General features: G+C 63.3%; 54 protein-coding genes (1 of these 54 only partly in view). 27 read left to right on the forward strand and 27 right to left on the reverse strand.

What is annotated here, in order from left to right:
• Positions 1 to 429 precede the first annotated feature (429 nt).
• Positions 430 to 2436 (forward strand): S9 family peptidase, encoded by a 2007-nt coding sequence (locus JQ628_RS22320; RefSeq protein WP_212225391.1) that lies wholly within the window; start codon positions 430 to 432, stop codon positions 2434 to 2436.
• Between the two features lie 10 nt (positions 2437 to 2446).
• On the opposite strand, the gene JQ628_RS22325 is transcribed toward JQ628_RS22320, so the two are convergent.
• A complete protein-coding gene (locus tag JQ628_RS22325; RefSeq protein WP_212225392.1) occupies positions 2447 to 2878 on the reverse strand; it encodes a hypothetical protein in 432 nt (143 codons plus the stop codon).
• Positions 2879 to 2969: 91 nt separating this feature from the next.
• Between JQ628_RS22325 and JQ628_RS22330 the strand changes: the two genes are divergently transcribed.
• The 3 genes from JQ628_RS22330 (at position 2970) to JQ628_RS22340 (ending at position 4679) form a co-directional block, all read left to right on the forward strand.
• Positions 2970 to 3404 carry a DUF1772 domain-containing protein gene (locus JQ628_RS22330; protein WP_212225393.1) on the forward strand — a complete coding sequence of 145 codons (435 nt, stop codon included), beginning with the start codon at positions 2970 to 2972 and terminating at the stop codon, positions 3402 to 3404.
• Between the two features lie 6 nt (positions 3405 to 3410).
• Entirely contained in the window at positions 3411 to 4001 is a 591-nt protein-coding gene (locus JQ628_RS22335) for a hypothetical protein (RefSeq protein WP_212225394.1), read from the forward strand.
• Between the two features lie 87 nt (positions 4002 to 4088).
• Complete coding sequence (locus JQ628_RS22340) at positions 4089 to 4679, forward strand: YdcF family protein (protein ID WP_212225395.1); 591 nt, start codon at positions 4089 to 4091, stop codon at positions 4677 to 4679.
• A 2-nt stretch (positions 4680 to 4681) separates the two neighbouring features.
• Here JQ628_RS22340 and JQ628_RS22345 read toward each other — a convergent pair whose 3' ends face one another.
• Positions 4682 to 6028 (reverse strand): PLP-dependent aminotransferase family protein, encoded by a 1347-nt coding sequence (locus JQ628_RS22345; protein WP_212225397.1) that lies wholly within the window; start codon positions 6026 to 6028, stop codon positions 4682 to 4684.
• A gap of 180 nt (positions 6029 to 6208) precedes the next feature.
• Here JQ628_RS22345 and JQ628_RS22350 point away from each other — a divergent pair, with 180 nt between their 5' ends.
• Positions 6209 to 6436, forward strand: coding sequence for a DUF1127 domain-containing protein (locus JQ628_RS22350; protein WP_212225399.1), 228 nt, complete (start codon positions 6209 to 6211; stop codon positions 6434 to 6436).
• Positions 6437 to 6490: 54 nt separating this feature from the next.
• Here the strand turns inward: JQ628_RS22350 and JQ628_RS22355 are convergent, their stop codons facing one another.
• On the reverse strand, positions 6491 to 6916 hold the full coding sequence (locus JQ628_RS22355; RefSeq protein WP_212225401.1) for a universal stress protein: 426 nt from the start codon (positions 6914 to 6916) through the stop codon (positions 6491 to 6493).
• 53 nt (positions 6917 to 6969) lie between these two features.
• A complete protein-coding gene (locus tag JQ628_RS22360) occupies positions 6970 to 7512 on the reverse strand; it encodes a SixA phosphatase family protein (protein WP_212225403.1) in 543 nt (180 codons plus the stop codon).
• A gap of 96 nt (positions 7513 to 7608) precedes the next feature.
• On the opposite strand from JQ628_RS22360, the gene JQ628_RS22365 reads away from it, so the two are divergent.
• From JQ628_RS22365 to JQ628_RS22385, 5 genes are all read left to right on the forward strand, one after another.
• Positions 7609 to 9102 (forward strand): NAD(P)/FAD-dependent oxidoreductase, encoded by a 1494-nt coding sequence (locus tag JQ628_RS22365; protein WP_212225405.1) that lies wholly within the window; start codon positions 7609 to 7611, stop codon positions 9100 to 9102.
• A 66-nt stretch (positions 9103 to 9168) separates the two neighbouring features.
• Entirely contained in the window at positions 9169 to 9669 is a 501-nt protein-coding gene (gene msrB, locus JQ628_RS22370) for a peptide-methionine (R)-S-oxide reductase MsrB (RefSeq protein WP_212225406.1), read from the forward strand.
• A gap of 165 nt (positions 9670 to 9834) precedes the next feature.
• The gene (locus JQ628_RS22375) at positions 9835 to 11640 is read left to right on the forward strand and encodes a flagellar hook protein FlgE (RefSeq protein WP_212225407.1); all 1806 of its coding nucleotides are present in this window, start codon (positions 9835 to 9837) and stop codon (positions 11638 to 11640) included.
• Positions 11641 to 11677: 37 nt separating this feature from the next.
• The gene (gene flgK, locus JQ628_RS22380; RefSeq protein WP_212225408.1) at positions 11678 to 13555 is read left to right on the forward strand and encodes a flagellar hook-associated protein FlgK; all 1878 of its coding nucleotides are present in this window, start codon (positions 11678 to 11680) and stop codon (positions 13553 to 13555) included.
• Between the two features lie 7 nt (positions 13556 to 13562).
• Positions 13563 to 15434 (forward strand): flagellar protein, encoded by a 1872-nt coding sequence (locus tag JQ628_RS22385; protein ID WP_212225409.1) that lies wholly within the window; start codon positions 13563 to 13565, stop codon positions 15432 to 15434.
• Positions 15435 to 15502: 68 nt separating this feature from the next.
• Here JQ628_RS22385 and flbT read toward each other — a convergent pair whose 3' ends face one another.
• Positions 15503 to 15940 (reverse strand): flagellar biosynthesis repressor FlbT, encoded by a 438-nt coding sequence (gene flbT / locus JQ628_RS22390; RefSeq protein ID WP_212225410.1) that lies wholly within the window; start codon positions 15938 to 15940, stop codon positions 15503 to 15505.
• A gap of 384 nt (positions 15941 to 16324) precedes the next feature.
• Between flbT and flaF the strand changes: the two genes are divergently transcribed.
• Together flaF and JQ628_RS22400 are read left to right on the forward strand one after the other, a co-directional pair.
• A complete protein-coding gene (flaF, locus tag JQ628_RS22395) occupies positions 16325 to 16690 on the forward strand; it encodes a flagellar biosynthesis regulator FlaF (RefSeq protein WP_212225411.1) in 366 nt (121 codons plus the stop codon).
• Between the two features lie 29 nt (positions 16691 to 16719).
• Positions 16720 to 17085, forward strand: coding sequence for a hypothetical protein (locus JQ628_RS22400; protein ID WP_212225412.1), 366 nt, complete (start codon positions 16720 to 16722; stop codon positions 17083 to 17085).
• A gap of 4 nt (positions 17086 to 17089) precedes the next feature.
• Here the strand turns inward: JQ628_RS22400 and JQ628_RS22405 are convergent, their stop codons facing one another.
• The 4 genes from JQ628_RS22405 to JQ628_RS22420 all read right to left on the reverse strand — a co-directional run bounded on the left by JQ628_RS22405 (position 17090) and on the right by JQ628_RS22420 (position 19561).
• Positions 17090 to 17455 (reverse strand): hypothetical protein, encoded by a 366-nt coding sequence (locus JQ628_RS22405; protein WP_212225414.1) that lies wholly within the window; start codon positions 17453 to 17455, stop codon positions 17090 to 17092.
• Positions 17456 to 17610: 155 nt separating this feature from the next.
• Positions 17611 to 18096: a hypothetical protein gene (locus tag JQ628_RS22410; protein WP_212225415.1), complete on the reverse strand. Its 486-nt coding sequence runs from the start codon at positions 18094 to 18096 to the stop codon at positions 17611 to 17613.
• 14 nt (positions 18097 to 18110) lie between these two features.
• The gene (gene flgJ, locus JQ628_RS22415) at positions 18111 to 18443 is read right to left on the reverse strand and encodes a flagellar assembly peptidoglycan hydrolase FlgJ (RefSeq protein WP_212225416.1); all 333 of its coding nucleotides are present in this window, start codon (positions 18441 to 18443) and stop codon (positions 18111 to 18113) included.
• A complete protein-coding gene (locus JQ628_RS22420) occupies positions 18443 to 19561 on the reverse strand; it encodes a flagellar basal body P-ring protein FlgI (protein WP_212225417.1) in 1119 nt (372 codons plus the stop codon). The genes flgJ and JQ628_RS22420 overlap by 1 nt, the downstream gene beginning before the upstream one ends.
• A gap of 253 nt (positions 19562 to 19814) precedes the next feature.
• Between JQ628_RS22420 and JQ628_RS22425 the strand changes: the two genes are divergently transcribed.
• Positions 19815 to 20228: a flagellar assembly protein FliX gene (locus tag JQ628_RS22425; RefSeq protein ID WP_212225418.1), complete on the forward strand. Its 414-nt coding sequence runs from the start codon at positions 19815 to 19817 to the stop codon at positions 20226 to 20228.
• Between the two features lie 150 nt (positions 20229 to 20378).
• Here the strand turns inward: JQ628_RS22425 and JQ628_RS22430 are convergent, their stop codons facing one another.
• Positions 20379 to 20750 (reverse strand): winged helix-turn-helix transcriptional regulator, encoded by a 372-nt coding sequence (locus JQ628_RS22430; protein WP_212225419.1) that lies wholly within the window; start codon positions 20748 to 20750, stop codon positions 20379 to 20381.
• A 103-nt stretch (positions 20751 to 20853) separates the two neighbouring features.
• Here JQ628_RS22430 and JQ628_RS22435 point away from each other — a divergent pair, with 103 nt between their 5' ends.
• The 3 genes from JQ628_RS22435 (at position 20854) to JQ628_RS22445 (ending at position 22872) form a co-directional block, all read left to right on the forward strand.
• The gene (locus JQ628_RS22435; protein ID WP_212225421.1) at positions 20854 to 21465 is read left to right on the forward strand and encodes an NAD(P)-dependent oxidoreductase; all 612 of its coding nucleotides are present in this window, start codon (positions 20854 to 20856) and stop codon (positions 21463 to 21465) included.
• A gap of 210 nt (positions 21466 to 21675) precedes the next feature.
• On the forward strand, positions 21676 to 22041 hold the full coding sequence (gene dksA / locus JQ628_RS22440) for an RNA polymerase-binding protein DksA (protein ID WP_092509290.1): 366 nt from the start codon (positions 21676 to 21678) through the stop codon (positions 22039 to 22041).
• Between the two features lie 45 nt (positions 22042 to 22086).
• Complete coding sequence (locus JQ628_RS22445; RefSeq protein ID WP_212225423.1) at positions 22087 to 22872, forward strand: 2-keto-4-pentenoate hydratase; 786 nt, start codon at positions 22087 to 22089, stop codon at positions 22870 to 22872.
• Between the two features lie 687 nt (positions 22873 to 23559).
• On the opposite strand, the gene JQ628_RS22450 is transcribed toward JQ628_RS22445, so the two are convergent.
• The 7 genes from JQ628_RS22450 to flgF form a co-directional block, all read right to left on the reverse strand.
• The gene (locus JQ628_RS22450; RefSeq protein WP_212225425.1) at positions 23560 to 23970 is read right to left on the reverse strand and encodes a type II toxin-antitoxin system VapC family toxin; all 411 of its coding nucleotides are present in this window, start codon (positions 23968 to 23970) and stop codon (positions 23560 to 23562) included.
• Positions 23967 to 24227, reverse strand: a complete 261-nt coding sequence (locus JQ628_RS22455) for an antitoxin (protein ID WP_212225427.1) — start codon at positions 24225 to 24227, stop codon at positions 23967 to 23969. The genes JQ628_RS22450 and JQ628_RS22455 overlap by 4 nt, the downstream gene beginning before the upstream one ends.
• A gap of 234 nt (positions 24228 to 24461) precedes the next feature.
• Entirely contained in the window at positions 24462 to 24827 is a 366-nt protein-coding gene (locus tag JQ628_RS22460; RefSeq protein WP_212225429.1) for a hypothetical protein, read from the reverse strand.
• Between the two features lie 317 nt (positions 24828 to 25144).
• On the reverse strand, positions 25145 to 25957 hold the full coding sequence (flgH, locus tag JQ628_RS22465; protein WP_212225430.1) for a flagellar basal body L-ring protein FlgH: 813 nt from the start codon (positions 25955 to 25957) through the stop codon (positions 25145 to 25147).
• 5 nt (positions 25958 to 25962) lie between these two features.
• Complete coding sequence (gene flgA / locus JQ628_RS22470) at positions 25963 to 27015, reverse strand: flagellar basal body P-ring formation chaperone FlgA (protein WP_212225431.1); 1053 nt, start codon at positions 27013 to 27015, stop codon at positions 25963 to 25965.
• A gap of 9 nt (positions 27016 to 27024) precedes the next feature.
• Positions 27025 to 27813, reverse strand: coding sequence for a flagellar basal-body rod protein FlgG (gene flgG / locus JQ628_RS22475; RefSeq protein ID WP_212225432.1), 789 nt, complete (start codon positions 27811 to 27813; stop codon positions 27025 to 27027).
• 16 nt (positions 27814 to 27829) lie between these two features.
• On the reverse strand, positions 27830 to 28588 hold the full coding sequence (flgF, locus tag JQ628_RS22480) for a flagellar basal-body rod protein FlgF (RefSeq protein WP_212225433.1): 759 nt from the start codon (positions 28586 to 28588) through the stop codon (positions 27830 to 27832).
• Between the two features lie 433 nt (positions 28589 to 29021).
• On the opposite strand from flgF, the gene fliL reads away from it, so the two are divergent.
• From fliL to JQ628_RS22510, 6 genes are all read left to right on the forward strand, one after another.
• The gene (gene fliL / locus JQ628_RS22485; RefSeq protein WP_212225434.1) at positions 29022 to 29525 is read left to right on the forward strand and encodes a flagellar basal body-associated protein FliL; all 504 of its coding nucleotides are present in this window, start codon (positions 29022 to 29024) and stop codon (positions 29523 to 29525) included.
• Positions 29526 to 29544: 19 nt separating this feature from the next.
• Entirely contained in the window at positions 29545 to 30753 is a 1209-nt protein-coding gene (fliM, locus tag JQ628_RS22490) for a flagellar motor switch protein FliM (RefSeq protein ID WP_212225435.1), read from the forward strand.
• A complete protein-coding gene (locus JQ628_RS22495) occupies positions 30750 to 31199 on the forward strand; it encodes a DUF6468 domain-containing protein (protein WP_212225436.1) in 450 nt (149 codons plus the stop codon). The genes fliM and JQ628_RS22495 overlap by 4 nt, the downstream gene beginning before the upstream one ends.
• Positions 31196 to 31966: a MotE family protein gene (locus tag JQ628_RS22500; RefSeq protein WP_212225438.1), complete on the forward strand. Its 771-nt coding sequence runs from the start codon at positions 31196 to 31198 to the stop codon at positions 31964 to 31966. The genes JQ628_RS22495 and JQ628_RS22500 overlap by 4 nt, the downstream gene beginning before the upstream one ends.
• Positions 31967 to 32084: 118 nt before the next feature.
• Complete coding sequence (locus JQ628_RS22505) at positions 32085 to 35729, forward strand: tetratricopeptide repeat protein (RefSeq protein ID WP_212225439.1); 3645 nt, start codon at positions 32085 to 32087, stop codon at positions 35727 to 35729.
• 85 nt (positions 35730 to 35814) lie between these two features.
• The gene (locus JQ628_RS22510; protein ID WP_212225440.1) at positions 35815 to 36051 is read left to right on the forward strand and encodes a hypothetical protein; all 237 of its coding nucleotides are present in this window, start codon (positions 35815 to 35817) and stop codon (positions 36049 to 36051) included.
• A gap of 143 nt (positions 36052 to 36194) precedes the next feature.
• Here the strand turns inward: JQ628_RS22510 and JQ628_RS22515 are convergent, their stop codons facing one another.
• A complete protein-coding gene (locus JQ628_RS22515; RefSeq protein WP_212225441.1) occupies positions 36195 to 37721 on the reverse strand; it encodes a DHA2 family efflux MFS transporter permease subunit in 1527 nt (508 codons plus the stop codon).
• A 91-nt stretch (positions 37722 to 37812) separates the two neighbouring features.
• Here JQ628_RS22515 and JQ628_RS22520 point away from each other — a divergent pair, with 91 nt between their 5' ends.
• Together JQ628_RS22520 and JQ628_RS22525 are read left to right on the forward strand one after the other, a co-directional pair.
• Positions 37813 to 38331, forward strand: a complete 519-nt coding sequence (locus tag JQ628_RS22520) for a MarR family winged helix-turn-helix transcriptional regulator (RefSeq protein ID WP_212225442.1) — start codon at positions 37813 to 37815, stop codon at positions 38329 to 38331.
• Positions 38328 to 39404 carry an HlyD family secretion protein gene (locus JQ628_RS22525; protein ID WP_212225443.1) on the forward strand — a complete coding sequence of 359 codons (1077 nt, stop codon included), beginning with the start codon at positions 38328 to 38330 and terminating at the stop codon, positions 39402 to 39404. The genes JQ628_RS22520 and JQ628_RS22525 overlap by 4 nt, the downstream gene beginning before the upstream one ends.
• Before the next feature lie 193 nt (positions 39405 to 39597).
• Here the strand turns inward: JQ628_RS22525 and JQ628_RS22530 are convergent, their stop codons facing one another.
• The 4 genes from JQ628_RS22530 to JQ628_RS22545 all read right to left on the reverse strand — a co-directional run bounded on the left by JQ628_RS22530 (position 39598) and on the right by JQ628_RS22545 (position 43862).
• On the reverse strand, positions 39598 to 40698 hold the full coding sequence (locus JQ628_RS22530; protein ID WP_212225444.1) for an ABC transporter ATP-binding protein: 1101 nt from the start codon (positions 40696 to 40698) through the stop codon (positions 39598 to 39600).
• 73 nt (positions 40699 to 40771) lie between these two features.
• A complete protein-coding gene (locus tag JQ628_RS22535; RefSeq protein ID WP_212225445.1) occupies positions 40772 to 42052 on the reverse strand; it encodes an extracellular solute-binding protein in 1281 nt (426 codons plus the stop codon).
• A 75-nt stretch (positions 42053 to 42127) separates the two neighbouring features.
• Entirely contained in the window at positions 42128 to 42964 is an 837-nt protein-coding gene (locus JQ628_RS22540; protein ID WP_212225446.1) for a carbohydrate ABC transporter permease, read from the reverse strand.
• A gap of 4 nt (positions 42965 to 42968) precedes the next feature.
• On the reverse strand, positions 42969 to 43862 hold the full coding sequence (locus tag JQ628_RS22545; RefSeq protein WP_249128251.1) for a carbohydrate ABC transporter permease: 894 nt from the start codon (positions 43860 to 43862) through the stop codon (positions 42969 to 42971).
• 225 nt (positions 43863 to 44087) lie between these two features.
• Here JQ628_RS22545 and JQ628_RS22550 point away from each other — a divergent pair, with 225 nt between their 5' ends.
• Both JQ628_RS22550 and JQ628_RS22555 read left to right on the forward strand, forming a co-directional pair.
• Positions 44088 to 44885, forward strand: coding sequence for an AraC family transcriptional regulator (locus JQ628_RS22550; protein WP_212225448.1), 798 nt, complete (start codon positions 44088 to 44090; stop codon positions 44883 to 44885).
• 74 nt (positions 44886 to 44959) lie between these two features.
• The gene (locus JQ628_RS22555; protein WP_212225450.1) at positions 44960 to 46534 is read left to right on the forward strand and encodes an amidase; all 1575 of its coding nucleotides are present in this window, start codon (positions 44960 to 44962) and stop codon (positions 46532 to 46534) included.
• Between the two features lie 3 nt (positions 46535 to 46537).
• Here the strand turns inward: JQ628_RS22555 and JQ628_RS22560 are convergent, their stop codons facing one another.
• Both JQ628_RS22560 and cax read right to left on the reverse strand, forming a co-directional pair.
• On the reverse strand, positions 46538 to 46990 hold the full coding sequence (locus tag JQ628_RS22560; protein WP_212225452.1) for a potassium channel family protein: 453 nt from the start codon (positions 46988 to 46990) through the stop codon (positions 46538 to 46540).
• Positions 46969 to 48174 (reverse strand): calcium/proton exchanger, encoded by a 1206-nt coding sequence (cax, locus tag JQ628_RS22565; RefSeq protein ID WP_212225453.1) that lies wholly within the window; start codon positions 48172 to 48174, stop codon positions 46969 to 46971. Before cax ends, JQ628_RS22560 begins: the two co-directional genes overlap by 22 nt.
• A gap of 250 nt (positions 48175 to 48424) precedes the next feature.
• Here cax and JQ628_RS22570 point away from each other — a divergent pair, with 250 nt between their 5' ends.
• Complete coding sequence (locus tag JQ628_RS22570; protein WP_212225454.1) at positions 48425 to 50863, forward strand: hypothetical protein; 2439 nt, start codon at positions 48425 to 48427, stop codon at positions 50861 to 50863.
• Between the two features lie 66 nt (positions 50864 to 50929).
• Here JQ628_RS22570 and JQ628_RS22575 read toward each other — a convergent pair whose 3' ends face one another.
• From JQ628_RS22575 to JQ628_RS22585, 3 genes are all read right to left on the reverse strand, one after another.
• A complete protein-coding gene (locus JQ628_RS22575) occupies positions 50930 to 52045 on the reverse strand; it encodes an OpgC domain-containing protein (protein WP_212225455.1) in 1116 nt (371 codons plus the stop codon).
• A gap of 227 nt (positions 52046 to 52272) precedes the next feature.
• Positions 52273 to 55617 (reverse strand): adenylate/guanylate cyclase domain-containing protein, encoded by a 3345-nt coding sequence (locus tag JQ628_RS22580; protein ID WP_212225456.1) that lies wholly within the window; start codon positions 55615 to 55617, stop codon positions 52273 to 52275.
• A 403-nt stretch (positions 55618 to 56020) separates the two neighbouring features.
• Positions 56021 to 56451: the final stretch of an aminotransferase class V-fold PLP-dependent enzyme gene (locus JQ628_RS22585; RefSeq protein ID WP_212225457.1), read on the reverse strand. 721 nt of this gene lie beyond the right edge of the window; only the last 431 of its 1152 coding nucleotides appear in the window; its start codon lies beyond the right edge, outside the window; the stop codon is at positions 56021 to 56023.

Genomic DNA, 56451 nt, shown 5'->3' on the forward strand with positions numbered 1-56451 from the left:
ACCGCGGGTGCAGCGCGCACCCGGCATTCCCTGCGCCCTCTATCGTTAGAGGCGCGATGAATTTGAATAGCTCGGGCGAAAGCACGTCGCGAGAATATCTCCGCTCGTCGTCCCCCGCGAAGGCGGGGGACCCAGTATTCCAGAGACAGTTGTGATCGATCCGAGAAGCCGCGGCGTACTGGATCACCCGCTTTCGCGGGTGATGACGACCTACCCTGAGGCTGCCGCTACGCCTTCAACGTATTCAGAAACCGCACGGGCTTGCCAGTCGGCGGCGTCGGCCGTGATCTGGTTCGGTGCGCCGGCAGGCCGGGGCGCCCGGCGTGCCGATGAAGTGATCGGGCGGAGGCGCTCCCCACGTTGCACGCCCTTGCAAAATATCTATGCTCGCGGGCCGCGCGGCCAACAGAGCCGCTACCGGAGGTTCTCATGCCTGCTCCGATCGATCGCCGCGATTTCCTCCAGCGCGCGGCCATGCTGGGAGCGGCGCTGCCGCTCGCCGGATTTCCCCAGGCCGTGCAGGCGCAACAGGCCGCGCTCGTTGCGCGAAAGGTGTTTTTCGACAATCCCGATTACATCAACGTGCGCGTCAGCCCCGACGGCCAACACCTCGCGTGGCTCGCACCGATCGACGGCGTCCTCAATCTCTGGGTCGCCCCGGTCGCCGATGTCGCCGCCGCGCGCCCGGTGACGCACGTGACCGGTCGCAGCATCGGAACGTACATCCGCTGGGCCTACACCAGCCGTCATCTGGTCTTCTTCAGGGACAATGACGGCGACGAGAATTATCGCGCCTTCAGCGTGGATGTGAGTACCGGTGCGGTCGTGCCGCTGACGCCCGAGGGTGCAAAATCCTGGCTCCAGGAACTGGACGCCAAATTTCCCGAGGAGGCGCTGTTGCGGCACAATCACCGCGACAAGCGCTATCCGGACCTGTTCAGGATCAATCTCGTCACCGGCGCCAGCGAGCTGGTCCACGAGAACAAGGAATATGTGTGGGTGGTGACCGACGGCGATTTCAAGCTCAGGCTGGCGGCGCGCTACGCTGCCGACGGCACCGCCGAGGTGTTCGAACGCCGCGCCGACGGAAGCTTTGCGCCGTTCATGAACATCCCGATCGGCGATCTCGACATGACGCGGCTCGTCGACTTCAGCGCCGACGGCAAGACCATGTACATGATCGATGCCCGCGGCCGCGACAAGGCGGCGGTGTTCGCCGTCGACATGGCCACGCGCAACGCCACAATGCTGGCCGCGGACGAGGAAGCGGACATATCGCTTATCATCCTCGATGAGCAGCAACGGCGCCTGCTTGCAGCGCGCTCGGTGAGGGCTCGCGCCCGCTGGCATCCGATCGATCCCTCGGCCGGGCGGGATCTGGCCGATTTGGCTCGCCAGCCGGGCGACGTCACGCTCGTCAGCAGCGATCATGCCAATCGTCTGGCGACCGTGCTCTACGAGCGCGATACCGAGAGTGGTGAGTTTGCGGTGATCGATCGCCAGACCCACGAGGTGCGAAAGCTGTTTTCGCAACGCAAGTCGCTCGCCGACGTCGCGCTCAGTCCGATGCTACCGGTGGTCATTCCCTCGCGCGACGGCATGAAGCTGCATAGCTACCTCACGGTGCCGGTCGATAAGGCCGGCAGCGGGCCGATGCCGATGGTGCTGGTGATCCATGGCGGCCCTTATCTGCGCGACAATTGGGGCTTCAATTCGGTCCACCAATGGCTCGCCAATCGCGGCTATGCGGTGCTGAGCGTCAACTATCGAGGCTCGACCGGATACGGAAAGGCCTTCGTGCAGGCCGCCAATCGCGAATGGGGCGGCCGGATGCACGATGATCTGATCGATGCGGTCGAGTGGGCGGTCGCGCAAGGCATCGCCGATCCCAAACGGGTCGGCTTCTATGGCGGAAGCTATGGCGGCTATGCGGCGCTGACGGCGGCAACCAGAACGCCGGAAGTGTTCGCCTGCATCGTCGACATCTTCGGCATCTCCAACCTGATCACCTTCATGGCGACGATCCCGCCTTATTGGGGTCCGTGGTTCAGCATCTGGAAGAACAGGCTCGGAGATCCCGATACCGAAGCCGGCCGCGCGTTCCTGATCGAGCGCTCGCCGATCACCCATATCGACAAGGTCGCGCGGCCGATCCTGATCGCGCAGGGCATGCGCGACGTGCGCGTGGTGGCCGCCGAGTCCGAGCAGATGGTGAAGGCGCTGAAGCAGCGCGGCGTGCCCGTCACCTACATCACCTTCCCCGACGAGGGACACGGCTTTGTGCGCCCGGAAAACCGCATGGCCTTCACCGCGGTGACCGAAGCGTTTTTGGCAAAGCACCTCGGCGGCCGCTACCAGCCGGTCGACGGTGATTTTGCCGGCTCAACAATCAAGATCGAGACCGGCGGCGAATTGGTGCCGGGAATTTCGAGATAGGGGAAAATTATCAGGCCTTGCGTAGCGCAAAATGCGCGCCACAAAACGCCATCGCGGCGCCGAGGCATAATGCCGCGAGTCCCGCGAGTACGCCCGAGATCGTCGGCACCGGGCTTGGCGCGGATGCGGCCTGTCCTGCGCCGGCCAGCACCAGCACGCCGATCACGATCAGGAACTGGCGCATGCGTTGAGGAATCTGGCCGGAGACTGCGCTGTGCATCAAGGTTGCGGTAAAGTAGCCGCCGGAAAATCCGACGGTCGCGATCAGCCACCACGCGATCGCCGCGCCCGCCGGCATGAAGTCGCGCGTATCGGTCCACAGGCCGCCGAGATCGAGGCCGTAGCGCGCGCCGAGCATGTGCACGGCGAGCGCCAGCAGCACGCCTGCGATCATGGCGCCCGCCAGGATCAGGCGGCGCGGGAAATAGGTCGTCTCGGCCATGTCTCACTTGTAGGATAAAGCCGATTGCGGGCGCAAGCAGACGCGGAACATTCAGCCCGAATTCGGTTATCCCTTGAGGAGGGCTTTGCCCATGATATCGGGTCTGCTGGCGCTGACGGTCGCCGCGATCTTCACGGGTGCGGCGCTATACGTGAACGTCGCCGAGCAGCCGGCGCGCCTGATGCTGGACGACGAGGCGCTGCTCGCCGAATGGAAGCCGTCCTACATGCGGGGCTTTGCGATGCAGGCGCCGCTGGCGCTGGTCGGCACGGTGCTCGGCGTGATCGCCTGGTGGCAGACCGCGCACGTCGCTTTCCTGATGGGCGCCTTCGCAATGATCTCTCCATGGCCGTGGACCATTCTGGTCATCAAGCCCACCAACGACGCGTTGCTGGAGACCGAAATCGGCAGGGCAGGGCCGCTGTCGCGGGCATTCGTCGTCAGATGGGGATGGCTGCATGCGATCCGCACCGGCCTCGGCGCGCTGGCGACCCTTGCATTTTTCTGGGGATGCATGCAGCGGTAAGCACGCATGCCCACGGATATCGACCACGAAACGCCGCCGCAAGATCGCTACGCCTACAAGGCGTCGCTGATGGGATCGGCGCATCTGTTCGAACTGACGAAGAAGGGCCTGTCGTGGAAGATCGGCGGCCGGTCCGACGTATGGGCCTACACCGACATTGCGTCGATTCGCCTGTCCTTTCGTCCGGTGACGATGCAGTCGCACCGCTTTCGCGCCGACATCCGTCATGCGAGCGGCAGGCGCATCACGGTCTTGTCGACGACGTGGCAGACGGTCGCATTGATGGTGCCGCAAAACCAGGACTACCGCGCCTTCATTACCGCGCTGCACCAGCGCATGGCGGCCGCCGGAAGCCGCGCCGTGCTGAGCGGCGGGCTGACGACGATTCACTACGGCGCGGCGATGGTGTGCCTTGCGTTGCTCGCCGTCGCGATGGCAGGCCTGCTCGTGCGCGCGATCGCGACCGGCGAATGGCCCGGCGTGCTGTTCCTGCTCGCCTTTGCCGCCTGGTTCGTCTGGCAGATCGGCGGCTTCGTCCGGCGCAACCGCCCGATCACCTACACCTTCGATCATGTTCCGGAGTCGCTACTGCCGTAACGCAATCAAGCGCAATCAAAAGTGACTTCGCGCGACGTGGAAGGCGCGGCATCGTCGCGATGGCTACCGGATGGGGCGAGCAAAGCCGTGCAGGATCGAAGCGACCGGATTCCGAACGAGGCGGAAATCATCGAGATCAATGCCCGGCATCTGATCGAGACGCCGTTGAAGCCCGCGGATCTGCTGTTCGTGTTCGGCACGCGGGAAGACGTGGGCGTTCGGGTCGAGGAAGCATGCCGGTTGTGGCGCGAGGGCTATTTCCGCCGGGCCATCGTCAGCGGCGGCATGACGGCCGGCTCGCATCTGTCGGAGTGCGCGGTCATCAAGCCGGCGATGGTGGCGGGCGGCGTGTCGGCCGAGATCATCCTCGAGGAGCATTGCGCGGAAAACACCGGCGAGAACGTCATCTTCTCGCTGCCGATCATCGATGCGGCGATCGGGCTGAAGAACATCCGCAGCGTGATTTGTCTCGGCAACACCTGGACCGCGCGGCGCTATCCGATGACGCTGCACCGGCACTGGCCGGAGGTCGAAAAGATGCTGGTCACGGTGGACAGCTTTGCGACGCCGCGACACCTCTGGCATACCGATGCAAAATTCCGCCGCCGCATCCTGCACGAATGGGACAAGATCGAGCCGTACAAGGCGAGGGGATTTATCGCGGAATGGCCGGAATAAAGCTATTCCGTCGAGTCGAAATCCTCTTCCTGCACCTTGAGCATGCCGGCAAGCGTCTGCAAGGCCTGATCGAGTTGATCGATCGGCGGCTGGGCCAGCGCCAGCCGCACCGCATTCGGCGCGTGGCCAGGCGTGACGGCAAAGGTGGTCGATGGCGTCAGCGCGATGTCGCGTTTGGCCGCGGCCGCAACAAAAGTCTGCGAGCGCCAGTGGTGCGGCAAGGTCAGCCACAGATGGTAGGATTGCGGATTGGCCTGGATCTCGAAGCCGGCGAGGCGCTCGCCCGCCAATTGTTGGCGGCGCTGCGCGTCGGCGCGCTTGAGCCTGACCAGTTCGGCGGCGGTGCCGTCGGCCATCAGCCGCTGGCCGGCGGCGAAGGCATAGCCGGCCGCGGTCCATCCGCCGGAGCGCACGGAGGCCATCACGCTCTCGCGCAGCCGCGTCGGAGCGACGATGAATCCAAGCGCCAGGCCCGGCGCCACCTTCTTCGAAAGGCTGTCGAGAAAGATGCAATTGTCCGGCGCCAGCGTTGCGAGCGGCACCTCATCCGAGAGGAAGCCGTAGACGGAGTCCTCGATGATCGGCAGCTCGAGCTTTTCGGCCATGCGCACGACGTCAGCGCGGCGCGCCGGCGGCATGGTCATGCCGAGCGGATTTTGAATGGTCGGCTGGATGTAGAGCGCCGACAGATGCGACTCGCGATGCGCCCGCTGGATGGCGTCGGGGCGAACGCCGTCCTCGTCCATGGCGAGCGGCACCAGGGTGACGCCGAGCCGCGCGGCGATGCCCTTGATGAACGGATAGGTCAGCGCCTCGACGCCGCAGCGGCCGCCGGGCGGCACGACAGCGGAGAGGGCGGCTGCGATGCATTGCCGGCCGTTGGCGGTGAAGACAATCTGTTCGGGGTTCGGCGACCATCCGTTGCGCGACAGGAAATTCGCCGTGACGTTTCGCGCCGCCTGCGTGCCCGCGCTGGTACCTTGCCTCAGTGCAATCTCGAGCGCTTCGGGGCGGTCGAGGCCTTCGAGGCTCTTGGCGATCAGGGCGGCTTGTGTGGGCAGGCGCGGATAATTGATCTCGAGATCGATACGGGCGCCGCGCGGCTCGGTCAGCGCAGCCGTATCCCCGCGCGCAACTTTGCCGGAAATGAAGGTGCCGCGGCCCACTTCGCCAACCACGAGGCCCCGCCTGAGCAACTCCGTATAGACGCGGCTCGCAGTCGAGGCCGCGATCTTGCGCTCATAAGCAAAGGTCCGCTGCGGCGGTAGCTGGTCACCGGGCTTGAGCCCGCCGTTTTCGATCTCGGCGGCAACCGCATCGGCAAGTCGGAGATATTCGAACCGGGACATTTATTGCTCCGAGAGCAATGTTTTGATTGCGCCGATACAATACCAGGATCATGGTTGGTTCCACAAGCCCGAGATTGCACCGAGGAGGCGAAAGCAATCCGAGAACAAGGCGCGAGTGCACCGAGAGTGCATTGGCGTTACCGGCGGAGCTTGGCCGCCGCATCACGACTGGAGACTGAAATGACCACGATCTACACGACTGCAGAATCCGCTCCCGCGACCGCCTTCGGCGGCTTCACCCGCGCGATCGCCAACTGGGCGAACGGCCTTGCCGCGCACTGGGTACGTCGGGAAGCGATCAAAAACCTGCAGGCGCTGGATGATCGTGCGCTGCGCGACATCGGCATCCCGCGCAGCCATATCGAGGCGGCCGTCAAGGGCAATCTCGACCTGATGCGATTGAGCTGAACACAGCCTTGAGTTCGAGCATGCCCCGTCCCTTCAAGGGTCGGGGCAATTGCTTCAATGCCTCACCACCAGCACGGAGCATTTGGCATAGCGCACCACATGCCCGGCGTTGGAGCCGAGGAAGTAGGTGCGCATCGCCGGCCGGTGCGAGGTCATCACGATCAGGTCGGCCTTGATCGCGGCGGCCTCCTCGAGAATCTCGTGATAGATACCGCCCTGGCGCACGACGCCCGAAATCCTCGCGGCCTCGATGCCGGATTCGCGCGCTACGATCGCAAGCGCTTCCTCTGAAGTCTGGCGCTGCTGGCTGTCGAAATCGGCCGGCACATACTCGGCCAGCATGACCGGTGTCATCGGCAGCACGTTGAGCAGCCGCACCTTGCCGCTCCAGGTCTGCGATAGCGTCGCGGCGGTCGCAATCGCGGGTTTCGCCAGGTCGGTGTCGGCGAGATCGATCGGCACCAGGATGGAGTTGAACATCTGCGCCTCCCCCTCAAGTCCGGCTAGCCTAACATGACCGATTGATGTCGGGTCTAGTCTCCAAAAGTCTGCCGCAGCAATTTCGGACTCGTGAACAGCACGAGCTTGCCGCGGCGGAACGCCACATCGGTCCAGTCGTCGACGTCGAAATCGAGCACGGCAAGGCCCGAGGTCGGCAGATTGTCCTCCAGCGCCTTCTTGGCAGGCTTGTCGCCGCTGCCCGCCAGCATCAGCGCGAGTTCATGCATGCCGGGATTATGGCCCACGACCATCAGCCGCTTCGGGTCGTGCGCCGACGCCAGGCGAATGCTGTGCAGCAATTGCGAAGGTTCGGCGCCGTAGAGTTCCGGCAGGAATTCGACGGCCGGCAGGCGCACGCGATCCTTCATCGCCTTCCACGCAATATCCCAGGTTTGATGGGCCCGCACGGCGGGTGAAACCAGCACCCGATCGGGGAACGGCGGATGCGCGCTGATCCAGTGGCCCATTTCGGCGGCATCCCTGAGCCCGCGGTCATCGAGCCGGCGGTCCTGATCTTGCCCCGAAGGCGCATTAGTCTCGGTCTTGGCGTGACGCAACAACATCAAACGGCGCATGGCGCGATCTCGATTCGTCCTGATTCCGCGGATTAATGTACAAGCCAGCCTTCAGGACAAGGTGACAAGCGCCGCAGCGGTCCGTAAGAAAACGGCATGAGCGAGACTTCCACAAGTGCCGGCGCGGGACGGGCCGGGGGAACGCAGGAAACGCGGGCGCGGCTGTCGTTCGATCTGGACGTCGACATCGCCATCGTCGGTGCGGGAGTTGCGGGCCTGACGGTGGCGCTTGAAGCCGCGCGGATGGGCGCCAGCATTGCCGTGCTCGAGGGCCGGCATGTCGGCTGGAACGCGTCCGGCCATCATCTGGGCACGGTGATGCCGGGTTTCGGCCTGCCGATCGCTGACTTGATCGAGCGCGTCGGCCTCGAAGATGCCCGCGAGCTGTGGGCGCTGTCGAAGGAGGGCGCTGATTACGTCCGCAACTGCGCCACCGAAGAGGCGATGCCCGGCATCGCGCTCTCCGAAGGTGTGCTCGAAGTTTCCAATATCGATGTCGGCGAGACGCTGATCAGCCGGCTCCAGACCTTGAGCGAGGATTTCGAGACCGAGGTGGAAGGCTGGCAGGTCGATCGCGTGCGCGATCAGCTCCGCACCGGCCGCTACTTCCACGGCATCTATTATCCGAGAGCGTTTCAGCTCGATCCCCGCAGATATGTCCACGGCCTTGCCGGGCTGGCGCGGCGCGCCGGCGTGCGCATCTTCGAGGATACGCCGGTCGTCAGCATCGATCCTTCCGGCATCCGCAAGCGCATCGTCACGCCGTCGGCGCGGCTGCGCGCCTCGCACATCGTGCTCTGCGGCAACGTCCATCTGGGTGCGCCGCTGCGGCGGTTGTCGGAAACGTTGCTGCCGGTCTGGCGCTATGCCGGCGTCACCGAGCCGCTCGGCGAGCGTCTCGCCGAGACCATCGCGTTTGCAGGATCGGTGATGGACAGCGACGGCGTCGATCATTTCCGTATCGTCGACGGCGATCGCCTGATGTGGGCCAGTCCGGAAACCACCTGGGAAGCGCGGCCGAAACGTTTCGCCGGCGCCGTTCAGCGGCGGATCGACACGGTGTTTCCAAAGCTCGGCAAGGTACCGATCGAAGACGTGTTCGGCGGTGCGGTCGGCGTGACCGTGCACGGCATGCCCCAGGTCGGTCAGTTGCGCAAAGGGCTTTGGGTGGCGAGCGGGTTTGGCCGGCAGGGTCTCGCGACCTCGGCGATGGCCGGAATTCTGGTGGCACGCAGCATCTTGTGGGGCGATGAGCGCTGGCGGCTGTTTTCGCCGTTCGAGCTGGTCTGGGCCGGCGGGCCCACGGGGCGGGTTGCCGGACATCTCGTCAGCATGTGGACGCGCGGCAGTTCGGCCGCGGCCGGCGCCGTGGCCCGGCACCGCGAGCGGGCGAGGGCCCAGGAACGGATTCGCGAGGCGCGTCTGGCCGAGGCCAACCGCCAGGCCGGCACGCGGGGGCCGCCCCGCCGCCGCCTGCCGCCGGGCCAGCCCCGTCCCGTGCAGCCGCCGCCTGAAACCGCCACCAATGTGGCGGGCGAGGGCGCCGTGCCATCGCAGGAAAGTGAGAATATTCGCTCGCCTTCGGTGTAACTTCTCTTTGCAGGCCGCGTATCTGCCAGCGAACCGTTTTCAGTCCGCTTCGCACGGAGACCATTGATGACCGATCGCCGTATCCTGCTTGCCACCGTTGCCGGCCTGTTCGGCCTTGGCGCATTCCGCTGGTTCCGCGCCGAGCCCGCGCAGGCTGCCGAAAAGTTCGAGGTCGAGAAGACCGACGCCGAATGGCGCGCCCAGCTCACCCCGCAGCAATACGATATCCTGCGCAAGCACGGCACGGAGCGGCCGTGGTCGAGCCCGCTGTTGAAGGAGCACCGCAAGGGCACCTTCGCCTGCGCCGGCTGTGACCTGCCGCTGTTCTCGTCCGACACCAAGTTCGACAGCGGCACCGGCTGGCCGAGCTTCTGGCAACCGCTCGACAACGCGCTCGGCAAGACCGAGGACCGCACCTACGGCATGACGCGGATCGAGGTGCATTGCCGCCGCTGCGGCGGCCATCTCGGCCATGTCTTCGACGACGGGCCGAAGCCGACCGGCCTGCGCTATTGCATCGACGGATTTGCGCTTGTCTTCAAGCCGTCGGCGGCTTCGGCGTCCTGATAAAACCGGCAATTATTGCCTCCACCGGCAAATGTGCCCCGGTCCGTGGACCGGGGCTTTTCGTTCAAGCGGTTGATTTGGCTTGATTTTCATATTTGGCACGACGCTTGCGACAAGTTCTCCCGGATGCGGCATGGCCGCGCGGATCGAATTGGAGAACATGTCATGGGTATCTTCGGGGCACTTACGACGGCGGTGGGCGGCCTGCGCGCGAATGCCTACGCGCTTGAAAACGTCTCGGGCAACATCGCCAACTCCCAGACCACCGCGTTCAAGCGCATCGACACCAGCTTCAAGGACCTGATCCCGCAGACCTCGACGACCCAGCAATTGGCCGGCGGCGTCACCACCCAATCGCGCAGCACCAACAACGTGCAAGGCGACGTGCAGACCGCATCGGTCGCGACCTTCATGGCCATCAACGGCAACGGCTTCTTCGCGGTGCAAAAGCCCGGCAACTTCACCGACGGCACGCCGGTGTTCGACGGCGTCGACCGCTACACCCGCCGAGGCGATTTCCAGCTCGACAAGAGCGGCTACCTCGTCAACGGCGCCGGCTACTACCTGCAAGGCGTTCCGATCGACCCGACCACCGGCAACCCGTCCGGCAGCTCGCCGCAGGTGCTGAGATTCCAGAACGACTTCCTGCCCGCGCAGCAAACCACCAAGATCGATTATCGCGCCAACCTTGCGTCCTATCCGCTGACCACCAAGCACGATACCTCCGTGCAGGGATCGGAGCTGATCGCGCCTTCGTCGTACAGCAACGGACACAATCCGCTCGTCGTCGGCACGCCGCCGGCGCCCTATACCGATCGCACGATCAGCGGCACCGCGCAGTCCAACAAGGCGACGCCGTCGGTGTTCAACACCGGGGCGACCCTGCTGTCGGGCGCGGCCGGCACCGACTCGATCAGCGCCAACTTCGCCGTCAACGACACTATTACGATCAACGGCAACGTCATCACCTTCGTGGCGTCGGGCGCGGGGGCCAACCAGCTCAACATCACCGACGACATCGATGACCTGCTCGCCAAGATCAACTCCATTACCGGCTCCGCGTTGCCATCGACAATCAACAACGGTTCGATCACGCTGCACACCGGCACGACGTCGAACCTTACGATCTCCAGTTCGAATACGACGGCATTTGCCGCCCTCGGCTTCACCGGCACGGTCTCCGTGGCGCGCGGCGGTGGCGGCACGATCGGTACCGGCCAGGTGATCGGCAACGACGTATCGACCTTCCTCGAGGAATCGGTCGCTGGCGGCGCGGTCACGACCTATGACGTCTCGGGTGCGCCCGTGAACCTACAGTTCCGCTGGGCCAAGACCGACAGCGCCTCGCTCGGTGCCGGCCATACCGATACCTGGAACCTGTTCTATCAGGTCAATCCGAATGCGACCGGCACGCAGGTGGCCTGGCAGAACGTCAACACCAACTTCACCTTCTCCGCCGCCGGACAGATGTCGCCGCAAGTCCCGTCGATCACGCTCAACAACGCGGTGGTCAACGGCGTGTCGCTCGGCAGCCCCGTCATCAATTTCGGCACTGGTGGCATCACCCAGTTCGCCGATGCCAACGGCAACGTTCAGGTCAACCGGATCGAGCAGGATGGCTTCCCGGCCGGCCAGTTGCAGTCGGTCGGCGTCTCGACCAACGGCCGCATCGTCGGCAACTATTCCAACGGGCGCAACCTCGACCTCGCTGAAATTGCGGTCGCCACCTTCAACGGCACCAACTTCCTCAAGCGCGTCGACGGCGGCGCCTTCGAAGTGACCACCGAATCGGGGCAGGCGCTGTTCGGCAAGGCGGGCTCCATCGTCGGCTCGTCGCTGGAAAGTTCGAACACCGATATCGCCGACGAGTTCACCAAGCTGATTGTCACGCAGCAGGCCTATTCGGCGAACACCAAGGTCATCACCACATCCAATTCGATGGTGCAGGATCTCCTGAACGTGATGCGATAATCGGCATCACGACACGAGCTGAGGTGAGTATCCAGTCATGGGTTTGAGCCAAGCCCTCTTCACCGCGATGTCGGGCCTGCGGGCGACGCAAGCCTCGCTCTCGCTGGTGTCCTCGAACGTCGCCAACGCGGAAACGCCGGGCTACGTCCGGAAGACCACCAACCAGGTCACCGGCCTGACCGGCGACTATGGTTCGAGCGTCCTGATCAACGGCGTCAACCGGGAGCTCGATCAATATCTACAGACCCAGGTGCGCACCGAAATGTCGGGCGCTACCTATTCCGCCATCCGCTCGACCTATCTTTCCAATCTGCAATCGGTCTACGGCAATCCCGGTGATGCCGGCACCATCGAATACGCATTCAACAACCTTTTGACCGCGGTCCAGGGGCTGTCGACCAGTCCGGACTCCCAGGCGGCCCGCATCGGCGTCATCAACGCCGCGGCATCGATGGCGCAGCAACTCAACGCGACGACGCAGGGGATTCAGAACCTGCGCGCCAATGCCGAAACCGGCATCAACGAGTCCATCAACGTCGCCAACAATGCGATGGCGCAGATCGCCAAGATCAACATTCAGTTGCAGGCCAACGGCAAGACTGACGCTGCCACGGCCTCGCTACTCGATCAGCGCGATCAGTATATCGACCAGCTATCGCAACTGATGGATATCAGGACCGTCACCAACAATCTCAATCAGGTGACCGTGTTCACCAATTCCGGCGTGCAGCTCGTCGGCACCGAAGCCTCGCAGTTGAGCTTCAATCCGCAGGGCACGATGACGCCCAACACGCTGTACAATTCGGATCCCACCAAGAACAACGTCGGCACCATCACCATCAACTTTCCGCATGGCGGCAGCTACGACATGGTGTCGACCAATTCGATCCGGTCCGGCAAGATCGCCGCCTATCTGGAGCTGCGCGACAACACGCTGGTGCAGGCGCAGGCGCAGATCGACCAGTTTGCCGCGTCGATGGCGAGCGCGCTGTCAGACAAGACCACCGATGGCGCCGCGGCTACCTCGGGCGCCCAGACCGGTTTCGATCTCGACCTGGCGGGCTTGAAGAGCGGCAACGTCATCCACGTCACCTACAAGGACAACCTCACCGGCGCCACGCATAATCTTTCGATCGTGCGGGTCGACGATCCCAGCGTGTTGCCGCTCGGCAATTCGGCGACGCTCGATCCCAACGACGAAGTGTTGGGCGTGGACTTTTCCGCCGGCATGGGTTCGGTGCTTGCCCAGCTCAATTCCGCGCTTGGTTCCACCGCCAACCTTCAGTTCTCGAATCCATCGGGCACCACGCTGCGCGTGCTCGACGACGGCGCGACGAACCGCTCCGACGTGACGGCGGCCTCGGTGACGACCACGATGTCCTCGCTCACCAGCGGCAATCCGCAGCTTCCGTTCTTCACCGACAATGGCGTGCCGTTCTCGGGCGCGATCACGGCGAACGGCTTGCAGCAGACCGGTCTTGCCGGGCGCATCAGCGTCAACACCGCGCTGCTCGGCGATCCTTCGCGTACCATCGTCTATTCGACCAATCCGCTCACCGCGGCCGGCGATACCACACGCTCCGATTTCATCCTGAACCAGCTCGCGAACGGAAACTATCGCTATACGCCGCAGACCGGCATCGGTACCACGGCAGCGCCCTTCACCGGCACGCTAGCGAACTTCGCGCGTCAGTTCATCAGCCAGCAGGGCGAGAACGCGACGTCGGCCAAGCAGCTCGCGGACGGCCAGAGCGTCGTGCTCAATACGCTCCAGGAAAAAGTGACGGCGACGTCAGGCGTGAACATCGACGACGAGATGGCGCATCTCTTGGCGCTGCAAAACGCCTATTCGGCCAACGCGCGCGTGATGTCGTCCATCAAGCAGATGTACGACACGCTGATCCAGGCGATGTGAGGGTTTCATGGCTATCGACGGCGTAAACGGCAGGACGAACTATATCGGATCGTCGATCGTCAATCTCCGAGCCCAACTCGACGAGCTGACGCGGCAGCTTGCAAGCGGCAAGGTTTCGACCACCTATGCCGGCCAGGGGCCGGATCGCGGATTTGCGCTCAGCCTTCGTTCGCAGGTCTCACTCATCGACGCCTACAAGGACACCGCCAACAACGTCAATACACGGCTCAGCGTCGTCAATCTCGCGCTACAGGGCATGGTGGACATCGGCAAGTCGGTCAAGAGCGCGGCGACCACGGCAACCGTCGTGCTCAACGACAGTGGCCAGACCTCGGGCCAGATCACGGCGCAGGCCGCGTTCGCCAACGCGGTGTCGCTACTCAACAGCCAGTCGGGTGACCGCTATCTGTTTTCGGGACGCACGACCGACCAGCCGGCCACCGTTTCCGCCGACGTCATGCTCTATGGCGACGGCGCCAAGGCAGGATTGTCGCAACTGGTCAACGAACGCCGGCAGGCCGATCAGGGTGTCGGCAATATGGGGCATCTTGCCGTCTCCTCGCCGCCCGCGACGACGACCGTGACGAGCCTCGCCGAAGATGGCTCCGCATTCGGCTTCAAGCTCGGCACCGTCACCTCGTCGTTGACCGGCGCAACGGTGACGCAGGCAACCGGCGTGCCGCCATCGGTGACTGTCGACCTGGGCGCTACCAATCCAAACGAAGGCGACAAGATCACGTTCAATTTCACGCTGCCCGACGGCACGACCGAGCCGCTCACGCTGACGGCAACCACGACCAGTCCGGTGCCGGCCGGCTCGTTCGCAATTGGCGCCGATACCGCTGCGACGACGGCCAATCTACAGACGGCGCTGACCTCGGCGGTCAAGACGCTCGGCGACACCTCGCTGGTGGCGGCTTCCGCCATCAAGGCCTCGGATGACTTCTTCAACCCATCGGCCACGATCGGCGGAAGCTCGGTCAACAACCAGGCCGCGACGCCCGGGCCGATCACCGGCGCAACGGCGCTTTCGGGCGCGGCCGGCACGGATTCGCTGACCACAAGCTTCGGGATCGGCGACACCATCACCGTCAACGGCACGCCGATCACCTTCGTTGCGTCCGGCGCGACGGGCAACGAGGTCAACATCACCGACAGCGTCCAGACGCTGCTCGCCAAGATCGATTCGATCACCGGCACCAAGACTCCATCGACCATCAACGGCGGCGCCATCACGCTGCATGGCGGCAGCGGAGAATCTCTCACCGTGACCAGCTCGAACACGGCCGCGTTCGCCGCGCTTGGTTTCGGCCCGACCGTGTCCGCAAATCCGGCGCCGCTCCGCGTTGCCGGCCCGCCGTTCAATACGGCGACCACACTGGTGGCCGGTACACCGGCGAACACTGTCTCGTGGTACACCGGCGAAACCGGCACGGACTCCGCGCGGGGCACTGCGGTGGCGCGTGTGGATCAGGCGGTCACGGTGCAATACGGGGCGCGTGCCAACGAGGAGGCGTTGCGCTATCAATTGCAGAACATCGCGGTCTATGCCGTGGTCACCACCAACGCTGCCAACCCGAATGCGAGCGCGCAGGTGGCCGCGCTCCAACAGCGCGTTTCGGCGAACCTTGCGCCGCAGACCGGCCAGCAATCGATCCAGGATATGCAGGCCGAGTTCGCCGGCGCGCAAACCGCGATCAAGGCCGCAACCGACCGCCAGACCCAGCTCAAGGGCATGGCACAGACGATGCTGGACTCGATCGAAGGCATCAATCAGGACGAGGTGGCAACCAAGATCCTGGCGTTGCAGACCAATCTACAGGCGTCCTATCAGACCACCTCGATGCTGTATCAGACGACGCTGCTCAAATATCTCTGACGATCGCGACGCCGGGTACAAAAAAGGCCTTCGTATGAAGGCCTTTTTCGTTTCGATTTTTGCTTCGATCAGGCCGATTTTCGATCGGTCGCTTCGTCCGCGTCATGCTCCTGGAGCTTGCGGGCGGTCTCGATCAGCTTCTCTTCATGGCCGATCAGTTTCCTGCCTTCCTTCAGGGCGTGATAGAGATCGCCGTTGAGGATATAGTTGTTGATGCCTTCGATATAGGGCCAGGCGCTCGGCATCGCCGTCAGCACGTCACGCACCAGGCTGAAATAGGTCGGGTGATGCGCCATCGGATCCGGCGACAGATACATCAACTGCACGGCGAGATAGACCAGCTTGGCCGGCGTGTCGGCGGTCTCCGGCGTCAGGATGTCCTTTTCGCGCAGGATCGGAATCCGGTCGCCGTCAATCAGCAGACGCGCGCGCTGATCGGAATTGGTGATGACGCATGCGCCGATGATGATGCGCTCGTGCGGCTTGAGTTCGACTTTCAAGGCCATGCCTGTTCTCCGTTGCCGCTGGCGCGCGAGCAAATGCCGGCTTCTTCTTTGCGATTGTGCGGTCCGCGGCCGATTCGGCTGTGATCCTTCCCGATCATGGTTAACGGACGGTAAATGCGGCCGCCGCCGCGTCCGTAGTATTCCGGGACAGGCTCATTTGTCGTCCGGTCGAATCAATGTGTGGTTGTCGTTTTATGTTTTCTTAGAGACCTCGGCATCAGGCTGAGCCGTCGCCTTGCGTCGGAATGAACACGCGTTTTTGCCGCCTCGCTGACACACTTGGTAACCGCCGCTAACCATATTTAAAGGTCGTACCTGTATGAAAGATAGGCAGTTTTGAAGTTCCCGCGGCGCCTGCCAACCGCTCCCCATTGAGGTTACTGAATGTCTAATGCAGCCCAAGCCTACGCTCGCACTTCCCAGACGACGTCGTCCCCTCGTGAAATCGAAGCGCAGGCGCTCCTGAAGGCTGCACGGCAGCTCCAGGAGGTGCAGACCAACTGGACCGGCCCGGGCAAGCATATGGACGACGCGCTGCTGTTCAATCGCCGGCTGTGGTCGATCTTCATGAGCGCGGCCTCTGCCGCAGAGAATCCGCAGCCGCTCGAGGTCCGCCAGAACATCGCCAATATCGGCGTGTTCGTCATGAAGCAGACCGTCGAGATGCAGCTCAACCCCGATCCGGCCAAGCTGAAGTCGCTGATCGACATCAACTGCAATCTGGCTGCCGGTCTCGCCGGCCGCGGCTAACGGGATCCGGGCGGGCAGGGAGTGGTCGAATGGCCGATATGATGTCGATCCTGTCGGCCAGCTACAAGTCCGCGGGGCTCAACGTCCCCTCGCATACGCCGTACGTCGCCGTCGACCCGGCGCTGTACGAGGGAAGCTGGACCGGCAAATACCCCGACGGCAAGACGTTCGAGATCGGTGTGTCGAACGTCAACGGGTTCCGCGCCAAGGTGGCGTACAAGTCCGGCACCACCGTCAAGTACCAGGACGTGCTGATCAAGGACAATGCGTTCCGGGTCGGCGACACCAAGTTCACGCTCACCGGATACGGCCAGGCGCTGGTCAAGAACGTCGTCACGGATCCCGCGTCGGGCTCGACCTTTCTCGACCAGGCCTACGCCAAACGGACCAAATAGCCTCTCAAGCCTCGCGGTCGGTGGCGCGCAGGCGCGTCGGCGCGTTTTTGGTCAGATCGAGCGTGTTGAAATAGGCGCGGCGGCGCAGCACCGCTTCTTCCGGAAATTGCTTCACCACCACGCTCGTGCGATTATCGACCACCTGGTACACGATCGAAGCCGCTTCGCGATCGATCACCACCTGATTGGAGAGCGAGCGCGTGGGGACGTTGGCATTGAAGCGCGCGGGCGCGCCGGCGTCGGGCGCGGTCACGCTCTTGGGCGCCGGCAATTCGGTCGCGACCGCCTGTGTAGCCGTTTCGCTGGCCGGCTGGACGATAGGCGCGGCAACCGGTGCCCCCACCGGTTTGATGCTGAAATCCGTACTCATGGCAACCTCCTGAGGCGCCCCTGAAGTCAAATCCCAACCCTTCCCGGTAGGCAACTATGCCCGCCAGCTCTCAATATGCTGTTATGAAATGCGATGAATGCCGCGCTCATGTGAGCGCGACATTTTGATGAAAATTCTATCGATTGCGCCGCGCGCTAGAGCGAGCGGCTTACGGCGAGCGGCCGCACCTGACGCGCACTCGGTGCGGCGCGCTGACCGGCCGCGGTATAGCCGTTCGGCATGTTGTTGCGCTGAACTTCCGCATTGACGCCGCGCACGATGCCTTCGGACACCGCATGGGCGGTGGCGAGCACCGTGAGATTGACTTGCAGCATGCCGTGAAAGGTCTCGTGGTGACGGCGCAGCGTCGCCAGCAATTCCGGCGCCACCTGCTTGAGATGGGTTTGCACGTTCTTCAGGTTCTCGACCCCGACCAGATAGCGGCGCGACAGCTCGCTCTTCTGCGACTCCAGCTTCATCGCCTCTGCGACCTTGCCGGCGCGCACCAGCTCGGTTTCACGTTCGACGACCGCGAGCAGGGCGCTCATGACTTCCATCATGTCCTCGGCGAGCTTGCGCGCTTCGGCCGGGGTAGATGCCACCGGCCGCGGTGCCGGCGTCTGGCGCTGAGGATGGTTCATGGTCAAGTGCTCCATTAACCGGCGCTTGCCGCCTGCTGAAGGATCAGCGTGCGGAACACGTCGTTCGAGATTCCGACGCCGCCGGATTTTGCGAATGATTTCGAATATTGCTCGGTCAGCATCGAGCGCCACACCCCGGTGCCGGGCGTGTCGCCGAACGGGCCTTCGCCCTTGATGCCCGACGTCATCTGCGAAAACATCGAATTGAGGAACAGCGCCTCGAAGTCCTGCGCCTTGCCGCGCAGCGTCTTCTGCGTTTCCGGCGAGACCTTTTTCAGGGCGTCGTTGAGCAGCGCGTCGGGACGGCTTGCCTGGGCGGTGTGGAGATAGGTGGTGATAGAGTTCATCACATCACCTCGATGTCGGCCTGGATCGCGCCGGCCGCCTTGATCGCCTGCAAGATGCCGATCAGGTCGCGCGGGCCGATGCCAAGGCCGTTGAGGCCGTCGACGAGCTGCTGGAGCGACACGCCGTCCTTCACGACCGCGAGCTTCTTGCCGTCCTCGGTGACGCCGACCGCCGAGCGCGGCGACACCACGGTTCGTCCGCGCGAGAACGCGTTGGGCTGGCTGACCTGCTGGCTTTCGGAAATCGTCACGGTGAGATTGCCCTGCGCGACCGCGACGGTGGCAACGCGCACGTCGCGGCCCATCACGATGATGCCGGAACGCTCGTCGATGATAATTTTCGCGGTGAGATCCGGCTCGACCTGCAACTGCTCGATCTCGGTCAGGAAGGCGACGACGTTGCCCTTGAATTCGGCGGGGATGGTGAGCTGCACGGTCGAGGGATCGATCGGCTCGGCGGTCTTCACGCCGAGGAAGTCGTTGACGGCCGCCGCGATGCGCTTGGCGGTGGTGAAGTCGGGGTTGCGCAGCGCGAGGCGCGCATTGGGGAGGCGGTTGAGCGCGAATTCGATCTCGCGCTCAATGATGGCGCCGTTGGCGATGCGTCCGACCGTCGGCACGCCGCGGGTGACGCTGGCGGCCTGTCCTTCGGCCGCGAAACCGCCGATCGCGAGCGAGCCCTGCGCCACCGCGTAGACGTTGCCGTCGGCGCCCAATAGCGGCGTGACGAGCAGGGTGCCGCCCATCAGGTTCTTGGCATCGCCGAGCGCGGAGACGGTGACGTCCATCCGCGTGCCCTGGGTGCCGAATGCTGGCAGGTTGCCGGTGACCATCACGGCGGCGACGTTGCCGGTGCGGATGGTGGCGCCGCGGATGTTGACGCCCATGCGCTCGAGCATCGCCTGTAGCGATTGCTTGGTGAAGGGGATGTTGTTGAGGGTGTCGCCGGTGCCGTTGAGGCCGACGACGAGGCCATAGCCGATGAGCTGGTTCTGCCGCACGCCCTCGATATTGGCGAGGTCCTTGATGCGCGACGTCGCGCCTGCCGGCAGCGCCGACAGCGCCAGCGCTGATAGCGCGACGCAGGCCGATATCAATCTTGTACGGATGCCGGGCATCCCATGCTCCCCATAACTTGCCGGATCGAGGACACTCCCATGACCTGATCCGGGATTAACCATGCGAGCGCCGTGCCACGTCTGGCCCGCGGCTCAATCGATTGAGATCGCTTGCGAAATTTCTTCGCGCGCATCGATCGGGGGGCGCCGTTGCGATGGCGAAACTGCCGGGGCGGCAGAATTTGCCGGGTCGTTTACGCATCGTTAACCATCGGCGGGCGATGGTTCGCCCAAGCAGGGGCTGAGCATCACGATGCGCATCTACGGACCGAACGGCACGACGCTGGGCACGCCGTCCAGCAGCGCGCGCAAGACATCTTCGTCCGGCTTCACGCTGCCGGACATGACGGCCGCGCCCGAGGCACGCTCCACTGCTGCACCGAAGGCGAGCGCCAACATCGACGCGCTGCTCGCGTTGCAGGGCGTCGAGGAGGATCCGGTCGAACGCCGCAAGCGATCGGTCGCCCGCGGCAGGGGCGCGCTCGACGTGCTCGACGATCTCAAGATCGGATTGCTGGCCGGTAATCTCGATGCTTCCACCGTGCACCGCCTGCGCGATGCGGCGGCGAATTTGAAATCGTCCTCCGGCGATCCCGGGCTCGATGCGGTGCTGGCCGAGATCGAGCTGCGCGTCGAGGTGGAGCTCGCGAAGGCGGGCCGGTTTTAGGTTCACGCTCCTAATCTTCTCGTCGTCGTCCGGCTTGACCGGACGACCCAGTATTCCAGAGACGGCAGTGATTGAGTCGAGAGGCCCCGGCGTACTGGATCGTCCGCCTTCGCGGACGATGACGGTGGAGTGTGAGGCTCGCACTTCTCCTTACGCCGCCTTCGACGTCTTCTGCGCATCGTAACGTCGCTGCGCGGCCGTCACTTCCTTCAGATTCTCCTCCGCCCAGTCGCGCAGATGGTCGACCGCTTTCGCGAGCGTCCCACCTAGCGGGGTGATGGAATATTCCACCGTCACCGGCACGGTCGCGAACACGCGGCGCTTGATCAGCCCGTCGCGCTCCAGACTCTTCAACACCTGGCTGAGCATTTTTTGCGAGATGCCTTCAATGGTGCGGCGTAACGCATTGAAACGCATGGGCTCGTCGCGGATCAGAATCAAGATCAACACCGCCCATTTGTCGCCGATGCGGTCGAGGATCTGGCGCGTCGGGCAATCGGCCGAATAGGCGTTGGGCTTCATGGGTTACTCCGGCGTTATCAGGTAGGTTCAAAGTGCTCTCTTAACACCTACAGCGCTTTGGATATCTAGTCACCATTGGAAACCATATACCAGTGGAGACATCATGAAGATCGCCATCATCGGCGCCTCCGGCAATGCCGGCTCGCGCATCACCAGGGAACTCGCCGGCCGCGGCCACGCCGTTACGGCGATTGCCCGCAACCCCGCTGGCATCGCGGTGCTGCCCAATGTCGTCGCGCGGGCCGGCGACGCGACGGACCAGGCCGGGCTCACGCAACTTCTCGCCGGGCACGATGCCGCCATCAGTTCCGTCCACTTCCTCGATTCGGATCCGGCAAAACTGATCGGCGCGGCGAAGGCCTCCGGCATCGGCCGCTATCTGGTGGTCGGCGGCGCCGGCAGCCTTGAGGTGGCGCCGGGGGTGCGGCTGGTGACGACCCCAGGTTTTCCGGCCCCGTACAAGGCCGAAGCCGAGAAGGGGGCCGCCTTCCTCGACCTGCTGCGACAGGAAAGGGAGCTGAACTGGACGTTCCTGTCGCCGTCGGCGCTGTTCGCCCCCGGCGAGCGGACGGGCAGGTTCCGCCTCGGAAAGGACCAGCTTTTGACCGGCGCGGATGGAAAAAGCTGGATTTCCTTCGAGGATTTCGCATTTGCACTCGCCGACGAGATCGAGCGCCCGGCCCATATCCGAGCCCGGTTCACGGTCGGCTACTAGGCGAGCGGAGGCACCCCCGGCGGGGCCGGATAAACTTGCCTGTGCAAGGCTTTGGGGAGGCTCGGGCTTTGGCCCGGGCCGATATTGTCTGTCACAAGAGGCCGCTATATAAGGCGCGCCAAATAGGACCGTTTTGGTCCGGCAAACCTTGCAGATAGGCTGACCTTGGAAAAATTGAAGAACTACCGGCCTTCCGAAAAAGAGCCTTTCATGAACGATCGCCAGCGGGACTATTTCCGCGCAAAGCTGCTGGCGTGGAAAGACGAGATCCTCCGGGAATCGAAGATCACCTTGCAGACGTTGCAAGAGGAGAACGTCAATCATCCGGATCTGGCGGACCGCGCCTCCTCGGAGACCGATCGCGCGATCGAGTTGCGCGCCCGCGACCGCCAGCGCAAGCTGATCTCGAAGATCGACGCTGCGCTCCAGCGCATCGAGGACAACACCTACGGCTATTGCGAGGAGACCGGCGAGCCGATCTCGCTGAAGCGCCTCGAGGCCAGACCGATTGCGACGCTCTCGGTGGAAGCCCAGGAGCGTCACGAGAAACGCGAAAAGGTCTATCGCGACGAGTAGCGTCCGCCGGCCCTGACAGCCGGCTTTTTCATGGAGTGCCGGCCGATGGACAAAATTCTTGCGGCCGCCAAGAAGATCGCCGCTGCGCGCCGCTCGCGCGCGCCGCTGGATTCTCTTCCCGACGACATCGCGCCGCGCGACGAGGCCGAGGGCTATCAGGTGCAGCGCGCGCTGCACGACCTGATATTGCCGAAAGTCGGCGCGCTGGTCGGCTACAAGATCGGCTGTACCAGTCCGGTGATGCAGCAATATCTCGGCATTCCCCATCCCTGCGGCGGCGGCGTGTTCGAGAAGGTCGTGCACGATAGTGGCGCAAAACTGCCGGCCTCCGACTACGTCCGCGTCGGCGTCGAATGCGAGATCGCGGTCAGACTGGCGCGCGACGTGCCCGCGAGCGAGGAGCCGTTCACCGCCGAGTGGATGGCTGAAACGGTCGAGGCCTATTACCCTGCCATCGAGATTGTCGACGACCGCTACGTCAAATGGGAGACGCTGGGCGCACCGACCCTCGTGGCGGATGATTTCTTCGCCGCCGGTTGCGTGCTGGGCGAGGCCGTGCCGCGCAATAACGCGCCCAACCTGTTGACCGTTACCGGCCGCGCGCTCATCAACGGCGAGGAAGCCGGAAGCGGCACCGGCGCCGACGTGCTCGGCCACCCCCACAACGCGCTCGCCTGGCTCGCCAACCATCTCGCCGCCGAAGGCAGGGGCCTGCACGCCGGCCAGATCGTGCTGACGGGGAGTCTCGTGAAGACGGTATGGCTTGGCGCCGGCGATCACGTGCGGATGGAGCTGGCGGGGCTGGGCGAGGTGGAGGTGACGTTCACGTGAGGTGAGCGCCCGCGAGCGGCCCATAAAGACTCGTCATACCCGCGCATGCGGGTATCCAGTACGCCGCGGCTTCTCGGTTCAATCACGGCGGCCTCTGGAATACTGGATCGCCCGGTCAAAGCCGGGCGACGACGGATGGGTATGTAGCAACGTTCTCGCGACACCATGTGCCCGAGTCTTGATCCTCGTTTCGCCCCCGAAAGCGCGAGGGCGCAGGGGAATGCCGGGTGCACGCTGCACCCGCGGTCCCGTGTGCGTTGCTTGCGCAAAAAGAAGTGCACACGAGCATACAGGTGAAGCGGAGGCATTCCGGCATCCCCTGCGCAATGGCTTTACGGCTTATACCGTGCTCTCCCCGGTGAGAGCGCGTGTTGTCACCGTCGCACGCGAGGAGCGAGAGCTTCTCGCGCACTTGGTACCTGCATAGCGGCGCCAGGACCACACGGCTTTGCCGTACGCGGACGGCGCTTCGTCCGGCGTGGTGAAACGCCTGACGCCGCCCGCGTCCATCGCATCCCGTGACCAACGTATAGTGACGATCGCGATACGCCCCTCGACCGGCACGAGACGGTCGGAGTTGTAATTCTGATTTTCGGAATTGTGAAGTGGAATATTTTTTATTGGGGGGCTTGACAGTGATTCTGAATATCGGAAGTTGATTTGCCCGACAAGTGGAGAAGGGTCGCTTCACGCAGCCCAATTGACGACGATCAAACCCGGCACCCGTTCAAATTCGCGTTGATTGAGTGTCACCAATGGAGCGCCGCGGCGACGCGCTTGTGCGGCGATCAGGATATCATAGGGACCAATTGGCGTGCTGCTGCGTTCGAGGTGGGCCCTAATTTCGCCCGCATGCATCGCGTCGTCGTCCTCAAACGGAAGCCGCTCGATGCCGAGCCGATCGAGAAATCCTTCAAGTAGGCGCTCGTTGATTTCGCGTCGTTCGCTCTTGGCAAAGCCGTAGCGCATCTCGAACAACGCGATCACGGGCAGTGCGATCGGCATGCCTCCGCGCATCTGTTCTTCGAGGCGGTGACGCAGCGATGAACTGCGTCCATTGACGATCGGAATGACGATGTTGGTGTCGAGGCAGATCATTCGTCGAAGAAGACCCGTGGGTCGGGTTTCACCGGCGGATCGTCAGGGAGGCCGTCCGGCAGAAAATCTTTTGCCCCGAGAGCGTCAAGTTCGGCCCAGAACTTGTCGAAGTCGACCGGCTGTTTCTTCAGCGGCTCCAGGATGACTCTGTCGCCCACCTTGCTGACGCGAACCTCGGTTCCTTCGAAGCGGAATTCTTTGGGCAAACGCACGGCCTGACTGCGGCCGTGCATGAAAATTTTAGCGGTCGCTGTCATTCGGCACCTCGTAAAATATGGTAGATACCAAAAATATATATCGATGTTGGGCTACAGTCAATTGCTTGAAGGAGCGACCTATCCTCATCGTCTTTTTTCATAGTTGAGTATGTGACGTCAGAAGATGGGAGGACCTTGCACTCAGGAAGGTAGCGTAGTCCCTCAAAGGAAGCGGCCCCGTCGCCGAAGGTGATGGGGCCACTTTAGGTGCAACGTTGGTTGTTGGCGTCGGCGCTACCTCACCACCGCCACCTTTCGCGCGCGCACGCGCACCGGTGGGCCCATGTCGCGCTGCCAGATGGTGCCGTTGTCGAACTGGATGGTCGAGCCATCAGGCGTATAGACCGCGCTCATGTTGTAGTCGTCGGCCCAGATCCGACTGGTTGGCGCAAAGGTGTCGGGCCAGGCACGGGAGGGCTGGCCGGCTTCGTTCACGAGATTGAGGTTGTACCCGTTCTGTGTGACGAAGGCGGGAGCGCCGGGCGCGCCGCGGCATCCTTCGATGCAGCGATAGGCGCCCGACAGGTTGATGGATTGGGCCGATGCTCCGCCGGCCGCGAGCAAAGTTGCGGCAGCGAGCGCGTAGGGTGCTAGTTTCATGGCAAACACTCCAAGAGGATGACACTCACGCTGATCCCGGGATCTTGGGAATCCCTCGATTAGTCGCATCAGGGGCGTTTGGTTCCGCTTGCAGGGCCGATAATGCGGTTCCGTCTGGTCACGGATCGGCGATTGTTACAGGGGTGCCGTTGCCGCAGTCGTGATTGCTGGATGGAAGGTGTTCGCGGCTAGACGTTGCTACGCTGCGGAATAACGGCAATAGAGCACGGCCTCCGGCAGGGGAGCTACCGGAGGCCGCGTTGGTACACGTCGCTGCGCCTAGGTTCGCAACGATGTGTGGGAGCTTTGAATTTGGTTTAGAACGGCAACAGGATATCGGACACCTGCTGGCCATAGCGCGGCTGTTGCACGTCCATGATCTGGCCGCGGCCGCCATAGGCGATGCGGGCTTGGGCGATTTTCGTGGAATCGATGGTGTTGTCGCTCTGGATGTCCTCCGGGCGCACGATGCCGGCGACGATCAGTTCGCGAATCTCGAAATTGACGCGGATCTCCTGCTTGCCCTCGACCACGAGATTGCCGTTCGGCAGCACCTGGGTCACCACGGCGGCGACGTTGGTGGTCAAGGATTCCTGGCGGTTGACCGAACCCTTGCCGTCGGCCGACGACGTCGAGTCGGTGGTCAGCAGCTTGCCGGGCAGGATCTTGTTGGACTGCGTGATGGTCTGGGAACCGATGAATGCGGAGATGCCGGAGTCTTCCTTGGCGGTACGACTGCGCTGGGTCTCGTTGGCGATGTTGGCCTTGTCGGTGATGTTCACCGACACCGTCAGGATATCGCCGATGCGCGCGGCACGCTGATCCTTGAAGAAGGCGCGCGAGCCGTTCCGCCACAGCGAGTTGGCATTGTACGAGGCCACTTCCGGCTTCGGCATCGGCATCTGCACCGGCTTGTAGCCAGGTTGCGCAGTCGGATTCTCGATCGCGTTCAGCTTCGGCGCCTCGCCGATCTGCGAGAGGCGGTCGACTGCCGAGCATCCAGTAGCGACGCTGAGTACGGCCAGCAGCGCGGCGGCTTTGAAGACGCGTGAGACTTTTTGTTTTGACGCGTTTTCTTCACGCGAACCGGTACCCACTTCGCTCGAAAACGCTTTGGTGTACTTATACATGACCATTACTCGGTTTTGGCCGCGCCTTGCGAGGCGGCGTTGGCGACGGATACGGGAGCGGCGGGCGCCGCGTTGAGGGAGGAAGTCTCGGTTTGGCGCTGCGGCGTCACTGAAATCGCGACCTGGCCGCGCCCGATCACGACACCGGTCACCGTGCGCTTGGATTGCAGGTTCATCACGCTGACGACGTCGCCTTCGGCGCCGCTTTCCAGCGCCTTGCCGCGGATGGTGAGATAGATGTTGGCTGTCTCGTAGATCAGCGTGACGGCCTGCTCGCGCTGCACGAGGTCGGGTTTGGCCAGGTCGGCGGACTTGATCGCCTGGCCCGCGCGCAACACCCGCCGCGCCTGCATGCCGAGCGCGCTGTCGCGGCTTATGGCATCGTGGCCGACTTCCGCCTTCGGCCGGCGCTCGATCACGATATCGGAAGCCTTGATGATGTCGTTGCGCTCGATGCCGCGCGTCAGCACCGCGGCCTCGACCGTCTCGATCGCGGTGCCGGAGAACCGGAATTTTGCCGGGGCAAGGCCGGCCTCGTTTGCGATTTCGAGCGTGACGTCAAAGCGGTTGTTTCGCGGGTCGTAGCGCACCGCGAGCGGGCGCAGATCGCCGCTGTGGGCGGCATCCAGCCTGATCTCGCCGGGATCGCGGTCGAAAGTGAGCGACAGATTGGCAGCCTCCCCAAGGCCGTTCTTGCGCTCCAGCGCGCGGGCCACCGCGGTCTGGATTTCGTTGCCGTCGAGCGTGCGGGCGAGGCGCGTCACCGAGATCTCGCGCAGGCCCTTTGTGTTGACGCCGATCACCTGATGCGCGCTGAGCGCGGTGAGCACCTGCGCCACCGGCAGCGTGCCGGTGGTGCCGAGATCCGGGGCGCGGTAGATCGCGATCTGGCCCGCGGCGCCGGCATTGTCGATGACATCGCCGATCCGCACCAGATCGGAAGCGACCGTGACATTGGCGCGCAGCACGGGCGTGGCGAGGATGTCGTCGCGGGTTTGCGCCGACGCTGATGTGGCGGTGAACAGGGCGGCGGCGATGAGGAGCGAGCGGGCGATCATGGCAAAACCTCAGCGGAACATGCCGGCGGTGGATTGCAGCATCTGGTCGGTGGCCGAGATCACCTTGGCGTTCATCTCGTAGGCGCGCTGGGCGGCGATCAGATCGGAGATTTCGCTGACCACTTCGACATTGGCCTGCTCGAGGTTGGCCTGCTGCATATCGCCAAGGCCGTCGGTGTTGGCGATGCCGTCCTGCGGCGCGCCGGAGGCGGGCGTATCCGTGAACAGATTGTCGCCGATCGGCTTCAGGCCGGCCTTGTTGATGAATCGCGTCAGCCCGATCTGGCCAATCTGGGTAGGCGTGGTCGATCCCGGCAGCACCACCGTCACCTGGCCCTGCGCGTTGATGGTCAGGCCCGACGAGTTTTGCGGAATGGTGATAGTCGGCTGCACCGGGTTGCCCTGCGAAGTGACGATGCGGCCCTGCGCGTCCATCTGGAACGAGCCGTCGCGGGTGTACGTGTAGGTGCCGTCGGTCATCTGGATCTTGAAAAAGCCCTCGCCGCGGATGGCGATGTCGAGCTCGTTGCCGGTCGGCGACAGCGTGCCTTGCGTCATCAGGCGCGGCGTGCCGACGGTCTTCACGCCGCCGCCGATGTCGACGCCGACGGGCAGGATGGTGCCCTGGTCCGAGGCCTGCGCGCCGACGCGGCGGACGTGGTCGTAGATCAGGTCCTGGAACGCGGCACGCTGCTTCTTGTAGCCGGTGGTGCGCAGGTTCGCGATGTTGTTGGAGATCACCTGAACGTTGAGTTCCTGTGCCGCCATTCCGGTCGCAGCGGTGTAGAGCGCGCGCATGAGTCAAACTCCTCTATCAGGCCGGCACTTCGGCGAGCTTGTCGATCGCCGAACGGTGGAGGTCGTGTTGCTGTTGCAAGAGCGTAGCGATGTGCGAGTAGGTGCGGTTCACCTCGATCAGGCGGCTCATCTCCAGCACCGAATTGACGTTGGACTTTTCGACAAAGCCCTGGCGCACCACCGAGGTGGTGTCCGCCACGCCGGCGCCGCCGGAATAGAGGTTGGAGCCTTCCTTGGTAAGCGCCTGCGGGTTGGCGAACCTCACGATCCGCAGCTTGCCGCGCACCGAGTCGGTGCGGGCGGTGCCCTCCAGCACGGTGACATTGCCGTCCTGGGCGATGGTGATCTGCTTGTCGGTCTGCTGGAACTGGATCGGGCCGCCGCTGCCGAGCACAGGATAGCCGGACGCATTCACGAGCTGGCCTTGATTGTTGATCTGGAACGAGCCGTCGCGAGTGTAGCGCTCGCCCTGCGGGGTCTGCACCACGAAAAAGCCGCTGCCGTCGATCGCAACGTCGAGCGGGTTCTTGGTCGGCTCGAGCGCTCCTTGCGCATAGTCGCGGAAGGTGGCGCGGTCCATCACATGGCTGATGCGGCGGTCGCGGCCGGCCATGAAATTGTCTTCGCGCGCGCCATCCGCCAGATATTCCTGGAACAGCGAGCGGTCGGCCTTGAAGCCGTTGGTGTTCACGTTGGCGACGTTGTTGGCGATGACATCCATCTGCCGTTCCAGCGTCACTTGCCGCGATAGTCCGATGAGAAGCGTATTCTGCACCGGCAAATCTCCCCTGATGTCGCCCGCGCGGGGTCGGTTCTCCCAAACCTCTCCTTGCGGACTTGTCTGAACGCTTTCGGCTCTCCCAAACGTCAAGCGCTCACGGCTCTCTCAGCGAAAGCCGTGCCAAGTCATAAAAGCTAGTAATGTTAATTGGTTAGCCGTTCAGCGGGGGTGCAAGTCGGGCGGCAGAAAGGTCTTGTTGACCATGTTTGCCCGGCAGTTTTTTCCTAGTTGGTGCTCAAAAGAAAGATTCCATTAACCATTGCTACCCTAGCGTCACCATCGAGATGAGGGCGCGTGTGCGCCGGCGGCATTGGTATCGCGTCGGGGGCTGGTGAGATCGCGTTCGTTCGCTAGGGCATGATCCGGAAAAGTGGGGACCGGTTTTCCGGAAGGATCATGCCCAAACAGATAGAGCGGTGAACGGGCGATGGCTGAGAATGAAGGGGAAGGCGGCGCCGCGGCTGAAGGCGCAGAGGCCGCACCCGCCAAGAAGGGCAAGCTGAAGCTGATCATCGCCGTGGTGGGATTTCTCACCTTGGTCGGCGGCGGCGTGGGCGCATATCTCTTCCTGATGAAGGGCCACGGCGATGAGAAGCACGCCGAAGCGGCGCCTTCCACCAAGCCGCCGGCATTCGTCGAAGTGCCGGAGATGCTGGTCAACCTCGTCGGGCTGCCGGGCGAGCGCGTGCAGTATCTCAAGGTCCGGATCGTGCTCGAGGTGAAGGAAGAAAAGCTGGCCGAGGCGATCAAGCCGACCATGCCGCGCGTCACCGACATCTTTCAGACCTACATGCGCGAATTGCGCGCCGGCGACCTCAACGGCTCGGCCGGCCTGTTCCGCCTGAAGGAGGAACTGACCCGCCGGGTCAACCTCGCGGTGGCGCCGAACCAGGTCAACGCCGTGCTGTTCAAGGAAATCGTGATCCAGTGAGAAAGCGGATTTTCAGCTGATGGCCGGCAACGACCAGATGGATCAAGACGCGATTGCGGCCCAATGGGAAGCATCGCTCGGTCAGGAGGATCCCGCGGAGGCCGAAAAGGCCGCGGCCGCCAATGAGATCTCCGGCACCATGGCGCTGCAATGGGCCGCCATGGTGGAAGACGGCGGCCGTGAGTTCGGCACCGGCAAGAGCACCAACAGCGGCGAGCGGGTGCTCTCGCAGGAAGAGATCGACAATCTGCTCGGCTTCACCGCCGGCGACGTCAATCTCGACGATCATTCCGGCATCCGCGCCATCATCGATTCGGCGATGGTGTCCTACGAGCGTCTGCCGATGCTCGAAATCGTCTTCGACCGCCTAGTGCGGCTGATGACGACGTCGTTGCGCAACTTCACCTCCGACAACGTCGAAGTCTCGCTCGACCGCATCACCTCGGTGCGTTTCGGCGATTACATGAATTCGATCCCGCTGCCGGCGGTGCTCTGCGTGTTCAAGGCGGAGGAGTGGGAGAACTTTGGCCTCGCCACCGTCGATTCCAGCCTGATCTATTCCATCATCGACGTGCTGCTCGGCGGTCGCCGCGGCCAGACCTCGCTGCGCATCGAAGGCCGGCCCTATACGACGATCGAAACCAATCTGGTGAAGCGGCTGATCGAGGTCGTGCTGTCGGACGCCGAGCAAGCGTTCCGGCCGCTGTCGCCGGTCACCTTCACCATCGACCGCCTGGAAACCAATCCGCGCTTTGCCGCGATCTCGCGGCCCGCCAACGCCGCGATCCTGGTGCGCTTGCGCATCGACATGGAAGAGCGCGGCGGCAATATCGAATTGCTGCTGCCTTATGCGACCATCGAACCGATCCGCAACGTGCTGTTGCAGATGTTCATGGGCGAAAAATTCGGCCGTGATCCGATCTGGGAAGGCCATTTTGCCACCGAGGTGGCGCAGGCCGAGATTTCCGTCGATGCGGTGCTGTATGAGGCCGACATCCCCTTAAAGCAGCTCATGAAGCTGAAGGTCGGCGATACGCTGCCGCTGGAGATGCGCGCCGATGCACTGGTCACCGTCCGCTGCGGCAACGTCACGCTGACGGAAGGGCGGATGGGCCGGGTAGGGGACCGCGTCGCGATCCGCGTCACCAAGCAGTTGCGCAAGCCGAACACGACCTTTGCGATGTTCGAGAAGGCCGATGAACAGACCAAGATGATGGAGGCACAATGAACCATTCCCTTGGACTCATGATCGAGAGCCTGGTGGCCATCCTGCTGATGGTCACCGTCGGCTATTGCATCGTGCTGAACAAGCGCCTGCAACGGCTGAAAGCGGATGAGCACTCGCTGAAAGCAACCATCGCCGAACTGATCACCGCGACCGAAATCGCCGAGCGCGCGATCGGCGGGCTCAAGCACACCGTGCGCGACGTCAACGAGCATCTCGGCAGCCAGCTCACCGCGGCAACGCAGATGTCGGCGCATCTGAAGAACCAGCTCGCCGAGGGCGACGGCGTGATCCGCCGCCTGTCGAAGATCGCGAGCGCCGCGCGGCCGGCGGCACCGGCGCCATCGGCGCCCGAGCCGGAGACGCCGCAGATCTCGTCGGCCAAGGCGGTCGCCGCCGCGGCGCAGGCTTTTTCCGAGCGCAGAAGGGCTAACGGCCTCGCCGCATGAAATCGCTTCGTGACATCCGCGTCATCCCGGTCGTGCTGGTCGCCGTCTGCGGCCTGGCGGTGCTGAAGATCGCCGGCCTCGTGCTCGAGGGCGGCTACGTCTTCGACTACAACCCGGGCGCGGCAAAACCGTCCTGGGCGCAGGACCAGATCAATTTTCCGGGTGCGCCCAAGGCCGATGCGGCCGATGTCACGGGCTCGGTGCATGGCGCGCCGAAGGAGCCGCCAAAACCGGCCGCGCCGGCGAGCGAGCCGCCGAAGCCGGATGGCGTCGTGGTCTATCCCGACCAGACGCCGCAGGTCTCGGCCTCGGAGCGCGCGATCCTGGAACGGTTGCAGGCCCGGCGGCAGGAGCTCGAGGCGCGCGCCCGCGAGATCGAGATCCGCGAGAGCCTGCTCAAATCGGCGGAAAAGCGCATCGAAGGCAAGGTCGAGGAATTGAAGGCCGTGGAGGCGCGGATTGCGACCGCCAGCGGCGCCAAGAGCGAGGCCGACGCGGCGCGCTTCAAGGGCATCGTCACGATGTATGAGGGCATGAAGCCGAAGGACGCCGCAAAAGTGTTCGACCGGCTGGAGATGGCCGTGCTGTACGAGATCGCTTCGCAAATCGCGCCGCGAAAGATGTCCGACATCCTCGGGCTAATGCAGCCGGAAGCGGCCGAGCGGCTGACGGTCGAGCTGGCGCGCCGGGCCGGCAACGACAAGGCGGGCACCTCAGCGGAACTGCCCAAGATCGAGGGCAAGATGCTGGCGCCGAAGCCGAACTAGGATGCCAGTTTACCGGCATATTTAATGAGACGTTAAGCCCGCCAATTCTAGAGTCTTCTCATGGGGCGAAACGCGTTTCTCCCCCGACAAGATGGTTGAAGCCGAAAGACCCGCTGGAATGGCGCTTGGGGCTGCCGCTGGATTTTGCTCGCTGGGCCGCGCCTTGGCGCGGATCGCGCGCGGCTGGCCAAAGCGGGCCGCGTGTCTCGCCGCCGGCCTGACGCTGTTGGCGGCGCCGGCGTATGGGCAAGCCGATCCGGTCAGGGGGGAAGCTACGCTGTCGGCGGCCGGCGGTTTTGCGCGGCTCACCATCAGGCTTGCCGAGGATATCGATTCACAGGTGACGGCGGCGGGCTCCATCATCGTGATACGCTTCAAGCGGCCGGTGGCGATTCCGGTCGGACGGCTCTCCGACGCGGTGCCCGACTACATTTCATCCGCGCGTGCCGATCCCGACGGAGGCGCGATCCGGCTGTCGCTGGCGCGAAAGGTCACCATCAACACCATGACGGCGGGCGAACGTGTGTTCGTCGATTTCCTGCCCGACAACTGGAACGGTCCGCCGCCCGGCCTGCCGCAGGAAGTGGTGCGCGAATTGTCCGATCGGGCGCGCGCGGCCGAACGCGCGCTTCGCCAGCAAAGGGCCGACGCGGAGGCCAAGAAGCGCCCGCCTGTGCGGGTGCGCGCCTCGGTGCAGCCGACCTTCGTCCGCTTCGTGTTCGAGATGCCCGACGGCGTCGGCGTCTCCTCGGTGCTCAACGATCAGAAGCTGACGCTGCTGTTCAACGCCCCGCTGACCTTCGACCTTGCCGATGCAAAAGTGGCGGCGCCGCCGAACGTCGCAACGATCAACCAGAAGATCGAGGGCGCTACCTCGACGATCGAAGCCGAACTGATCGGCGATGTCGACGTGCATTCGTTCCGCGAGGAAAAGAACTACGTCGTCGACGTCGCATTCCAGTCGGAAAAGCCGCAGGTCGGCGCGCCGCAGGCGGCCGCGCCAGCCGCGCCGGCGCCGGCCGCACCTGTTGTACCTGGCGTGCCGGTAGCCCCGGCGCCGGCCCCGCAGGCCGCAGCTCCCGCGGACGAAGTGACGCCGCCGACGTCGGAAACCATTGCGCAGCAGGCCAGGATCGAGATCAGGCCGGAGACGGCGGCGAAAGCCCTGCCACTGCCACCGCCGCTCGCCTCCCAATTGAAAGAGACTCCGGCCGCGACAGAAGGCTCAAAACCGGCGCCGCAGCCCGTGCCCGAACCAATCGCCGAAACGCAAAAGCCGGCCGCGAGTGAAACCTCCGCGGACGCTGCCAGCGGCGACAAATCGGCGAGCCTGGTGGCGCGGCGTGACGCCGACGGCTTGCGGCTGACCATCTCCTTTGCGCAGGCAACGCCCGCCGCGATGTTCCGCCGCGCCGATGCGGTATGGCTGGTGTTCGACTCCAATAAGCCGCTCGATGTCGAGCCGATTCGCGCCAAGGGCGGCGCGCTGATCGGCGACGTCAACCGGCTGGACCTGCCACAGGGGCAGGCGATCCGCGTTCGTCTCAACCGTCCGCAAATCCCTTCGCTCACCGGCAGCGATGCCGGCAACGAATGGACGGTGACCTTCGCCGATACGATGCAGGCGCCGCCGCAGCCCTTGATGGCGATCCGCAACATCACCGACCCCGCGCTCGCCAATGTCACCGTACCACTGGCAAAGCCCGGCCTGATGCACCGCTTCATCGATCCGGATGCCGGCGATGCCCTGATGGTGGTGACCGCGCCGCTGCCGATCCGCGGCTTCATCAAGCGGCAGGATTTCGTCGAGCTGTCGCTGCTGGAATCGATCCATGGCGTCGCCGTTCATCCGAATTCGGACGACGTCAAGGCCGAGATCGCAACCGACAAGATTCTGCTCGGCCGTCCCGGCGGACTGACATTGTCGTCGGCGGACGTTGCGGCCGAGCGCGCCAATCTCGCGGTGCGGCCGATTTTCGACATCAGCGAATGGAAGGCCAACCAGGCCGGGAATTTCCTGGCGCGCGAGGGCGAGTTGATCAGGGCAGCCGGCATGGTGGCGCCCGACCAGCGCGCGCAGGCGCGGCTCGACCTTGCCCGCTTCTACATGGCGCGCGGCCTCTATCCGGAAGCCAAGGGCGTCGCCGATCTCGTGCTGTCTGAGGTCAAGCCCGGTTATGAGGAATCCGCCGCGCTGATGCTGCGCGCGGTCGCGAGCCTCCTGATCGGCCGCCCGGAGCAGGCATTGAAGGATTTCGCCAATCCCGTCATCGGCAACAATTACGACACGCAGTTGTGGCGGGCGCTGGCGGCGGCACGCCAGGGCAAATGGGCGGAAGCGCGCGAAAAATTCAAGAACGTCGAATTCGCGATCGCATCCTTGCCCGTGGAATTGCAGCGCATCGTGCTGACGGAAGCGATGCGCGCCTCGCTGGAGGTGAAGGATTATTCCGGCGCCGCGCGGCGCCGCAGCGATCTCGATGTCGTCATCGTCACGCCGGAGATGAAGCCCTCGATCGCGATCCTGCGCGGCCGGCTGGCCGAGGCGCTCGGCCACGACCGCGATGCGCAGAGCGATTACCGGATCGCGATGCGTTCCTCCGACCGCGCGGCGGTCTCCGAAGGCAAGCTGCTCGACCTCGTCCTGCGGCAGAAGCGCGAGGAGATCAGCCAGGTTGATCTGTTGCGCGACCTCGAAACGCTGTCGATGACCTGGCGCGGCGGTCCGATCGAGCTGAGGGCGCTGGAAATGATGGCCCGCATCTATGCCGATACCGGCCGCTATAACGAGGCGCTGACGGCCGTGCGCACCGCGACGCGGCTCGATCCCAATTCGGAAGTCTCGCGCCAGGGGCAGGACATGGCGGCGGCGCTGTTCGCCCAGCTTTTCCTCAGCCCGAAAGGCGAGGACCTGCCGCCGATCGAGGCGCTCGGGATGTTCTTCGAATTTCGCGACCTGACTCCGATTGGGCGGCGCGGTGACGAGATGATCCGCCGCCTTGCCGACCGGCTGGTATCGGTCGACCTGCTCGATCAGGCGGCCGAGCTGTTGCAGTACCAGGTCGACAAGCGCCTCGAAGGCGCGGCGCGCGCGCAAGTGGCCGCGCGTCTTGCCATGGTGTACCTGGCCCATCGCAAACCCGACCGCGCCATCGCCGCGCTGCGCTCGACCCGCATCGCCGACCTCTCCGGCGAATTGCGTCAGCAGCGCCTGCTGCTGGAGGCGCGCGCGCAAAGCGACGTCGGCCGCCACGATCTCGGCCTCGACATCATCTCGAACCTCTCGGGGCGTGAGGCGATCCGCCTGCGTTCGGACATCTACTGGGCCTCGCGCAAATGGCGGGAGTCGGCCGAGCAGATCGAACTCTATTATGCCGACCGCTGGCGCGACTTCAAACCGCTCAATCCGGTGGAGAAGGGCGACGTGATCCGCGCCGTGGTCGGCTATGCGCTCGCCGACGATGCGATCGGGCTGGCGCGCTTCCGGGAAAAATATGCGCCGCTGATGAGCGGCGAAGCCGACCGCTTTGCGTTCGAGACCGCGAGCACGCCGGGCGCGGTCACCAGCGCCGAATTCGCCCAGATCGCCAAGATGGCGGCCAGCGTCGATACGCTCGACGGTTTCCTGCGCGAGATGAAGACACGCTTCCCCGATGCCACCGCGCGCGCCCCGCTGCCGCCGGAACTGGTCAGGGGGGAGCCGGTCCACACCGGTTCCTTGCCCGAGATCGTCGGGCTGAAGCAGGTAGCGCCCCGGCGCTAATTGCCGCGCGGCGCTCCCCTCGACAGACGCGCACCAACACGGCAACCTGCGGTTCAATCAAACCGCCGGGGGGGACGCCGTCATCATGAGCAAGCCTGTCAAGACCGAAGCCGAGCTGATTGAAATGGCGCGAGCCGAGCTCAAGGCCCACCTTGACTGTCCTGACGGCATCAACATATCGGTGCTGCGCGACGGCGACGGTTGGGAGTTCCGCGCTCAGGCAGAGGAAGCGACGATCGCGAAACCCGGCTATCCCGAGTGCGTCTCGATGCTGGTGCAGATCGGGGATCATCTCAGCAAGCAGTATGATGTGAAGGGGTAGCGCGGCCACCGCCCTCCCGCGAAAGACACCACTCTCTCCGCGTCATTGCGAGGAGCGGAAGCGACGAAGCAATCCATTCTTTCCTTGGTGGGACGAAGATGGATTGCTTCGCTTTGCTCGCAATGACGGGGAGAGGAGGTGCGTCACGCCGCCCTGCGGCCTCGCACGAACAGCGCGAACACCAAAGCGAGGCCCGAGGCGACCGTGTACATCATGAAGGCGTTGAGGTAGCCGATCATGGTGGCCTGGCGGGTGATTTCCCTGGCGATCCTCGCAAGGCCTGTGACGCTGTCGAAGGTCCAGCCGCCGGTGACGCCCGGCATCGTCAGCGAGCGGTTATAGGGCGAGATCATCTCGGTCATGCGGCTGTAGTTCGCCGCCGTGGTGCGCACGATCTCGGCGATCGACAGCGAGATGAAGAAACTCGATCCGATGTTGCGCAGGAGATGGAAGATCGCGGACGCTTCCGCGTAATGCCTTGCGTCCAGCGTGCCGAAGGCCACCGCCGTGATCGGCACCCAGACCACGCCGACCGCAAAGCCCTGGATGGCGCTGTTGGCGAGCAAAATCTCCATCGTCACGTTGAGGTCGAAGGTCAGCATCCAGATTCCGGCGGCGGTTTGCAGGCCGAAGCCGAACGCCATGCTGAGGCGCGGGTCGATCCGGCTCATGAAGCCGGCGGTCATGAAGCCGACCAGCATGCCGACGCCGCGGCATCCGATCACCTCGCCGACCAGCATGTCCGGAAAGCCGGCCTGCTGCTGGAGGAGAGGGGGGAGCAGCACCATCGGCGTAAAATTCAGCATGCCGTAGATCGTCACCAGCGCCAGCCCGATCGCATAGTTGCGGTCGCGCATCAGTTTCAGGTTCACGAACGGCTCGCGCGCGCCAAGGCTGTGCACGATGAAGATGTAGAAGGCGATGGCCGCGATCAGGCTCTCGATCACGATCTCCGGTGAATCGAACCAGTCGAGCCGGACGCCGCGCGCCAGCACGAGCTGAACGGCCGCCAGCGCCGTGGCGAGCGCGATGAATCCGGTCCAGTCGAAACGAACTCTTGTGAGCCGATTATCCGGCGGCAGCGTCAGCGCCATGCCGATGGTGGAAGCAATGCCGATCGGCACCAGCATGTAGAACGACCAGCGCCAGCTATACATCTCCGCGAGGTAGCCGCCGAACACCGGGCCGAAGGCGGGCGCAACCGCCACCGCCATGCCGAAGACCGACATCACCATCGTATGCTGCCGGCGCGGAAAGGTGTCGAACAGGATCGACTGTGACAGCGGCACGACCGGCGCGCCGGCGCCGCCCTGCAAAATGCGCCACAGCACCAGCATTTCCAGCGACTGCGCCATGCCGCACAGCATCGTCGCGGCGGTGAAGATCGCGATCGACCAGATCATGACGCGCTTGGTGCCGAAGCGTGACACCAGCCAGCCCGTCATCGGGGTGACGACGGCAGTCGCCAGGATGTTGAAGGTCATCACCCAGGCGATCTCGTCCTGGGTTGCCGACAGCGCGCCCTGCATCTGCGGCAGAATGGTTGACGTGGTGAGCAGCGCTGTCCCGTACAGCGAGGAGCCGAGCACCACCGTCGTCAGCGTCAGATAGCGCTGGGCCGGGGAGATCGCCGAGGGGTGCTCCTCAACCGCTGTTGTCGTTGAACTCAAGGCGATATCCCTTGATCGACGGGTAGATAATAACCTAGCTTACCAATAATAATAACCTAGCTTACCAATCGGGCCGGAAACAACCGGGGCCATGCCCAATACCGAAGAATATATTGGCGTCGTAATTTCAGATGTGGCGCGGCTGCTGCGCACGGCGTTCGACCGCCGCGTCCGCCGTCTCGGCATCACGCGCGCGCAATGGCTGGTGCTGACCCGTCTGCACCGCCGCCCGGGCGCTTCGCTTTCCGAACTCGCCGAAATGATGGAAGTGGAAAAAGCGACCGCCGGGCGCATGATCGACCGGCTGGTCGCCAATGGCTGGGTCGAGCGCCGCACCGCGCGCGATGATCGCCGCGTCAAGCGGGTCTACCTGACGGCGGACGCCGAGCGGGTGCACAAGCGCATCTGGCGCGTGGCGGAAGAGACGGTCGATGCGGCGCTGGGCGATCTTGCTGCACGGGAGCGCAAGCAACTGATGGCTTTGCTGCAACGCATCAAGACGACCCTGGTGTCGGGCGATGGTATCGACGCTGCGGCAAGCCAGAAGCGCGCCCTGAACGGGCCGAGCCGGCACAACGGCAAGGCGCATAACGGCAGGGCCGCGCCATGAGCAAGCGGATGCAGCGGCTGGCGCTGATCGGCGTGCCCGTGCTGGTCGTTGTGGGCGCGCTGTTGTTCTGGCTGTCGGGCGGCCGCCACATCTCGACCGAAAACGCCTTCGTGAAGGCTGACATCGCCCAGATCGCCAGCGAAGTGCCGGGACGTATCATGGAGCTCAATATCCGGGATCATTCGGCCGTCACCGCGGGCGACGTGCTGGTACGGCTTGATCCGGCGACCTATCGGCTCGCACTGGCGAAAGCGGAAGCCGAGGTCGATTCCGCGCGTTCCTCGGTCGAGATGGTCAAGGCGAATTTGCGCGAGGTGAGGGCCGAAGCAAAGGAAGCCGAGAACAAGCTGGAATATCTGCGGACCCAGGCAAGGCGCCAGCGCGAATTGTCAGGGCGCGGTGTGGCCTCGGTCGCAAGGCTGGAGCAGGTCACCAGCGAAGAGCAGGAAGGCGAGGACAAGCTTGCCGTCCTGCACCAGCGCATCGCACGCATGGAGGCCGCGCTTGGCGGAAAGCCCGACCGGCCGACGGATGCGTTCGCGGCCGTGCGCGAAAAGATCGCGGTGCGCGACCGCGCCGCGCTCGATCTCGCCTACACCGAGATCAAGGCGCCGAAGTCGGGCGTCGTGGTGAATTTCAAGTTGCAGCTCGGCGAGCAGGTCAAGCCGCAGACGCCGCTGTTCGCCTTGGTGACCGACCGGCGGCCGTGGCTGGAGGCCAATTTCAAGGAGACCGAGCTCACGCATGTGACCGTGGGCCAGAAGGCAAAGGTCGTGCTCGACATGCATCCTGACATCACCTGGGATGCCGAGGTCGAGAGCATCAGCCCAGCCACCGGCGCCGAGTTCGCGGTGCTGCCGCCGCAGAACGCTTCCGGCAATTGGGTGAAAATCGTGCAGCGCCTGCCGGTGCGGCTACGGCTGATCGAGCAGCCGGGCGAGCCGCCCTTGCGCGCCGGCATGACCGCCTATGTCAGCATCGACACAAGGCGCACGCGGCAGCTATCGAGCCTGTTCGGCGGCGGGCCGGCAGTCGCTGCAAACCCGGCGCCCGACGCTGCGAAGGTGAAGTAAGAGGACTAACGTCCTCCTCCGTCATTGCGAGCCAACGGGTCGCGCGAACGCGCGCCCGATGACAGGCTCCGCGAAGCAATCCAGCTTTGCTGCAACAAGGAAGCTGGATTGCTTCGTCGCTCCAGCGCAAAATTGCTTCGCAATTTTGTCGCGGGCTCCTCGCAATGACGGAGGAGAGCACGGTGCCACCCGGTCACGCCGAAATCGGCAGCTCGGTCTCCGGATCGAAGAAGTGCAGGCGGCCCGGCTGGACCGACAGGCGCACCTGATCGCCGCGCGCGATCTTCGTTTCCGCCGGCACGCGCGCGGCCGTGATGCTGGTATTGCCGACCAGCGTCTCGAGCAGGATTTCCGAGCCGAGCTGTTCGACGACTTCGACACCGGCATCGAATCCCATGCCCGGGGCGCCGTCGCCGAGCATCAGATGCTCTGGCCGCACGCCCATGATGACGCGGTCGCCGTTGCGTACGGCGAGGGCGCGCGCGTTGGCGTCGCTCACCGTCAGTTTTATTCCCCAGGCCTCGACCGATGTCACGCCGGATGGGCTCACGGCGACGGCAACATCGATGAAATTCATGGCGGGCGCGCCGATGAACCCGGCGACGAACTTGTTGGCGGGTTTTCCGTAGACCTGCAGCGGCGTGCCGATCTGCTGGATGCGGCCGTCGCGCATGATCACGACACGGTCGCCCAAGGTCATGGCCTCGACCTGGTCATGCGTGACGAACACCGAAGTGGTCGGGATTTCCGCATGCAGCCGCTTGATCTCGATGCGCATCTGCGCGCGCAGCTTGGCATCGAGGTTCGACAGCGGCTCGTCGAACAGGAATACCTGCGGATTGCGCACGATGCAGCGGCCGAGCGCGACGCGCTGCTGCTGGCCGCCCGAGAGTTGCTTCGGCTTGCGCTGCAGCAGCTCGTGCAGGCCGAGCATGCCGGCGGCGCGGTCGATCGCCGCCCTGATGTCGGCTTCCGGCGTCTTCTTGTTGCGCAGGCCGAAGGCGAGATTGTCGTAGACGGAGAGGTGCTGATAGAGCGCGTAGTTCTGGAACACCATCGCCACGTCGCGGTCGCGCGGCGGCAGGTGGTTCACGATCCTGCCGCCGATCCGGATGTCGCCGCTGGAGATATCCTCCAGCCCCGCGATCATCCGCAGCGTCGTCGATTTTCCGCAGCCGGACGGGCCGACCAGGGCCACGAATTCCTTGTCGGCAATCGCAAGATCGACGTCTTTGACGGCGTGGTACACCGACCCGTAATGCTTGTTGAGTTTCTCAAGCGTGATCGCAGCCATGTCCCCGCCGTCACTGAACTGTCGACTCGAAAGAAAAGCCCGCCACGGCGCGTGCGGCGGGCTTTCGTTATTATTATTGCGCGGCCTTGCTGACCAGCGGCGCGCCCTCGGCCAGCACCTTCGGAATATCCTCGCGCTTGCCGGTGACGGCCTTGGTGACGGTGTCGTTGAAGGCCTTGTGCACGGCGGGCCATTGCGGGAAGTAATAGGCGCCGCGCACCTTGTCGGGTGAATCGAGCACCGCTTCCTTCAGCAGCTTCATGAACGGATCCTGTTCGGCGATCTTCGGCCAGAACTGCGTATTGGGCGGCGGCGCACCCGTCGCCTTGAACATCTTCACCTGGCCTTCCTCATCCAGCATCATCGCATTCAGCATCTGCTTGGCGAGCTTCTTGCGCTCCTCCGGGATGGACTTCGGAATCGCCCAGCCCCAGATATCGTCCCAGCCGAACGGCTTTGTGCGGTTGGGGCCGAGCGGGAAACGCGCCGCAGCAATCTTGCCGGCGACCTTCGACTTGTTGGGATCGTTGAACTGGCCCCACCACAGCGTGTCGGCGACGGTGAAGGCGGCATCGCCCGCCATGAAGATGGCGTTGGCCTCGTTGCGGTCATAGGCGGGCATGCCGCGCGGCGCGATCTTGTGGGTGTTGATCGCGTCCCACCAGTATTCGACCGTCTGCTGCATGCAGGGATCGGTCATGCCGGACTTCCAGCCGGCAGCCGCGAGCTTGGCATTGTCGCGCTCGTAGAAGGGCTGTAGCACGTCGCAATTGTTGCCCCACATCGACCAGAACCAGCTGAACCAGGAATGGTTCATCGACATGCCGCCGACATAGCCGAACTTCACCTTGCCGTCGGCCTGCAGCTTCTTGCTGACGGTCACGAGCTGTTCCAGCGTCTTCGGCACTTCCTCCGGCTTTACGAGGTCGGAGCGGTAGAAGAACACGCTGAAGGTCTGGCCCATCGGCACGACGGTGTTCTTGCCGTCCTTGTTGCCGAACACGATCTTGTCCATGCCCCACTTCTCGGCGAACTTGTTGGCATCGACGTCGTCGGTCGGCTCCAGCAGATGCGCCCAGGTCTGGCCCCAGTCGTCATTGTGCCAGATCACGTCGTACTGGTCGGAGTTGGAGGTCAGCGAGGCCGTCATCTTCTCGACATAGACGCCGTAGGAGTTCGGCACCTTGACGATCTTGACGCCGTTCTTGGCGCCCCAGGCCTCGAACATTGCGATCGAGGCATCCTGGATCGGGCTCGGCTGGTAGCCGATCCGCAATTCCTTCACCTGCGCCTGGGCTGTGGTGATCGTCATCGCGGCCGCCGCCGCTATCGCCCATCTTGCCATTCCCTGCATTGGCACTTCCTCCTCGTTATTGTCGTTGTGTTGTTACTTCCGCTTCGTCTTCTCTCTTGGTTAGATATCTCTTGGTTAGATACGCAAACCCTGGATCACATATTTCTGCCCGAACAGCGCGATCAGGAAGGCCGGCAGCAGCGCCATCACGGCGGTCGCCGCCATCAGGTTCCAGTGCAGCCCCATTTCCGTGACGAACTGCGCCATCACCACCGTGATCACGGGCACGCGGTTGCCGGTCAGGATCAGCGCGAACAGGAATTCGTTCCAGGTGAACAGCCAGCACAGCACCGCAAGCGCCGAGATCGCGGGCAGGGCGGAGGGGATGGCGACGCGGATGAAGGCGCCCCAGCGGCTACAGCCGTCGATCATCGCGGCATATTCCATCGAAGGATCGATGCCGTCGAAAAAGCCCTTCATCAGCCAGGAGAAGAAGCAGATGTGCACGGCGATATGGGGCAACAGCAGCCCGACATAGGTGTCGTAGATGCCCCAGCTCTGCACCACGAAGTAGAGCGGCAGCACCCAGGAGATGTAGGGCACGCAGCGGAAGATGTAGATGGTGCCGAACCACATCCGCGAGGCGGGCCCGGTGAAGCGCGACAGCATGTAGCCGCTCGACACCGTCACCAGCAGCGAGAAGATGGTTGCCAGCGTCGAGATGACGGCGCTGTTGATGAAGGCTTCGACGATGCGCTCCTGGCTCAACACTTCCTTGAAATTGCCAAGGGTGAATTCGGTACCGCGATGGACGTAATAAACGCCGGATTCCGGCCGCAGCGAGGTCAGGATCAGCCACAGCACCGGGAAGGCGAACGCAAAGCAGATGAAGGTGAGCGCGAGCGCAAAGAATGTCTTGCGGCTCCAGTTCGGCAGGCCGGGCAGGAATTGCGGGCGGGTCACCATCGGCATGGCGTCAGGCCTTTGCGATGCGGTCGACGAGGCGGTACATCGCCACGCCGAGCACGAGGATGATCAGGCCGCCGATGATCGCCGCCGCCGAGCCGCGGCCGAGATCGAGATTGAGGAAGGCCAGAACGTACGCATAAAGGCTGAACAGTTCGGTCGAACGGCCGGGCCCGCCGCCGGTCAGCGTCCACACGATGTCGAAGGTGCGGAAGGCGTCGATGGCGCGGATCACCACGCACACCACGATCACCGGCCGCAGCATCGGCAGGGTGAGGTAGCGGAACACGCGCCAGGTCGAGGTGCCGTCGATCGCGGCGGCCTCGAACGGTTCCTTCGGCAGGCTTTGCAGCCCCGAGAGCAGCAGCAGCGTGAACCACGGCGTCCACAGCCAGATGTCGGTGAGCAGGATAATGCAGAAGGCGCTCCAGCGTTGCACCAGCCACGGCTGGCCTTCGAGGCCGATCGCCTCCAGCACGACATTGGCGATGCCGAACTGGTCGTTGAAGATCCAGCGGATCATGATCGCGGCGACGACCGGCGCCACCATCAGCGGCACCAGCAGGATCGTCTGCACCAGCTTTTGCCCGGGGAAGGGCCGGTTGAGCAGCAGCGCGAGCGCAAGGCCCGTGACCAGCGCGCCGGCCACGCTCACGACCATGAAGATGAAGGTGTTGGGCAGCACGACGTAAAGGAACGCCGGATCGGATATCACGGCGTGATAATGGTCGAGCCCGACCCAGGTCTTCTTGGGATTATAGAGCGCCCAGTCGCGAAAGCTGGCATTGGCCCCGATCACGATCGGCACCACCTGGAACAGCAGCATCAACAGCGCGGCGGGCGCGATCAGCAACAGCACGAACCGCTGTTGCTCGCCGAACATGGGACGCCGCGATGCCGACAAGCCCGTTTTCCGCCTGTTTATTGGGCCGTCACAATTCTCGCGCCCGGTCAGATCGGCCGCGCGGTCGGACGTGCCAGAAGCCTCACTCCGTCGTGATTATGGGCGGGGCGTCGCGGCCTAGTCAATCCGCCTCGTGTCGCATGGCATAATCGAACCAAGACTCGTTCGCGGATGCATTGTAGAATGGATTCCATCGAGGGTTGACGAAGGTCCGGAGAGTCCGCGATGGATGTCAGACGAGCGCTACCGCATCCCGCGCTTCGCGGCATCGTCCGTTCGTTCGGCGAACGGCGCGCAAGCCTGGGATCGGCCGTGCTCACCTGGCCGCTGCCGGCGCGCCCGCACCAGATCATCGATATCTACCTGGCCGAACCGTTCAAACTCCGCATCGACGATGGCGCGCTGCAAATCGCGCCGGAAACCGTCGTCGTTGGGCCGCAGGGAGCCCGGCGCATCCAGCTCTACATGCCCAAGGAGATTCATCTCTTCAACATTCACTTCCAGCCTGCCGGACTCAATCGGCTGGTTGGGATCGACATGACATTGCTCGTCAACGAAGGTATCGCGGCGCGCGACATCCTCGGCAGGCATGCAGCACGGCTGGACGATGCCATCCGTTTGGCGCCGGACTTTGCCGCTCGCGTCGCGGCGGCGGAGCGGTGGGTCGGCGGGCTGTTGCGCGACAATTCGAAGGACGCGATCGATGCAGGCTCCCGGCTGTTGATGGCGACCGGCGGGCGTGCCCGGATCGATGCGATCGTCGAACGGTCCGGCCTGAGCGCCCGGCAATTCCAGCGCCGGTTCTCGCTACAGATCGGGCTGTCGCCAAAACTCTACGCGCGCACGATCCGCTTCGATGCGGCGCTGTCCGCGCACCGGCGGGAGCCGGCAAAATCCTGGACCAGGATCGTCCACGAGGCCGGCTATTTCGATCAGGCCCATTTCGTCCGCGAATGCCGCGCTTTGGTGGGTATGGCCCCGAGCGAGTTGATCGGCGACTGGGACAACGTCTTTTCCCTGTAGATGTCCGAAACATACAAGCGGCGCCCGTAGCCGCGCTTTATCCGGTTTGCGTCCCACAACAACAGGCGCAACCCATGACGATCGACCGACGTTCATTCCTGACGATGGCGGGCGCGCTGGCGGCCTCGCCGGCCATCAACTCCGCCCGCGCGCAATCGCCTGCCGCAACGCCGCCCAAGGCCGGAGGTCTGGCCTATCGCAGTGTCGGCGAACTGCGCGCGATGCTCGATGCCCGAAAAGTTTCTGCGGCCGAACTGCTCGATCAGGCGATCGCCCGGATCGAGGCGCATGATTCCAGAATCAACGCGGTCGTGGTCCGCGACTTCGACCGTGCCCGCGCCGCTGCAAGGGTGGCGGACGAGGCGCTGGCGCGCGGCGTGCGGTCCCCGCTGCTCGGTATTCCCATGACGGTGAAGGAATCGTTCAACGTGGGAGGCTTGCCGACCAGTTGGGGCCTGCCGATGGGCCGCGACTGGCGCGCCGCTGATGATGCAGTGGCGGTCGTGCGGCTGAAGCAGGCCGGCGCCATCATCCTCGGCAAGACCAATCTGGCGACGGCGATTGCCGACTGGCAGAGCTTCAATCCCGTCTACGGCACGACCAACAATCCCTGGGATGTCACGCGCACGCCGGGCGGCTCTTCCGGCGGTGCTGCGGCGGCACTCGCAGCAGGATACGTGCCGCTCGAGCTTGGATCCGATCTCTCCAGCTCACTGCGGATGCCCGCGCATGTTTGCGGCGTGTTCGCCCACAAGCCCAGCGCCGACCTGGTGCCGCAGCGCGGCCATTCGCCGCCGCGCTCGCCGGCGCTGCAAGTCGACATCACCTACGGGCTCGGGGTCGCCGGCCCGATGGCGCGAACTGCCGCTGATCTGGCGCTGGCGCTCGACCTGCTGGCCGGTCCCGATGAAGACCAGGCCGGCGCTTACCGCCTGTCGCTGCCGCCGGCACGGCATTCCGGGTTGCGCGGTTTTCGCGTGCTTGTGATCGACGACCATCCCTTGTTGCCGGTGGCGCGCGAGATACGCACGGCACTGGATCAGCTCGCCGGCAATTTGGGCAAGGCCGGCGCAACGGTCGCACGATCGAGCAAGCTGCTCCCCGATCTCGCTCAATCGGCAAAATTGCACACGAAAATGGTCCGCAACTTCGCCGGCTTCGGCGCGCCGCCCGAAATGCTTCAGAAAGCCCGTGAAGAAGTTGCCGCGCTGGCGCGCGAGGACGACAGCCTGATGGCGTGGTGGAAGCGCGCGCCGCTCATGAGCCACCATGAGTGGATGGGAGCGGAGATCGCGCGGGCGCGGCTGCGCCAGCAATGGCGCGAGCTGTTTCGCGAATTCGATGTGGTGCTCTGCCCGCCGTTTTCCGTGCTGGCCTTTCCGCACGACAAGAGCGAGGACCGCGAAGCGCGGTTGATCGACATCGACGGCAAGCCGCACCCCTACACGCTGCTGATCGTGTGGGGCTCGCTGGCGACGCCGCCGGGCCTGCCGGCGACGGTAGCGCCGATCGGCCGCTCGCCGTCCGGTCTGCCGATCGGCGTGCAGATCATCGGCCCGCTGCTGGAGGACCGCACCACGCTGGCGTTCGCCGGGCTGCTGGAACGGGAGTTCGGGGGCTTTGTGGCGCCGCCTGGCATGGGCGGCTAAGGATCATTCGGGAGGACCATCGTGCCTCAGCATCTCGCCGGGGCGCATGGTCGCCAGCGCTCTCCGCAGGACCTCGAAGATCACGGCGGTCGACCAGCCGATCAGCAGCACGCCGTTGAGCGCCGTCATCGGCCCAAGCAGGTTCCAGCGCTGCAACGGGGTGACGTCGCCATAGCCGAGCGTCGTGTAGTTCACAAAGGCAAAATAGAGCAGGTCGGCCTCATCGGATGCAACGCCGATGATCCCATAGGCGAGGGACCAGACCATCACTTCGGCAATATGCGCCCCCATCAAGACCGACATGGTTGCCATCATGATGATGACCAGCCGAAACGTGCCATGAATTGGGCGTTCGCCGGCGCGCCGTACTACCCTCAGCAGAACCACCATCACCATTGCGTGGATCGCAATGTTGCAGAGGCTGACGGCAATGCTTACGAGAAGCTGGCGCAGCATGCGGATCGCTCCGGCACGGCATCAGGAGAGCCGCGCTGGCTGAGATGGAATGCGCCGAGAGCGGCATGCTTTCGCGACCCGGCGCCGTCGCCTTGCGTGCGCGGCGGCAACAGGAAGAGCGTCATCGCAAAGACAAGGTACACCAGCAGCACGAGCACGCCCAGGAACCAGGCCGAACGCCCCCCGCTCGTCATCAGGGATGCGGTCAGGGCGGCGATCAGCATCATGACCACGGCGCCGGGCCAGAATTGCAGGTCCATCGGTGTCGGGCCGATGACATAGCTGAGCAGCACCAGCACCGGCGCGACGAAAAGCGCGATCTGAGTGGCGCTTCCGAGCGCAATGCCCACGCTCAGGTCGAGGCGATTCTTGCGCGCGGCGGAGAACGCCGAGGCCATCTCGGCCGCGCCGCCGACCAATGCCACCACGACGAAACCGACGAATGCGGGAGTCATCGCGAACGCCACCGCGGCCTCCTGTACCGACTCGACGAAGATCTCGCTGACCAGCGCGACCAGTACGGTGACGCCCGCCAGCGTCGCCAGCGCAAGAGTAATCGGCCATGGCGCTTCGCCGGCTTCGGCATGCTCGGCGCCCGCGAACAGCTCGCGATGCGTCCCGAGCGAGAACAACATGCCGAGGCCATAGGCGGCAATCAGCAGCACCGACAGGCCCACGCTCAACATTCCGATGAATGCGGAGTCGGCCAGTGAATCCGCTTGGGCGATCGCCGAAGGAATCAGGATCGCGATCGTGGCCAGAAAAAGCAGGCCGGCCTGTAGCCGGGCATTGGCCCGGTTGAATTCCTGCACGTGGTGCTTGAGTCCGCCGAGCAGGAACGACGCGCCCAGCATGAACAGCGCATTGGCGACGATCACGCCGGCGATCGATGCCTTTACAAGGGTATATTGCCCCGCGCGCAACGCGGTGAGCGCGATGACGAGTTCGGTCAGGTTGCCGAGCGTGGCGTTGAGCAGGCCGCCGACGCTGTCGCCGGTTCTCGCCGCCACGGATTCGGTGGCGTGGCTGAGCAGTGCAGCCAGCGGAACGATGGCCAGGATCGACAGCACGAACAGCAGCGTGTGCGCTTCCGGCTTGAGCTTCTGGGCGACGAACAGTACCGGCACAAAAGCCAGCAGCCACAACAGCGGAGTGTGACGGATCTCTTTGAGCAAGGAATTCACAGGACCCCCCGGGACTGTGGATCGTTCCGTCGCTTGATCGGACGATCTTCCGCGATATCAGGGGTGGCAGCAAGCGCCTCGGCCGTCCACCGGCCCTCATTGCCAATTGACAGCTTGCGGACCCTTGGATTTTCACCCCCGGTTAACCGCTATCTGCGGCTCAATCCGGCCAGTTTGGCCCGCGGATTTGGCGATTTCTTAATGGGCCCGCCCCATAGTCGGGCATCGCGAACCCTTTCCAGGAAGCAATATGGCCATTCATTCTGTCGGCTCCGTGCACGGCGCTGATAATGCCAACCGCCGGCTTGTCCGCTTTTTCAGCATCTGCCTGAGCAGCCTGGCGTTCGTCTATTCGCTGCTGGCCATGCGCATCTTCCTCGAAGGCAGCGCCTTCGCCTTCGCCGACTGGGTGCTCGCCGCCGGAAAGGTCACGCTCGGTGCGGCCGCGCTGATCGTGCTGATCTATCCGGCCTGGCTCGCGGGTCCGCTGGAGCGCTACATCGACGAGATGGGCGCGATGTTCGAGGCCGCCTATGCCGATACTGCGACGGCTGAAAAAATCCGGATGATCGTGCTGGTGACGATGGTCAGCCTCCTGCTCGAGCTGGTCATGATCCGCTGGCTGGCCTCGGTCTTCCCGGTGTTCTCCTTCTTCAAGAATTTCACGCTGCTCGCCTGCTTCCTCGGCCTTGGCGCCGGCTACGCGGTCGCCGAGAAGCAGCCTTGCGCGCCCGGCCTCGTGCTGCCGATGCTGGCGCTGTTCGTCTTCATCATCACGCTGCTGCGCTATGACATCGCCGCGGTCACCGACCTGTTCGCCGGCCTGCCGATGCAGGAGCAGACCTCGATCAGCATCTGGATGGAAAAGCTGAACTGGCATGAGCTGTTCGGCCAGAGCGTGCCGCTTTATCTGCTGCTCGGCACCAGCTTCGTCCTTTGCGCCTGCATCTGCTATCCGGTCGGCCAGCTCTGCGGCAAGCTGCTCGGCTCGACCGATGCGCTGAAAGCCTACGGCCTCAACCTGATCGGCAGCATCGTCGGCGTCGCCGTGCTGTTCGTGATGAGCCTGTTCTGGCTGCCGCCGGTAGTGTGGTTCATGGCCGTGGGCGGCACGCTGCTGTTCTTCGTGCTGGCGCGCGACAAGCGCATGCCGCTTGGGGTAGCCAGCTTCTGCCTCCTGCTCGGCGTGCTCGCCTGGCCGGTGCAGACCGACATCCAGCGCATCTATTCGCCGTATCAGCTCCTGGAGAAGATGGCCAAGTCCGACGGACTGATGAACATCCTCTCGGGCGGCTCCTATTACCAGAAGGTGTTCAACTTCTCGGACGCCAATCGCGGCAATGAGTCCGCCGAGGACAGCTACGTCCGCGCCTATTACGAGTTTCCGTTCCACTTCAAGAAGAAGCCCGAGCGCGTCGCCATCGTCGGCGCCGGCAGCGGCAACGACGTTGCGGCCGCATTGCGCATGGGCGCCTCGCATGTCGATGCAATCGAGATCGATCCCGCTATCGCCTTCCTCGGCAAGAGCTATCACCCCGAGCATCCCTATGACGATCCGCGCGTGACGCTGCACATCAACGACGCCCGCAACTTCTTCCGCACGGCGAAGCAGCAATACGATCTGATCATCTACGGCGTGCTGGATTCCCACACCTCGCTCAGCCACGCCTCGAACCTGCGCGTCGATTCCTATGTCTACACCCGCGAAGGCATCGCCGAGGCGTTCAAGCTGCTCAAGCCCGACGGCGTGGTGTCCATTGCTTTTGCTTTGCCGAACGAATCGCTCGGCTTCAAGCTCTCGCATATCCTTTCCGATATGCCCGGCGCCGGAAAGCCGCTCGCGGTGCGCGTCGGCTACGACTCCAAGACCACCACCGCCTTCATCGCGCAGAAGGGCCGTAATGCCGTGCTGGCCGATCCGAAAGCCTTTGCGCGTTTCGGCTTCGAGGACGTGTCCGCGAAGTTCGCTCAGCCTTATTCGGCGGAAAGCATCCCGACCGACGACTGGCCGTTCTTCTACATGATCAAGCGTACCTATCCGCTCAGCTACATGATCGCGCTCGGCATGGTGCTGCTGCTCAGCTACATGTTCGTGCGCAAGACCATCGGCTGGACCGAACCGATCGAGCGCGGCTACCTGCCGTTCTTCTTCCTGGGGGCCGGCTTCATGCTGGTCGAGACCAAGGCGATCACCGAGCTCGGCCTGCATCTCGGCGGCACCTGGTTCGTGATCGCGATCACCATCACCATGGTGCTGCTGATGGCGTTCCTCGCCAACCTCCTGGTGCAGCGCAAGCTGGCGCCGCGCACCAGCATCGCCTATGGCGGCCTGCTGGCCAGCCTTCTGCTGGGATACTTCTCCGCCCGCAACCATGATTTGATCGCGTTCGGCTCGCCGATGGTCAATCTGATCGTGAGCTGCGTGGTGCTGACCATCCCGCTGTTCTTCTCCGGCTTCGTGTTCTCCTCGCTGATCGCCAAACCCGGCCAGAACATCTCGACCGCGCTGGCCTACAATCTGATGGGCGCGCTGTTCGGCGGCCTGATGGAATACAACTCGATGTATTTCGGCTTCGCCTTCCTGTACCTGCTCGCAATGGGCTTTTACGGGCTGGCCTGGGTGTTCTCGTTCGAACCTGCCATAGCTGCTGCGCGGCGGGCGCGTCTCGCGCGGCGACATGCAGGGTAGGGCGTGCACGTATGAGTGCTTGATATCCGGGGTCGGTGACTGGACCAGACGGTCCTTTGGCGGGCGCTACGATCGCTGTTTGATGGTGATTGACTTCAGCAGGGTTGCTGCCGCGATCATCGCGGCTATTCCGGCCAAGCTCAGCGCTATCTGCATCGCAAGTCCGTCCGAAATGTCGAGCAGCGCCATGTGACTGGCGAATGTCAGCAGAACGCCGAGGCAAAAGATCGGCAGCGAATGCTGGCCACAGCGGATCGCGCCGCGCACCACGGGTGTCGTGAATCCGCGCCAATCCGAGGGCACGAGCCAGCTCGCTAAAACCGCAATGGCCAAAAAATGAAGCAGGCGCAAGGGAGCGAGATTCGATTTGTCCAATGTGCCAAACTGGTTCGCTAGAGCGTGCGGTATCATTGTTTCCAGCCATGTTACCTGCCAACTCAAAGCGATGACCAAGCTGAAGAAGAGATACAGGAGAGAGGCTATACGTATGCCGCGCGAGGCCGCCAGCGGCCGTATTCTCTCGCCCTCGATCATCCACCAGGCGCCAAGCACGACCAGCAACTGCCAGGCCAGGGGATTGAAAGCCCAGTGGCCGTTCGGCCACGCCGGGAGGGTCAAGCCAAAAGCATGCACCAGCGCATAGATGACGAGCGAGACACCAAGCGTCACATTCGGGGCTCTCAGCAGCAGCCACAATAGAGGCGCGAACAGGAGATGAACAAGCACGAAGACCGGCAACACGTCACTGTTGACAGGACGGTATTGCAGGATCGCGGCTCGTGCGAGCGTCTCGCCAGGCTGATCAAACAAGACACGTGTATTGCTCTCATCTGCAAGATGACCGCCGCCGACGAGATGAACCAGAATGGCGCATGCTAGCGTGAGCAGCAGAAATGCAACATAAATGTCCCAACTCCGGCGCAGCGTTCGGCGGGTTACTCCGCTCCAACCCTCACTGCGCTGGGCTCTTCCATAAGCCAGCGCGCAGGATACTCCGGACACGAACATGAAAATTTCCGCGGCATCGCTGAAACCGTAATTCCGCAAGGTGAGCCAATTTCCGATATTGTTTGGGACATGGTCCAGAAAAATCCACCACAGCGCCACGCCCCGGCAGACATCTATTCGAAGATCGCGGCTCTGGACCTTCAGCTCCGGCACGATGGTAATTCGGTCGTGCATGCGGCGTTCTCCGGGCCGCCAGATTGGACCTGGGCTTGATGCGCCAGTGTGAGCTGGTTCACCTTCAATGACTCATTATTCGCATTGTCAGACGAGGCGTGCTTGCGCGTCAGCGTTGAGCCTCTCAAACTTCGCTCGCGACCAGCGAATCGATTGCGGTCATCCACTTTGCGTTTGGTGAATCTTTCCCATTGAATGATCACCTGGGAGCAGGCCGATGCGGCCGATCAAGCAGCGCGTTCCAATCGCGCCTTTGCTCTTATTAGATCCGGCGTGTTAAAACCTTCGCTAAAACATCCATAAACCTGGCTGAGGCGCGAGTGGCACTTTTGGCTGCCTGCTGTCCGCTCGAACAAGTCACACATACTCAAACACGCTCTAAGCTCAAATGATTTGGCTTTTTGCGTACGCGCGACCTCAAGGCCTTTACATAGATAATGCTCGGCCTGATCCAGATTGTGGTTCGATCGGAGATGTGCTTCACCCAGCAGACGATATATTTCCGACGCGTAAAAGCGCTCGGAGTTTTCGACATTGAGCCTCGACCGTGCCTGATTCAACGCATCGAATGCCTGCGCGTGACGGGTGTGCTTGATGCATGCATCCGCCATTAATCCCAAAGAGTACGACTCCAGTAGTAAGGCCCCGGTTGCTCGCTCCTTTTCAAGGCCCTCTTGAATTTCGGCGATACCCTTTTCAAACTCGCCTTGCTCCGCAATAGCCCACCCGCGCAGAATCATCGCCATGGCAAGATAGTGCACAAACTCATGCTTTTCGCAGAATGCGATGGCGGCGATGGCTTCGCGTGCAACAGCTTCGGAGTCGCCCCGGAGTTGATGCACGCGAAGACCTATCGTTCGAGCAATTGCTTCGCTGAACGGATGTTGAGATGAAACTGCGTACCTGCGAGCCTCTGCGCAGCGCCGCAATGCCTGATCTGGATAGCCGAGTAGCCAAAGTGCCATGCCGTCGTATGACCTGACGTGAACCCGCGGATCTTGCGCCGACAGTTCAAGATAGGAGGCGGCCTCGCTGTCTTCGCAGAGGTTGACACTACATTCCATCTCGGCGTGGGCGGCGGCAAAATTGCCCTGCGCGAACAGGGTAAATCCCGAAGCTTCGTGGGCAAGAACTTTGTAGACCGAATTGTCGACGTTAGCGGCACTCTTGAGCAAATGTTCGGCAAGGGTTTGAGCCTCGCCAAGCGAAGCACGAACGTAATTCCAGGTCCATAAGCCGAACACCGCAGGAAAGACATGTTCGTCAATGCCGGCCCCTTTGGATAATTGAAGCGCTTTCGTGTACGCCTGCTTTACGTTATCGGTGCTCCAGCCTTCAATCGACCGGAGGGAGTTGCCGAGAGAAATTTGGAGGAGCAGCTCCGATCTGTTGCGAAGTATCGGGGCGTCAATCTTGGGAAGCTGATTTAATCCTTGCTTCAAATGACCGATTGCTTCGTGGTGTGCCGAGCGGGCCGCCGACTGTTTTCCCGCTTTATACCAGTAGTGCAACGCCATTTCGTGGTTTCTCGCTTGAGTGTAGTGGTAAGCGAGAATCTCGGGCTGAGTTCGCTCGACATCGGGAAAGTTCTCCTGGAGACTTTTGGCAAAAGCGGCGTGAAGATGTACGCGACGGCTTTTTAGAAGCCCGGCATACGCCGCATCCCGTACTAACGCGTGCTTGAAGGTATATACCGCGTTGGGAATTGTGCCTCGACAGAACATCAATTCGGACCGCACCAACTGGTCGAGCGCTTCGTCCAATTTCTGCTTCGGCAGCTGCGCGACAGCGCTGACAAGTTCGTAGTGAAATTCGCGACCTGCGACGGAACCGATCTGAGCCACATCCCGCACCGGCGACAGCCGATCAAGGCGCGCCATGAGCGAAGCTTGCAAGGTGGTCGGAATGGCGAATGAAGGCAGAGGACCATCAAGAACAAATACGCCGTTCCGCTCTCGCAACAACCCGCCCTCGAGCACCATCTTGGTCAATTCTTCGATGAAGAGAGGCACCCCGTCGGTGTGTGCAAGAATATGTTTCATTACTTCCTTTGGAAGGGCCTTGCCGCCGGTTACTCGCAGGACCAGCGCTGCGCCATCGCGTCGGCTAAGGCGGGTGAGCGGAATGGTCGTTGTATGAGGATAGCTCGGCCAGGGGGAAGTGAATTCGGAGCGTGCCGTGATCAGCATCAATGTCCGAAGCCGCGGGACTTGTTCTACAACTGTCGCCAGGAGTTCCAGCGAAGTTGGATCAATCCAATGTACATCTTCGGCAACAATCAGAACCGGCTGTCTCGCCGCCAACCCTTCGAGTTGGGCCAGTAAGGCCGCAAAGGTTTTCTCTTTGCGCTTCTGTGGAGTGAGGTCACGCAGTTCGTGATGGTCACGAACCGGCAACGTTAACAGGCCGGACAGAACTGCGAGGTGTTCGGGATTGTGCGTGGATTGGGCCAGCAGGGCTTCAAGCTTGCATATCTTTGTCTCAGGTGTATCGCTGAGCAGGAACCCTGAAGCTCGTTCGAGTTGATTGATAAACGGGTACAGTGCGCTGTGGGTATGATGCTCAGAGCAATAATAACGCAACGTGGTGTGTGGTTCGTCCTGGAGTCGCTCATTGAACGCCAGCGCAATGTGCGACTTGCCGATGCCCGGCTCTCCTGTAAGGATCACGATCCGGCCTTCTTCAAGCGTCGCTTGTCGCCAGCGGCGTAACAGCAGCTCTAATTCCTCCTCGCGCCCGAACAGAGGTGGCAGCTTGGCAGTGTGCATTGCTTCAAAGCGGCTCTCGACGCCGCTCGTTCGCAGCACTTGATAAACTTGAAACGGCTCCGTCCAGCCTTTCAGCGTGACAGGATCGAGGTCGCGGTAATGAAACTGTCCCTCAGTGAGCCTGCGCGTGCTCGCGCAGATTAATACAGTCCCGGGTTCTGCCAGCGCTTGCAGGCGCGCAGCGAGGTTGGGTGTCTCACCGACAACCTCTTGCTCCGCCAGGGCTTCCTCAATCAGAAGGTCGGCAACAACCACAGTGCCGGTTGCGATGCCGATGCGAACGCGCAGCATCTCGGGGACATTTCGGATCCTGGCTATTGCATCTATGAGTGCGAGCGCGGCGCGCACAGCCTGCTCCGCATCATCTTCATGCGCTTGCGGGAAGCCGAAGTAAACCAGCGCCCCGTCGCCCATGTAGCGAGCAATCCTTCCGTTGTGGCCGGCTATGATGTCAGCGATGCAGCTGTGATAGGTAGCAATCAGCTCTCGCATGTCCTCCGGGTCAAGCCGGGCTGCAATAGCTGAGGAGCCAACCAGGTCGCAGAACATCACTGTGAGGTGGCGCCGCTCGCCGTCGCATCGCCTCGGTTCGGACGTTGTTATCGCAGGTTCAGGCGTAGCTGCGCCTTCATGCTCCGCGATAGCGCGCAACAGCTTGCGACGGTGACCCAGCAGGACTCCAAGCTCTTTCAGGTCCCGCTCCGTCAGATCGCGAAGGACCGAGATGTCAATGCCGTTTTCGACGAAGCGCTGGGCGTACTCTGCCAAGCCGATTGACTTGAGCCATTCGGTGACGCCTTTCATGGGACGGCGCCTCCCGCCCGCTTTTCGGGCCCAGGTGAGTTGACGCCACACAGCGTATCACACGCAGCGAGAAAGTGTGCGCGTGGTGAGGTAGAGTCAAATTTGAGCGCGTGGCGCCGCAGTCAGCAACCAACACTCGGCTCCAAATGGCTTTGAAACTTTTGAATGATGTGAAATGCCCATGTTGCGAAGGCGCTAGCAGTTTCTCCAGGCGTATCGATCCCGATCAGAGAACCAGGATTTGCGGAAGTAAGCTTCTTATGGCGTATGGACAGTCAGCCGAACGTGCGACTTCGGCTATAGTCCAAGCGGATATGCTCTTGCCCCCGCGATGTCCTCCTCTGAGGTAAAGGTAACATCGCCTTGAAGAGCATTTGCCAGGACGGGCTTATGAGTACACGCCTCAATCTTTAAGGCGTCGTCTCAGCACAGTGACGAAATGGTCGGCATCGGCTTCGTCGTTGAAGACGTGAGGCGAGATGCGGATGCGGCCAAGACGCAGTGCCACGTAGATGGCATTGCCGGCCAACGCGTCGACGAGTGCCTTTGCGTCCACGTTCTTTAGGCCGAGGCTCAGGATGTGCGGCGAGCACAGTTGGCGCGCCGGTATGTGAACACCGAATTCGCGCACGCCTTCGGCGATCCGGTCCGTCAGCATGGCGATCCGCTCGGCGATGCGCGCGGCGCCCCATTCGGCGACCATTTCCATGCCGATCGCCGCCATCTCCATCGAAATGAAATGATCGCGTTCGCCCATGTCGAAACGTCCGGCATCGCCGACATAGCTCAGGTCGGTGAAATAGATGGCATTGTCGGCGCGGACGTCGCGGCGGC

The sequence above is a fragment of the Bradyrhizobium lablabi genome (assembly GCF_018129385.1).
GTDB classification, from domain to species: domain Bacteria; phylum Pseudomonadota; class Alphaproteobacteria; order Rhizobiales; family Xanthobacteraceae; genus Bradyrhizobium; species Bradyrhizobium lablabi_C.

Bases quoted from the DNA above. Each gene is read 5' to 3' on its own strand.
- JQ628_RS22320 (WP_212225391.1), top strand. From the start codon at position 430: ATGCCTGCTCCGATCGATCGCCGCGATTTCCTCCAGCGCGCGGCCATG.
- JQ628_RS22325 (WP_212225392.1), bottom strand. From the start codon at position 2,878: ATGGCCGAGACGACCTATTTCCCGCGCCGCCTGATCCTGGCGGGCGCC.
- JQ628_RS22330 (WP_212225393.1), top strand. From the start codon at position 2,970: ATGATATCGGGTCTGCTGGCGCTGACGGTCGCCGCGATCTTCACGGGT.
- JQ628_RS22335 (WP_212225394.1), top strand. From the start codon at position 3,411: ATGCCCACGGATATCGACCACGAAACGCCGCCGCAAGATCGCTACGCC.
- JQ628_RS22345 (WP_212225397.1), bottom strand. From the start codon at position 6,028: ATGTCCCGGTTCGAATATCTCCGACTTGCCGATGCGGTTGCCGCCGAG.
- JQ628_RS22350 (WP_212225399.1), top strand. From the start codon at position 6,209: ATGACCACGATCTACACGACTGCAGAATCCGCTCCCGCGACCGCCTTC.
- JQ628_RS22355 (WP_212225401.1), bottom strand. From the start codon at position 6,916: ATGTTCAACTCCATCCTGGTGCCGATCGATCTCGCCGACACCGACCTG.
- JQ628_RS22360 (WP_212225403.1), bottom strand. From the start codon at position 7,512: ATGCGCCGTTTGATGTTGTTGCGTCACGCCAAGACCGAGACTAATGCG.
- JQ628_RS22365 (WP_212225405.1), top strand. From the start codon at position 7,609: ATGAGCGAGACTTCCACAAGTGCCGGCGCGGGACGGGCCGGGGGAACG.
- msrB (WP_212225406.1), top strand. From the start codon at position 9,169: ATGACCGATCGCCGTATCCTGCTTGCCACCGTTGCCGGCCTGTTCGGC.
- JQ628_RS22375 (WP_212225407.1), top strand. From the start codon at position 9,835: ATGGGTATCTTCGGGGCACTTACGACGGCGGTGGGCGGCCTGCGCGCG.
- flgK (WP_212225408.1), top strand. From the start codon at position 11,678: ATGGGTTTGAGCCAAGCCCTCTTCACCGCGATGTCGGGCCTGCGGGCG.
- JQ628_RS22385 (WP_212225409.1), top strand. From the start codon at position 13,563: ATGGCTATCGACGGCGTAAACGGCAGGACGAACTATATCGGATCGTCG.
- flbT (WP_212225410.1), bottom strand. From the start codon at position 15,940: ATGGCCTTGAAAGTCGAACTCAAGCCGCACGAGCGCATCATCATCGGC.
- flaF (WP_212225411.1), top strand. From the start codon at position 16,325: ATGTCTAATGCAGCCCAAGCCTACGCTCGCACTTCCCAGACGACGTCG.
- JQ628_RS22400 (WP_212225412.1), top strand. From the start codon at position 16,720: ATGGCCGATATGATGTCGATCCTGTCGGCCAGCTACAAGTCCGCGGGG.
- JQ628_RS22405 (WP_212225414.1), bottom strand. From the start codon at position 17,455: ATGAGTACGGATTTCAGCATCAAACCGGTGGGGGCACCGGTTGCCGCG.
- JQ628_RS22410 (WP_212225415.1), bottom strand. From the start codon at position 18,096: ATGAACCATCCTCAGCGCCAGACGCCGGCACCGCGGCCGGTGGCATCT.
- flgJ (WP_212225416.1), bottom strand. From the start codon at position 18,443: ATGAACTCTATCACCACCTATCTCCACACCGCCCAGGCAAGCCGTCCC.
- JQ628_RS22420 (WP_212225417.1), bottom strand. From the start codon at position 19,561: ATGCCCGGCATCCGTACAAGATTGATATCGGCCTGCGTCGCGCTATCA.
- JQ628_RS22425 (WP_212225418.1), top strand. From the start codon at position 19,815: ATGCGCATCTACGGACCGAACGGCACGACGCTGGGCACGCCGTCCAGC.
- JQ628_RS22430 (WP_212225419.1), bottom strand. From the start codon at position 20,750: ATGAAGCCCAACGCCTATTCGGCCGATTGCCCGACGCGCCAGATCCTC.
- JQ628_RS22435 (WP_212225421.1), top strand. From the start codon at position 20,854: ATGAAGATCGCCATCATCGGCGCCTCCGGCAATGCCGGCTCGCGCATC.
- dksA (WP_092509290.1), top strand. From the start codon at position 21,676: ATGAACGATCGCCAGCGGGACTATTTCCGCGCAAAGCTGCTGGCGTGG.
- JQ628_RS22445 (WP_212225423.1), top strand. From the start codon at position 22,087: ATGGACAAAATTCTTGCGGCCGCCAAGAAGATCGCCGCTGCGCGCCGC.
- JQ628_RS22450 (WP_212225425.1), bottom strand. From the start codon at position 23,970: ATGATCTGCCTCGACACCAACATCGTCATTCCGATCGTCAATGGACGC.
- JQ628_RS22455 (WP_212225427.1), bottom strand. From the start codon at position 24,227: ATGACAGCGACCGCTAAAATTTTCATGCACGGCCGCAGTCAGGCCGTG.
- JQ628_RS22460 (WP_212225429.1), bottom strand. From the start codon at position 24,827: ATGAAACTAGCACCCTACGCGCTCGCTGCCGCAACTTTGCTCGCGGCC.
- flgH (WP_212225430.1), bottom strand. From the start codon at position 25,957: ATGTATAAGTACACCAAAGCGTTTTCGAGCGAAGTGGGTACCGGTTCG.
- flgA (WP_212225431.1), bottom strand. From the start codon at position 27,015: ATGATCGCCCGCTCGCTCCTCATCGCCGCCGCCCTGTTCACCGCCACA.
- flgG (WP_212225432.1), bottom strand. From the start codon at position 27,813: ATGCGCGCGCTCTACACCGCTGCGACCGGAATGGCGGCACAGGAACTC.
- fliL (WP_212225434.1), top strand. From the start codon at position 29,022: ATGGCTGAGAATGAAGGGGAAGGCGGCGCCGCGGCTGAAGGCGCAGAG.
- fliM (WP_212225435.1), top strand. From the start codon at position 29,545: ATGGCCGGCAACGACCAGATGGATCAAGACGCGATTGCGGCCCAATGG.
- JQ628_RS22495 (WP_212225436.1), top strand. From the start codon at position 30,750: ATGAACCATTCCCTTGGACTCATGATCGAGAGCCTGGTGGCCATCCTG.
- JQ628_RS22500 (WP_212225438.1), top strand. From the start codon at position 31,196: ATGAAATCGCTTCGTGACATCCGCGTCATCCCGGTCGTGCTGGTCGCC.
- JQ628_RS22505 (WP_212225439.1), top strand. From the start codon at position 32,085: ATGGCGCTTGGGGCTGCCGCTGGATTTTGCTCGCTGGGCCGCGCCTTG.
- JQ628_RS22510 (WP_212225440.1), top strand. From the start codon at position 35,815: ATGAGCAAGCCTGTCAAGACCGAAGCCGAGCTGATTGAAATGGCGCGA.
- JQ628_RS22520 (WP_212225442.1), top strand. From the start codon at position 37,813: ATGCCCAATACCGAAGAATATATTGGCGTCGTAATTTCAGATGTGGCG.
- JQ628_RS22525 (WP_212225443.1), top strand. From the start codon at position 38,328: ATGAGCAAGCGGATGCAGCGGCTGGCGCTGATCGGCGTGCCCGTGCTG.
- JQ628_RS22530 (WP_212225444.1), bottom strand. From the start codon at position 40,698: ATGGCTGCGATCACGCTTGAGAAACTCAACAAGCATTACGGGTCGGTG.
- JQ628_RS22535 (WP_212225445.1), bottom strand. From the start codon at position 42,052: ATGCAGGGAATGGCAAGATGGGCGATAGCGGCGGCGGCCGCGATGACG.
- JQ628_RS22540 (WP_212225446.1), bottom strand. From the start codon at position 42,964: ATGCCGATGGTGACCCGCCCGCAATTCCTGCCCGGCCTGCCGAACTGG.
- JQ628_RS22550 (WP_212225448.1), top strand. From the start codon at position 44,088: ATGGATGTCAGACGAGCGCTACCGCATCCCGCGCTTCGCGGCATCGTC.
- JQ628_RS22555 (WP_212225450.1), top strand. From the start codon at position 44,960: ATGACGATCGACCGACGTTCATTCCTGACGATGGCGGGCGCGCTGGCG.
- JQ628_RS22560 (WP_212225452.1), bottom strand. From the start codon at position 46,990: ATGCTGCGCCAGCTTCTCGTAAGCATTGCCGTCAGCCTCTGCAACATT.
- JQ628_RS22570 (WP_212225454.1), top strand. From the start codon at position 48,425: ATGGCCATTCATTCTGTCGGCTCCGTGCACGGCGCTGATAATGCCAAC.
- JQ628_RS22575 (WP_212225455.1), bottom strand. From the start codon at position 52,045: ATGCACGACCGAATTACCATCGTGCCGGAGCTGAAGGTCCAGAGCCGC.
- JQ628_RS22580 (WP_212225456.1), bottom strand. From the start codon at position 55,617: ATGAAAGGCGTCACCGAATGGCTCAAGTCAATCGGCTTGGCAGAGTAC.